The organism is Vreelandella sedimenti (assembly GCF_013416325.1).
Lineage (GTDB): Bacteria > Pseudomonadota > Gammaproteobacteria > Pseudomonadales > Halomonadaceae > Vreelandella > Vreelandella sedimenti.
Genome location: NZ_JACCGK010000001.1, coordinates 57,672 through 115,342, shown reverse-complemented (window position 1 = coordinate 115,342; position 57,671 = coordinate 57,672). Strand labels below are relative to the sequence as shown.

The window sequence follows — 57,671 nt, the reverse complement described above, 5'->3', positions numbered from 1 at the left end:
GCTACATCAAACCTCATGGTGCGCTGTACAACGATATGGCCGCCAACCCGGCACTGCTCGAAGGCGTCATGCGCGCGGTACGTGCTTATGATGCCAGCCTGCCGTTAATGATTATGTCTACCGCCGACCCTGAACCACACCGCGAGCTGGCCGCACAAATAGGCATTACCCTCTGGTTCGAGACCTTTGCCGATCGCGCTTATGATGGCAACGGCCACTTGGCCTCTCGACGCCTACCTAACGCCGTACACCACGACCAGAACACCATCGTCAATCAAGCAGTAATGTTGGCCAAAGGCGAGCCGCTCACCGCGCTTGATGGCACGCAGCTGCAGTTAGCCTGCGATACGCTCTGCGTTCATGGCGACAACCCGGAGTCAGTGGCCGCCGTACGCGCTATTCGTGAGGCCTTTCAGGCGCTGGAGCAGGCGTGAAACCCAATATTGAAATGCGCATTGAAACCGCCGCCATGGATGCCCTGATGGTGCGATTATTCGACACCATCGATGAGGCTAATATGGCCTGGGTAATTGGCGCCGACCAAGCGTTGCGCAATGCTTTCGGCCCTGCGCTTATTGATCTAGTGCCCTCTTACACCACGCTGTTAGTCCATTACGACTGCCAACAGCTGAACCACGCCGGGGCTCTCACGCTGATTAACCAGGCGCTTTCTGGCCTCAAACCTGTCGACACCCAGGCGGGTGAGCTACACGACATTCCCGTGTGGTACGACGAAAGTGTCGGACCCGAACTGCCTCTGGTCTCCAAACGCGCTGGTTTGAGTGTCGACGAGCTTATCGAGCAGCACTGCAACCACGACTACTGTGTGTTCGCGCTGGGGTTTGCCCCCGGTTACGGCTTTATGGGCTTAGTGGATGAAGCGCTGACCACACCGCGTTTAAAAACGCCGCGCCGCAAAGTCGCTGCAGGTAGCGTGGGCATTGCCGATCGCCAAACCGCGATTTATCCGCTGCTTTCGCCGGGCGGCTGGAATATTCTGGGTCGCACCAACGTGCCGCTATTCGAGCATGCCAAACGTGGCGAGCCACTGTTTCGCCCCGGCGATAAGGTGCGCTTTAGAGCGATCTCCCGCGAAGAGTTTGAAGCCGACGGTGGCGATACCACGCCCATGGAGGAGCGCCCATGAACCAAGTCGCCATGAATGAAGCACAAAAAGGGCTAGTGGTTAAACAGGCAGGGCCGCTGGCGCTTATCCAAGATGCCGGTCGATTTGGCGTCGGCCACTTAGGCGTTACTCAGGGCGGCGCTGCGGACTGGATCTCTTTTCGCTGGGCTAACTGGTTGCTGGGCAACGCTTTAAACAGCGCCGCGCTGGAAATCGTCATGGGCGGCGGTTTGAGTTTTGAAACCGAACGCGAAGTGCGCCTGGCACTGACCGGCGCCGACCTGGATGCCCAGTTGGATGGCAAACCGCTCGCCCCCAATACCAGCTTTAAGCTACTGCCCAGCCAGCGCTTGGTGTTTCGCCAGCCGCGCCAGGGCCTGCGCGCTTATCTCGCCTTTCCTGGTGGATTGAATGCGCCGGAGGTGCTGGGCAGCCGCGCCTGCACCGCACGCGAACAGCTGGGTGGCCTGCACGAAGATGGTAAACCCCTAAAAGTGGGTGATCGTTTAACTTGGAACGGCGCCGCTCCAGCGGTGCGCCGCATTCCTGACAGCCAGGGCCCGCGCATGCCGGCGTCTGGCTGCCGCTTACCCATCGTGCTCGGCTCGCAAATTGCCTCCTTCAGTGGCCATGCACTGTTCCAGGCGTTCAACCAACCCTGGACAGTGGATAACCGCGCCGACCGGATGGGCGTACGCCTCACCGGCCCCGCCCTTCACGGCTCACTCACCGGCATTATTTCCGAGGGCATTCCCTTGGGAGCAGTTCAAGTACCGCCGGACGGCCAGCCCATCGTGCTAATGAACGACCGCCAGACAATCGGCGGCTACCCGCGTCTAGGTGCCCTCACCCCCATCGCCTGCGCTACGCTGGCCCAGTGTTTGCCCGGCACCAAGGTGTGGCTGACGCCGACCGGTGCCAGCCAAGCCCAGGGGCAGTACCGAAACCAACTGGCAAGCTGGGATTAGCCGCTGCATAACCCAGCAGTTGATTGTCATCGACCAAGAGGATCAGCTTACTACTCCTAATCAGGCGATCAAGACAAGGCCGCCAAGGATCGAGAGCAAGAGGACGGCAAGTCTTAGCCGCGCCGCCGGGATGTGGGCGTGGGCATAACGCGACAGAAAGCTGCCCAGGATCACCGCCGGTATCAATAGGGCGGCCGCGACAAGGTGATCGCGGCCGACCCTGCCGCCAAGAGCCAGCACGATCAACGAGAAAACCTCTCCGATCAGAAAGCAGGCCGCAACAGTCGCGCGCAGGCGTGGGCCCGGTGCGTGCTGATAGAGCAGTGCAAGCGGTGGCCCACCAATTCCGGTCGCGGTCTCGCTGATACCGGTGAACAAGCCAACACTAGTGGTTGATGTTCGGCGCGGCATAAATGGCGGCGCGAAAAGAGCAACCAGCGCGGCGAGGATAGTGAAAAGCCCGACAGCGATCTCCATCTGTCGCACACTCAACGCCAGCAATAAGGCCAGCCCTGCGAAAGTGCCCAGAAAACGGCCAAGCGTAATCCAGCCAGTGCCGCGCCAATCAATAGCCGTTCGCTCGCGCCACGCCACATGGGCATTGAGCGGCAACATCAGGACAAGAAGCGTAACCGGAAGATAGACCGGATCAACCATGGCAAACACCGGTGCAACGATCAGGGCAAAGCCGATCCCAACAGTGCCTTGCACCATCGCGGACACCATCACCACTACCCACAGCAGTCCTAGCAGCGATAACGTCATGAACGCCCCGCAAGTATGCTGTCTGCTGTAGGGTGAATACGAGTGACCGGCGCAGCGGCAATAGCCGGGACAGCAAGCTCACGGAGTTCGCGCATCAGTTCACGGGCATCCCAATCAACCGGCCAGCCGTGCAATAGGCGCAGTCTGCCATTAGTGAACACAGCGTCGATCTGGTCACGGTTGCCATAACGCACCAGTTCCCATGTCAGATCATGTGACGGTGTGAACTCAGGACGTTCAAGGTTAACCAGCAGGAAGTCGGCGGCCAACCCCGGTGCAATTCGTCCGGTCACCGCGCCTAAGCCCACTGCATCGGCGGCCATCCGTGTGGCCGCTTCCAGCCATAGCCATCCCCCACCACAGGAACTGTCTCCCGAGGCAAGGCCATAACCCGCGCGCTGAAGTGATTCTGCCGCATCCATCAGGCGGAACCCATCGGCGCGCGTGCCATCAGTGCCCAGACCAAAACGGATGCCAAGTGCCTGCAACTGCAGGGCGGGCGCAATGGCATTCCCTTTCCAGACGGAGGCAACGGGGTTATAGGCCACGGCAGTGCCGCTATCCTTCAGCAAGTTCATCTCATGCGGGGTGATCAGCGTCGAGTGCGCAATCAGCGCCTGTGGCCCCAAGGCGCCGATATGGTCTAGATGTTCTAGGGGGCGGCGGCTATTAGCAACTAGCGAGCGCTCTACCGCTACTAGATGCTCATTCACATGGGTCTGGAAGGTCACGTCCGCCTCCGCCGCCATGTCCGAAATTCGCTTGAGCATCCAGTCCGAACCCGCTTCAGGAATCGAGATCGCCAGCGATGGGTGAACCAATCGGTCACCTGCGAAGGCAGCCAGATGCGCCTCTGCAATTCGGATGATCTCATTACGCTCAGGTCGCAGGGCTGCACCGCCCAGGTCATTGCAAATCTGGCCCACAACAAGGCGCAGCCCTGTTTCGCGGGCCGCCTCGACCAACCTTCCGATATGCCCCGCTGAGCGTGTGCCAGCATCGACAGCGGCAGTAAACCCGCCACGTAAGCATTCGAGCGCAGCGAGTTTCGAGGAAAGATAGACCATATGCTCATCCAGGCTACCCTCCAACGGCACCCAGATGCGGCGAAATATTTCGGACGGCTCACCGAACACCAGCGACTTCCCCAGCGATTGTGTTAGGTGAGTATGCGTGTCGATAAAGCCGGGCATCACCAGATGCTCCGGTAGCTGTACTAACGTTGCACCCGCATGACGCTTCACCAATACTTCGGGCTCGCCGATTTCGGCGAAGACCCCTTCGCGTATCAAAACCGCCTTGCCCGGCTGGGGGCCGTTATCCAGCAGCAAATAAGCGGGGGCAAGAATCAGTGCACCACCTGTCTCAAAAGCTTTGCGAAGATCAATCATAAGGGCTCCAGCAATATTCGGCAGGCGGCGTGATGGGCAGAGGGCATACGTTAATCAAGATCGACCGCCTCAGGTGCTACCTCACTAAGGGGCGCAGGATCAAAGAAGGATTCGACCGTCTCAAGCGTCGGCACCTCCCCTCGAATCACTCCTTGCGATAGGATCCATTCGGTCTCGCTATGCAGGAGCTCAGCTAGGTCGGAGCCCAACTGCAAATCAAAAACGCTGTCGGCCCACAGATCGGATAGCACCTCTGGCGCAACGATTCCCTGCATGGCAGCGGCAGTAGCATCCATTGCCGCCTCAGGGTCAGCCGCGACCTCAGCATTCGCTCGAACCAGGGCGCCGAGGAAATCCTCCATGGCAGCGGATTTTTCCTCACTCATGTCGGCGTTTACAGCCAAAACATAGTGGGTTTGGTATCCGGGGGCTCGCCACTCCTGATAGCTATCACCAAGCGTCTCAGCGGCGGGGCCGTAATAGGTGGGGAAAGGCACGATGACATCCACATCGCCGCGTGCTAGTGCCGCTACCAAGTCAGAGGCCGCCGCATTAACAATCTCAGCCTCGACACCCTCGGATGCCAGTACGTTCGATAAGTAAAAGTCGGTATTGGTGCCAATGGACGTACCGATCCGTTTACCTCCCAGGTCGGAGGCCGAGTCCAGCGGCTCATTTTTGGTGATGATGCGCATGCCCTGATAACGGGTCAGATCGGCGACAATAGCAAAAGGCTGATTGGTCAGAATGCCGGTAGCAGCAGGAAATTCGGCCATGAAAGCTACATCCACCTGCCCACCCAGCAGTGCCTCGAAAGCCTCACGCCCGGAAACGAAGGGGACAATTTTCACATCGAGACCGGCATCCTCGAAATAGCCGTTGACCATTGCAACATCAACCTGGGGGGTTGAGGGGTTGGGATTCCAGCCGAAAACGATATCTTGCGCCATGACCGGCAGCGGGATCAGGAATGCAGCGGCGGCGGCAACAGGTTTCAGAAAGCGCATGGTGAACCTCATTTAGTGGGATTGATGTAGAAGCGCGATGATCTCATCGCGGGTTTCCAGCAGATGAACATTGTCGCGGTTGAGCTTGCGCGGGCGCGGTTCGGCCAACGGATAGTGCTTGATGATCCTCCCCGGCCCCGAAGACATTAGTTGGATGTCATCAGTCAGAATCAGCGCCTCGTCCACATCATGGGTAACGAACAGCACTGTTGCCTTGTGTTTTTCCCAGATTCTCAGCAGCAGGTCGTGCATCACCAGCCGGGTCTGCGCATCCAATGCTCCAAAGGGTTCATCCATCAGCATGACCTGCGGCCCGAAGGCGAAGGTACGGGCAATGGCGACGCGTTGTTTCATCCCACCGGAAAGCTCCTGTGGGTACTTTTGGGCATGTTCCTCCAGTCCCACCTCGGCGATGGCGGCGCGGGCACGGTCGAGCTCCTCAGATTTCGACAGTTTCAGCCGCTTCAGCCCGAACCGCACGTTATCGAGCGCAGTGAACCAGGGAAATAGCGCATACTGCTGAAAGATTACGCCGACCTTATCCGAGGGGCCGTTGATCGGCGCACCGTCAATGGTAATACGCCCGGTGGTGGCAGGCACGAAGCCCGCAACCGCATTCATCAACGTCGACTTGCCGCATCCCGACGGACCAATCAGCGCGGTAAAGCTGCCCGGCGACAATTCCAGCGAGGTTGGCGCCAACGCGACCATCGAGCCGCCACGTACGTCAAAGGTGATGGACAGATCGTCTATACAGACATGGCCCTGGGTTACTTGCTTTGTCATGGCGATCACCCCTGCTGCCAGTGGACCAGGCGTTGGCCGATGCGCTGGACGATCACATCCGCCACCGCACCTAGAATGCCTAGAATGATAAGAAGCGAGAACATACGGTCGGTGCGGATATATTGCCGTGCCTCTTGCAAGCGATAGCCGATCCCCGACGAGGCCCCCGAAAGTTCTGCCGCGACAAGACTGAGAAAGGCCAAAGCGACGCCCAGTCGAATGCCGGCAAGGATATAAGGCGCAGCGGCAGGAATAATCACGGTTAGGAATTCGCGTGCCCGCGACACACCAAGTGAACGCGACGCGCGCAGATAGATGTCGGGAACATACTGCATCCCATGATGGGTGTTGAACCAGACGGTCAAGAACACGGTATAGCTGATAACGAAATACTTTGAGCCTTCACCGATGCCGAACCAAACAATGGCCAATGGAACCAAAGCAATAGCGGGGATCGGGCGTAGCAGTGTTAGCGCCGGAGCTAGTAGCACCTGCATCAGTGCCATACGACCAGTCAGCAGCCCGACTAGCACGCCAAGGCTGGTGCCAATCGAAAATCCTATCGTCGCCCGTGACAGCGATACCGTGAGGTCGCGGCCAAGTGTACCGTTCTCGGCCATCTCGACTGTCGCGGACCAGACGGAGGCGGGCGAAGGCAGAATCGCCTGCGGCATAATGTTCAGCGCTGAGAAGAGCGTCCAGACCAGAAGGACAAACAGGATCGAGACAACGGCCCCCGACTGTCGCGCAACCCGCCAAAAGAAGTGAGGTGACTGAGCCATCATAAGCTCCTCATTGGCCAAGCCTTTATTTTATTTATTCCAATGTGTTGCGCCGAGATGCACTCACTTGACATAGCCTCGACGGTCAGAATGGACGTCAACCTTTTACCTTTCATCAGTCATTACCCTTGAGAATGATCCAGTTACATTGCCCTCATATCCGTGACCTACACTTCCCCTGTAAAGCGACGTCACAAGCAATGGCCTTATCTTATGCACCTCCTACCGTACTGGTCTATAACCAATTTTCGATACTACTGTTGCTAAAAATGCTACAGTTAAACGCCTATATGTTTGACCAGCCATACGGGGCCATCACAGATGTCATTAATTCTGTTGTCTTTACGCTATTTCGAAGAGGTGGCTCGTCACGGGTCATTACGCAAGGCGGCTGACCACTTGCATGTCGCTGCTTCAGCCGTCAACCGGCAGATCCTGAAGTTGGAAGATGAGCTGGGGGTACCCCTTTTCGAACGCATGCCACGCGGCATGAGACTCTCTCCCGCGGGTGAAATCATTCTCTATCAGGTGCGCCAGTGGCAGCGCGATGAGCGTCAATTGGTGGGCTACCTGGGGGACATCAGAGGGGCGGGCAGTGCAGAAATCCGTATCGCAACCATCGAGTCGATGACTGACCGGGTTCTTCCAGAAGTCCTGCATCGCTTTGGTAAACGCTTTCCGAGGGTGCGCTTCGTCATTAGCACGGGGGTCACCGCTAATATCCTGGAACAGGTTGTAACGGGTGAGGCAGATATTGGAATTTGCATGAACGCACCACCCACACGGAAAGTAAGATTTGTTGAAAAAGTTAACCTCTCCTTTGGCGCAGTTGTTGCGCCAAGCCATCCGCTCGCTCAAAAGCCATCTCTTAAACTGCGAGACTGCACCCCCTTCCCGCTGATTCGGCCGGATACCGAGATGTTTGCTGGTTCCACACTGCAAAGGCTGCTGGACACGACCGATCTACAATTTTCCACCCTGGCACATTGCAACCGCATTCTGTCCATCAAGTCCTTAGCACGATCAGGGTTGGGCGTTGCGTTTTTAACGCGTCTGGACATTGCCCGAGAAGTCGAACAACAGGAACTCGCCTTTAACGTACTGACTGACCATCGCCAAGTCAGGTCACACCTATCGCTGTGCGTCGCCGCTGACCGTCCACTACCGATGGCCACAACGGTGATCCTGGAGCAAATCCGCCAAGCCATTACCGACATTGAGGGTGCTTCTACCCAATGAGCCTGTCCAACTCGATAGCGCAAGCTTCATTAATGGATGCTCTTCCGTCACGAGCAGCGAGCTGGAAACGGCAGAGTGGGAAATGCTCTAACCCCTCCTCCCACCCAGAAACGCAAAAGGCACCCGATTTGGGTGCCTCAGATTGTAAAAAATCGCCCTATTTTAGTAGTTATTAGATGCTGGATCAGTTCTCAAAAATACACTTTGACTTTGTTAGCAGCCTAAAAGCTCCTAAGCAGGGACTTTCATAAATATCATGGCTATCAAAGATTTAATTTTTGTCCATTTGCAGCTCTTTAACGACGATATCGCCATCAATGACGATGGGCTCATCGTCCAGGAAGAGCGAGCAGTTGCGCATGGGAATATCCAGATGACAGGCGGTATCGTTAGTCCCGCCCAGTTCGCTGTTAGGGCCGGTGGAGAACATTACGTTGCCATAAAAGCTGCGCGGCTCCATCCCCATCCCGCCTGGGAACTCTCCCGGCACCATGCGATGCCATTTGGCATTAGGGTTCATGCCCCAGCCCACATGGCTCATGCCCATACCGCGCGGGTCGTTAAAGCTATCCATATAGGATTTCACTAGCTCCGCATCGAGCCCACCGCGTATATCGGTAATCCAGCCCTTTTCAATGGTATAGGTAATGGGCTCTCTGACATACATGTTCTGAGGTAGCAGAATATCGCCCGGCGCCACCACAATGGTGCCATCAACGCCATCGTCATCACCGCCGGTGAACACAAAGCCAGAGGGCCAGTGATCCCAACGCCCCGGTTCGTCGGTACAGGCATATTCAGCAACCGTCTCATAAGTATTCAGTTGGTAGGTAACATCAGTGCCATTGGGCGAGGTGATGCGCATCACTTTGGCTTTTTCCAGCAGCGCGGCGGCCAGTTCGACCTTTTCCCTTAGCTCCTTGGTGGGCAACATTCTGGCCAGCAGTTCTGGCGGTTCAACCGCCGTCAATATGCGCGTGCCCGCGGCTTGGATCGCCATTTGTTCGGGAGAGAACAGCAGGAAAATACAATCGATCAACATGTCGCAGTTTTTAAGCGCTTCCACCGCATCGGGCATGCTAGCAAGCCCCGTTGTTCCCACGGCCCAGCCACCTGTAGGTAACGGCGCGGGTAACCGCATGTGATACATATTGGCACCTAAACGCTGCCCCGCCGCCATAAAGGCATCCGCATAATCAAGGCGTTCGCTGCCCTGAGTCAGTACGACGAGTTTCTCGCCTTCATGTACGCCGGACATTTTTAGCTGATGGAGGCAAATTTCGGCAAAGCTTGCGTGATCCATAAAGTCTCCTAACTTCCCAGGCGAAAGCACAGCTATAGCGTACCGGGAAGTGTTAGCTGAGAGCGCTCGTGCTCGCCTTTGGGCACACCAAGCGCTCTATGGTTTTATCGGTTCAAAGCTGAACATCAATTAGGCAGCCGCCGCCTTCGTCGCTTGATCGGAGGTAGTACGGCGCTTTTTACCCAGCTCTTCCGCGATGGCGGTAAAGAAGGCGTCCGAAGAGGCTTGATGAGGCTTGGTCATAAGGCTAACGCCAACAAACAGCACACTAGCGACCACAATGCCCCAAACGCCAGCGGGCAGGCCCAGCAGTGAATTGCCAGTGGCATACATCAGCAGTACAAAGGCGCTGGTGCCCACCACGCTTACCAGTGCACCGACGCCAGTACCGCGCTTCCAATAGAAGGCACCGATAAGGGCGGGCACCATGGCTACCAGACCAGAGGAAGCAGCCACCGACAGCACCGCAATAAGGTCAAGCTGCAGCTCGGCAAAGGCCAGCGCCATCAGTGCAATCACCGGCACCACGAACTTGCCCACCAGCAGTTGGCGCTTTTCACTGACGTTCGGTTTAACGTTCGCATAGACGTCTCGGGAAACCATGGACGCCAGGGTCAGCATGATCGAATCGATAGTAGAGACCGCGGCCGCCATGATGCCGATCATCACGATCACCCCCAATACTGGCGGAACAAACTCCGAGGCCAGCAGCGTGGGCGTGGCTAAATCTGCACTTGCAAGACTTGGGAAAGCGGCTAAGGCAGAGAAGCCCCACAGCACAGAGACCATGGTGTAGATAAAACCAAACACCAGGAAGCCAATCAGCATGTGGCGCATGGAGCGCAGCGAGGAGGGCATAAACAGACGTTGACTGACCTGTGGGTTGGAGATGCTAAAGAAGAACCAGGGAATGGTGAGCCCCAGGAAAGTGACAAAGCTGAACAGGCCAGGGCCGGGCACCGTGAGTGACTGCGGATGTTCCGTTGCCAGCGTATCGAATAGTGCGCCGAAACCACCCAAGCCCTGGATCACCAGGAAGGCCACCAGGGTTGAGGCGACAATCATCATGATGGCCTGGAGCGAGTCGGTCCACATCACCGAACGAATACCCGCGATATAGGAGAAGAAGATGGCGATGACAGTGGCCAGCACCACCCCGGTAGTAAAGGTAATCGCGCCATCAGTAATCCCCTGCAACAGGTAACCAACACCCGCGAGCTGAACGGCCGAGTAGGGAATCAGGAAGATACAACTGGCAATCGAGACAGCCATGGCCACATGTTTGCTGTTGTAGCGGTGGCCCAGCATCTCGCTGGGCGTCACATAGCCGAACTTCTTGCCGACTGCCCAAAATTTTGGACCGAAAACAGCCACCAGAGAGACACCGGCGAAATAGATGATTTCAAAGCCTAGCGCGCCAACGCCGCCGGCATAGGTAAGACCTGCCAAGCCCACCATCATAAATGCGCTATACGTCGTGGCACTGTAGCTCAGCGCCGAGACAAAGCCGTTCATTTGTCGGTTACCCAGAAAGTATCCCGACATACTTTCGGAAGGGCCTTGGCGAGACATAATCGCAATGCCTATGGCGATCAATAAGTAGATGGCGATGGACCACCAGATGAGTGATTCAGTCATTGCTGTGCTCCTCAAAATCCTTAGTGATAAACACATTCAGCGCAATGATGACCAGCCCTGCCAACATCCAAAACAGGAAGCTGCCGTACCAGAGCGCGACCCCGCTCAAGAGGGTGTAAGGCATCAGGTAGCTCAGCAGGACCACTGCCCATACTAGCCATATCCATTTACTGCGTTTCATAATCCACCTCGTTTTATTACGTCAGGGAGAAGAGTGAGTGTTGTTGTGGTGAGGCTGGCGTATATCTTCGATACGTTGTTTTACTTTTTGCCAAGGCGCTTTCTCTGGGGCAAAACGCGCTCGGAGATAGGTCGTCAAATCAGCGACCTGGGTATTACTAAAGCTGTCGGCAAAGCCTGGCATGCTACCAATACCAGGAATGTGTTCGGCATGAACACCGCCCAAAATTGACTGAATAACGTTATCGGGATGATCGCTGTGCAAATTGGTATTCAGCGCCAGATTAGTGCTCGCCCTTGAAAAGGTAGGAACGCCAGAATCGACATGGCACGCCGCACAGGCGCCCTCGAAGAGCCGCTCCCCTGCCTCCATTTCTGTTGAGCTAACGGCTGCACTGGTCACGCGCTGCGTAGCGTCCGCCACAGCCGCATCGCTATTCCCCGTGGGTGCCTGCATCTGGGCGGCCACATAGTGAGCAATAGCCCGCACATCGTATTCAGGCAGCTCAGCCAGCCCCGCTACCACCGGGGCCATAGGGCCAGAGGCAACGCCGTGAAGTTCAGATTCACCGTGGCGCAGATAGTCGTAAAGCGATGTTTCACTCCACGGGATGGGCGCACGCGACAGCGTATTCAGTGGTGGTGCTTCCCAACCATCTACAAAGGCACCGGCAAAATACGCCTCGCCGCTTTTCTCAGCCCCCATGGCATTGCGGGGACTATGGCAGGCGCTGCAGTGGCCTAACCCTTCGGCAAGGTAGGCCCCCCGGTTATACAGTTCGCTTTGCATGGGGTCAGGTTGGAAAGGAGTTGCATCGTGATAAAGCGTATTCCAGCCTGCCATTAAGCTACGCACACTGAAGGGAAAAGTAAGCGCATTGGCTTTTTTTTCAGTCGACACGGGGGTCTGAGCCATTAAGTAGGCGTAAAGCGCCTGTAAATCGGCATCACTGGCCTTGGCAAACGCCGTATAGGGAAACGCGGGATAAAGGTGGCTGCCATCACGGCTAATGCCGTGGCGCATGGCGCGCTCGAAGGCTGCGTAAGACCACTGACCAATCCCCGTCGCCTCATCCGGCGTAATGTTCGTGCTGTAGAGCGTCCCGAAAGGTGTCTCAAACCCACGCCCACCTGCATTGGTTACGCCACCTTCGGTGGTATGACACGCCGCGCAGTCGCCTGCAGCCGCAACGAGTCGCCCGCGCTCAATGGTCTCGGCGGAATAGAGGTTGGTGGCTGGCCGAGAGACAGGCGCAATGGCCCCTTTCCACGGCCATGCCATGGCCGCAGTGCCCGCAATGGTGGTGAACGCTGCAGCGGCTAACCAGCGACGCTTCAGGGATCGCGGCTGTTTAAATTTAATTGGGAGACCTGCTTCCTCTGTGGACGAAGCTTCGAGTGCCTGGCGCACGCGCTTGGCGGTAAACGGTGGTTGGCGAAAACGCAGGCCGGTGGCATCAAAAAGCGCATTGGCTATTACCGCAACCCCCGGTGATAGCTCCGCACCGGTTAATACGTCTTCACCGGCGGTTTGATTAACACCTTCCTCAACAGGGCTTGGCGAAGAAGCGGTGGTTGGTAATCCTGCTGAATATTCACTTTTAGTCAGCGTACGACTGCCGTCACCCCACTCGTCGAAGCTAGGCGCCTGCCCCAAAAGGGGGTGCGCTTCACCCAAGACCCGGGCCTGTAGCGTTTGCTGAAGGCGATCAGTATCCACATCAGAGCCGACGTCCTGACCAACGACCAAACGGGTAAGCTGAACATCGCCGGTAACACGATTGACCTCCACATCGGCAATCCAGGCAGAGCGCACTCCCGATTCCACGCGCTGATTCCGATCGGGCAGTTGAGAGTAGGCAAAGCCCCGCCCGCGCAGTAGATCCTGGGGTAAAGAGTTTGCTGATGGACTGGCTGCCCTTTGCCACTCGGCCCGTTTAGCAACGGACTCAATCAGCTCAATACCACGCGCATCGTCAAGATGTCGAAGTCGCAGCGCGACAGGGTCTTGGTCACTCTCGCGGGCAACCTCATCTAAAAAAGATTCTCGAGCGAACGTCTGCTGTATACCCATCAAGGTGGAATTGGTGGAGAGCGAGTCTGACTGGGAGCGTGCGGCAAGGTATTGGTCGCGAAATACATAGGGTGAGAACGGCGTTGTGTCTTGCTCGCCGGCGGTGGCCTCAGCGCTGGACGTTGTTATCGCGGCCCTACCACTTAACAACAATCCTACGGCAGCCACTTCACCCGTGAGATTGGCCTGCTGATAGTGATAACGGGCTATCTCACCACTACTGGCAATATCCGCGTTTAGGGTAATTCGCTGCGCTTGGCCCAATGCCTGAACATCCTTGGCGTAGCGGGCATCGAGCCAAACGGCTACCGGGCCGCCCACCGTCCGCGACATCAACGCCGCATCCAGGGCAGCATCGTCACCGCAATGGCGGCCCAACCCTGAGGCCTGATTGGATGCGTGTTTACCATCAACGCTGTAAAGCTCAATCTGGCTAATATCCAGCGCGGTTAACCGGCTTAGATCCTGCTTAAGCGCTGCTGGCGTGACGGTTTGCCCCCACACACTCAATTGTTGGTCGCGGCAATCGGCAATTACCCAGCTGGGGTGATTGCCCCAGCGCATGCGACTCGGCCAGCCATACCCATGGTTCGAATGCATGTACGACTGGCCAGGCTTAACAAGAGGCGATTCAGAGGGCGCTTGATCGCTTTCAGGCGCTTTTTCGGGCGTCTGGTGAACGGCCTGCCACTCAACCTTCAGCTGTTTAGCAGCATCGGTCGCCAAGGCCAAACTATCGGCAACCACCCCCACAAAATTCCCTTCCACCACGACTTCAATAGATCCAGATAGTGAGGCAATGCTGCTGCTATCGACGCCAACTAAGCGATCACTCTCAAAACGCTCATCATTCCACTGGTAGTAAGGTGGACGCACGACGACACCAAAACGTGCCTGCGCTAGCAGCGCGGGGATGCCGGCCTGTTTTTGCTGGCCATGGAGCATCGACCCTTCACTCATGAGACGCCTCCTGCAACGCGGCCGCGTTAATGACCACGGCACGCTCTGCTGCCTGGAGAATTTCAACATGGGTGCCACATCGGCAGAGGTTATGCTCTAAAGCGGTGCGAATCTGCTGCGCAGAGGGTTGGGTATTATGATTTAGCAGCGCACGAATAGTGATGATCATGCCGTTCAAACAGTAGCCACACTGGGCTGCCTGAGCATCGATAAAGGCTTGTTGTACAGGGTCAAGCTCACCGCCCTGGGAAAGACCATCAAGGGTGGTTACCTCATGGCCAACGGCAGCGGACACGGGCAGCACGCAGGTGCGTGCGGCCATGCCATCAATCAATACGCTGCATGCCCCACACTCGCCCAAACCACAGCCATACTTGGGTCCATTGAGCGCCAGGTCGTTACGCAACACATTGAGCAATGGTGTCTGCGGCGGCACGGCCAGCTCGCGTTCTTGCCCATTGATAGTTAGCTTTAGCGTCATAGAGGATCATCATCGTTATTGTTAAGCCCGCCCTCTTGCTCTGAATAGGGCCTGGATATGACTTAGATATTACTAATAAATACTGCCTGTCAAACACGCTTCGTAGCACCTTAAACCAGCCTATTTTCATCTACCTTTCACATCCGGCCAATCGACTTGCACCAGCTAAGTGCAGAGCTAATACCCATCGAGCATTAAAGGTGCATACGCTATAAAAATAAGCCTAATAAACGTATAGCACTCAATGCACACGTTTTTCAAGTTTTTGCATAAAACCAAAAAACAACAATAACTACATTAAATTCATATATTTATTTATAAACACCGTCCTGTTCCCGTTAAAAAATAATTTCGAAACTAATTCTTGACCAAAAAATAAATGGTGTATACGTTGTTTTATAGCATTCACGAACGCATTCAGAAACGAGTGATAGGCGAATAAAACAGCGAGGAAACCAGGATATGAACAATAAACCCACCATAGCCGTTATTGGCGCGGGCCTGGGCGGCGCCGCTGCAGGCGCGCTACTGCAGAAAGCAGGTTACCCCACCAAGGTGTACGAACAGGCACCAGCGTTTGCGCGCCTTGGGGCAGGCATTCACCTTGGCCCCAACGTGATGAAAGTGATGCGCCGGATCGGCATTGAGGAGAAGCTCAATGCCATGGGCTCACACCCCGATTACTGGTTTAGCCGCAACGGTATGACCGGCGAGTATCAGTCACGTATCCCGCTAGGCGAGTTTGCTCGCGAAAACTATGGGGCGGCCTACATCACCGTACACCGTGGTGATCTGCACGAATTGATGGTCAGCACCCTCGACCAGGACAACCTCTATTTCGATAAGCGCCTGGTCGATGTCGACGACAGCGGCGGCAAGGTCGTCATGACCTTCGCTGACGGCTCGACGGAAGAGGCCGACCTGGTAATCGGTGCAGACGGTGTCAATTCGCGCCTGCGCGAGAAGCTGCTGGGTCCAGAGGCTCCGATCTATAGCGGCTGGGTCGCTCACCGGGCAATTATCTCTGCCGAAAAACTCAAGGCATACGACTTGGATTTCGAAGCCTGCGTGAAGTGGTGGTCGGAAGACCGGCACATGATGGTGTACTTCGTGACCGGCGACGAGAAGGAGTATTACTACGTGACCGGCGTGCCTGAACCCGATTGGGACCACGGCACTTCCTTCGTCGACAGCTCAAGGGAAGAGATGCGCAAAGCATTCGAGGGATACCACCCCACCGTACAAGCGCTGATTGACTGCACTGAAACCGTCACCAAATGGCCCTTACTGGAGCGCAACCCGCTGCCACTGTGGCATGAAAATCGACTGGTGCTGCTGGGCGATGCCTGCCACCCGATGAAGCCTCATATGGCCCAGGGCGCTGCCATGGCCATCGAGGATGCCGCCATGCTGGTACGCTGCCTGGAGGAAGTAGGCGCCGAGCACTACCAGCAGGCATTCGAACTTTACCGCACCAACCGTTTTGAACGCGCCTCGCGGGTTCAGCAGGTTTCCCACGACAATACCTGGTTACGGGAAGACGAAGACCCGGCCTGGGTATTCGCCTATGACCCCTTTGAAGTACCGCTGAAGCAACCAACCAGTCAAGGGAGCCCAGCATGAGCAGCACCTATCTCTATGGCGCCAACGTGCACGCCAATGGTATTCGTCAGCACTACCTGCGCTTCAGTGACAGCGCCGAGACCTCGCGCCAGCCACTGGTACTGATACCAGGCATTACCAGCCCGGCCATCACCTGGCGTTTTGTGGCCGAGCGGCTCGGTCAGCATTTTGACACTTATGTGCTGGATGTCCGTGGACGCGGCTTGTCGTCCACCGGGCCTGACCTCGCCTATGACACCGACACCTGCGCCAACGATGTGATCGCCTTTATCGATGCGCTGGGTCTAAGCAATGTCATTTTGGCGGGCCACTCCATGGGTGCGCGCTTTGCGCTACGCGCCATGAGTCGCGGCGCCAAGGGAATCGACAAACTGGTACTTATCGACCCACCGGTTTCAGGGCCAGGACGCCGTGAGTACCCCAGCAAGCTGCCCTGGTACGTGGATTCGATTCGCGACTGCACACGTGGTGCCGATATCGAGACCATGCGCCACTACTGCCCCACCTGGAGCGACGAGCAACTGCGGTTACGCGCCGAGTGGTTACACACTTGCTTTGAGCCCGCCATCGTTCAGGCCTTTGAAGAGTTCCACAGCGTCGATATCCACCAGGATTTCCCCGCTATCAAAGTGCCCACGCTGCTGATGTGTGCAGGCAAAGGCGGTGTTATCCAGGATGAAGATCGCGCCGAAATACGCGCCCTTCTACCGACGGTTCGTATTTCTACCGCGGAACAAGCGGGTCACATGATTCCCTGGGATGACTTCGACGGTTTTTTTGCCGCGTTTGAAGACTTCCTGGGCAGCGAGCTCTAAGAGAGGCCAAATACCATGACCAGCAACTATATAAAGAACGAGATCAAAAGCTACCGTATCGGCCAGATCGTCCCCAGCTCCAATATCACCATGGAGACCGAAATACCCGCCATGCTTACGGCGCGGCAGTTAATCCGCCCGGAGCGCTTTACCTTCCACTCCAGCCGCATGCGCATGAAGAACGTCAGCAAGGACGAGCTGGCTGCCATGGATGCGGAGTCTGATCGCTGTGCCCTGGAACTCTCCGATGCCGCAGTGGATGTGATGGGGTATGCCTGCCTGGTTGCCATTATGGCGATGGGGCCCGGCTACCACCGAGAGTCGCAAAAGCGTTTGCGCAGCCGCACCGAAGAGAACGGCTGCGACACGCCGGTGGTCACCAGCGCCGGTGCTCTGGTTGATGCCCTGGGTGTGATGAAAGCCAAGCGCGTGGTGGTAGTGGCCCCCTACATGAAGCCGCTGACCGAAATGGTGGTGGACTACATCCGCCAGGAAGGCATTGACGTGCTCGACTACCGAGCGCTTGAGATCCCTAATAACCTGGATGTCGCTCGCCACGACCCCGCCAATCTCCCCGAGATCGTCGCCAGTCTCGATTTAAGTAACGTGGACGCTATCGTCTTGTCGGCCTGTGTACAAATGCCATCGCTGCCGGCCGTCGCCAAGGTCGAAGCCCTGACCGGTAAGCCGGTGGTTACCGCCGCGATTGCTACCACCTACGCCATGCTCAAGGCACTCGACCTGGAGCCCATCGTACCGGGCGCGGGCGCCCTCTTGTCAGGGGCTTACTAACGAGATCAGGTACTTATTGACGATATAGTGTGCTGATTAAGGAGACGACCATGTCACCACACACGACTGATAACAGCGATGGCGTTAGCGATAACACTGCCACGGACAACTACCGAGGCGTGTGGGATGGGCGCATCGGTTTTGGCAAAACGCCCGCGCTGCTGGTGGTTGATTTTATGCAAGGCTACACCACACCAGGTTCGCCGCTATTTGCCCAGGGCGTGGTGGATGCGGTGGCCAATATGCCTCCGCTACTCAATACCGCACGGCGCACTGGCACGCCTGTTATCCACACCAACATCCTTTATCACGCCCCGGATCAAATCGATGGCGGCATTTGGGTCAAGAAGGCGCCGGTCATGCGGGCGATGGTGGCGGGCAATCCTTACGCCGAGTTCTGCCCCGAGGTGGCCCCCCGTGAAGATGAGCTGGTAATGACCAAACAGTATGCCAGCGCGTTCTTTGGCACCTCGCTCGCCTCCACGCTGGTCGCCATGGGTATCGATACACTGATCATCACCGGCTGCTCCACCAGCGGCTGCATTCGCGCCACCGCTGTTGATGGCGTACAGCACGGCTTTCGGGTGATGGTGGTACGTGATTGCGTAGGCGACCGCCACCCCGCACCCCATGAAGCAAACCTGTTTGATATCGATAGCAAATATGGGGATGTCATCGATAGCCAGTTGGCTATAAACCATCTATTGACCAACCCGAGCAACACATAGCCCATTGCTGCAGCAAAGCCACGCTACCCTAGAGCCCTGCTGCAGCATCAGAGAAGAGGAGAAAAAAAGGCATCAACGCACGCCAGCAAACATCCCTAACTATAAGACACACCGCGTTGACCCCTGACGAATCACATAGGTAACTATCATGAAAGCACAACATCTAATCATGTCATCCGCCCTGCTGCTAGGCCTACAGTGGACAGCACCTTTGGTGGCTGATGATTTCCCTGAAAAACCCATCAACATTGTTGTTCCCTGGCCAGCGGGTGGAGCTTATGACCTTGCCGCAAGGTTGATGGCTGAGCATGCTAGCCAAACTTTCTCGGTACCGTTAGTCGTCCAGAATGTCACCGGTGCGGCAGGCTCCACAGGCGTAAGGCATGTGGCAGATGCCACTGCCGATGGCTATACCGTTGGCGTTATGGGTACCCATGCTATCGCCCAGAGTTTTATGAATCCCAACGCCACTGCGTTGAATGACCTCACACCCTTAGTATTTATTGGCCCCGAACCTGCCGCTCTAGCGGTCACTGATGACACGGATATTGCGGATATATCAGTTTACCTCAATACGCTGAAGGAGGCGCCAGGCAGCATCATAAACGGCAATGACTCTCCCGGTGGCTTCTCCTTCATTGCCGCTGCCATGCTTGAAAACCAGTTCGATGTTGAACTGACCAAGATTCCCTACCAAGGTTACGCTCCTACTGTTTCCGCACTGCTTTCAGGCGAAGTAATGTCTGCGCTGCTGCCTATTCCACTATTGGCTGATCAACATGATGCAGGGCAGCTCAACTTATTGGGTGTTGCGGCAGAACAACGCCATCCTTTCGCGCCCGAAGTCCCCACTTTCAAGGAGCAGGGATATGACTTCATCGCGGAGGATTTCTTCATGCTCTACCTTCCCGGTGAAGTGACCGAAGCGCGCAGGAACAAACTGGCTGGAATGTTCTATGAGCTACTTCAGGACACCTCGTTTCAAGACGCCGCACATGACATTGGTTTGGTGATTCAACCCAAGTCACAAGATGAGACGGAGCACTACCTGCAGCAGCGTGCCGATGAGGTTTACGCGATTCTTACCGAGTCCAACCTAGTGGATGACTCACTGACACGCTAGCCTTGAGCGGAGTACACCCGATGACTACTTCAGCTTTTCGGTCAGTCGCCGCTTGGCGCGATATAGCCTGTGGTACTTTTTTCTGTGGGTTCGCTCTGGTAGGACTGGTTAGCGTCGTCAACAGTCCGGCCCTCATGAATAGCCTGGGCCGAGGGCTAGATCCAGGCCCCGCCTTACTCCCCCTGGTCACACTGGGCCTGCTATTAACCGGCGGCACGCTGATTCTGATGAAGGGCGTTTGGCGATGGGTGAAACGCACCAAAAACCGCGGCCAACCCTTAGAAAGCCCTCTGTCGGAAGTAGCTGAACACCCCCTTCCGCCCATAAGTCAGCACCTTCATGCGGCGGCACTTCTGGGAACCCTGGCTCTCCTGCCAAGCATTGTTCAATGGCTGGGCTTCTTACCTGCAGCCCTTGCCATAGCAACACCCTGGTTATTCTGGTTGGGGTACCGCCGTACCCGACGGGTCGTCCAAGCTGCGCTGCTGGGTTGCCTAATATCTAGCCTGCTATGTACCAGTCTCTATGTGATTTTTATCACACTGCTCGACGTCCCATTGTGATGCCCAACTCAGGAGCCGATCATGCTGATTGAAAGTTTTATTACTGCCCTGATAAGTACGCTTCTTTCGCCCTGGGGCTTATCGCTTGCCGCTCTGGGCGCACTATTAGGCATCGTTCTGGGTGCACTACCGGGTGTTAGCTCTACGATGGCACTGGCCATATTGCTACCGCTAAGTTTCAGCATGGAGGCCCATCTGGCGATTCTATTCTTGCTCTGCGTCTTTGTCGCCAGTGTTTACGGAGGTTCGATATCTGCCATTCTAATCAATATTCCAGGCACACCGGGTGCCATTGTGACTCAACTGGATGGTCACCCGATGGCCAAGGCAGGCAGAGCCAGAGAAGCGCTTGTTTATGCGCTGGTTGCCTCAACGATAGGTGGCGCATTTGGGCTGGGCTTGCTGGTCATTATTGCGCCCCTGCTTGCATCTGTTGCCATGAGCTTTCGCAGCCCTGAATTCGCTGCTGTCGCCATCTTTGGTCTGGTTCTCTTAGCGTATGCATCTCCCGGCACCACCGTTCGCGGCTTACTGGTAGGTGCCATTGGACTAATATGCGGCATGGTAGGTTTCGATACGTTAACCGATGTTCCCCGCTTCACGTTTGACACCCGCCTCTTGCAAGGGGGAGTCGAGTTGGTGCCACTTTGTGTAGGATTATTTGGCTTGGCCGAAGTACTGAAACACCTTCATGCCTCTCATCAGGCTTGCACCTACGGTAAACATGAAAGCAACACAGCGTACTCAGATGAAAGTAAGGTCACTACTGAAACGCTGGAAATCCATGCTACGGGGTTCACTCATTGGCGCCTTTGTTGGCGCTATTCCTGCCGCGGGGTCGGCCATCGCGGTTGCAATTGCCTACGCCCAGGAAATGCGTTTTTCCAAACACCCTGAGCAATTTGGTCAGGGTGCAATTGAGGGGGTAGTTGCTCCAGAGGCTGCCAACAGTTCGAGCATAGGCGGCACCATGATTCCCATGATGACACTGGGTGTGCCAGGAGACGCCATCACAGCGGTACTGATGGGGTCGCTATTGATTCATGGTTTACGTCCAGGGCCAATGCTGTTTGCCGAAAACCCGCAAATGGTTTCCAGCATTTATGCAGGCTTTCTTATTGCGCTTCTTCTGACACTCATCATTGGTCTTTTAATGATGCGCTGGCTTCCCTTGATTCTACGCATTCCTTCCCATGTGTTACTGGTCGGCATTGCTCTGCTCTGTGTTGTCGGCGCCTATGCCATCCGTAACAGCATGGCTGATGTTTATATCATGCTATTTTTCGGGTCACTGGGGTATCTGCTGCATCTTCTATCGCTGCCGAGCGCACCGCTGGCGTTCGGCCTCATTCTGGGGCCGCTCCTAGAAGAGAATCTGCGGCGCAGTCTTATTCTGGGGCGCGGCTCCTGGGATATGTTCCTGAATAGCCCAATAGCAATGAGTCTCTTAGCCCTATCAATCTTTGCTATAGTCCTACCTTTCATAGCACCACTGTGGGTTCGCTTTAAAAGCGACCTACAGCGATTAAAGGTACCTTTTTGATAAGCCGATTAGGTAAAAGAAGAATCAGCGTTCATTTTTTCCAGCAGATGCATTAAGGCAACCCGCTCTGCCGGGTTGAGATTTTTCATGGTCTGATCGCTAATTTGCTTGGCACTGGGCACCATAGCCTCTACTAATGTCTCCCCGGGCTCGGTGATCACGACCATGACTTTGCGTTGATCATTGGGGTCGGTGGTTAGCGAGATCCACCCCCGCGCTTTAAGACGTTTAATGACGCCACGGATAGTGGCTGGATCAATCGCCGTAGCGTTGACGATATCGGTTAACGAGCTGGGGCCGCGCTCCATCACCGTGCACAGCGTTACAAATTGAATGGCCGTGAGCTGTTTATCGTTGCTGTAGCGCTGAAAAATAGCCGTATGCCGCTGGTAGGCTTTACGCAGTAGATGCCCTACTTGCTCAGAGAAATCATACCCCTGCTCTGAAGGCGTAGAGTGCTCGCCGGAAGACGAGTGTTTGAACGCACTATCCGTTGTCATTCCATATCCTTAATCTATTGGCGACGTCGTGTATCGAGTATGGCACTGGTTAACAAAATGATGCATCAACGTATGAAATACTCCTTGCGCTGGATCAATTCATCATGCTTTTATGGCGTACACGCTATAATTTTACCTTAGTTATCGCTCTTTCATCACCTAAAATTCATCCGCACTGATCATCTTAAACGCGAGCGAGGGAGGCAGACATGGCTGATAAATCAGACTATACAAGAGAGTCACTGCTGTATGGGTCTGATGTTCTGGTGATCTATCGCGACCCGGTTACGCCCCCTAAGCCCGCGCCCGGACAGCCAGGTACACACTCAAACTTCACTCCACATGAGCCTGAGATATTCATTGCCGTGCTGAGCGATAGTCATATCGTGGCTTTCAACGGCCACGTGGACCTGGGCACTGGCATACGCACGGCGCTCGCTCAAATTGTCGCAGAAGAGCTTAGCATCGCGTTCAACGACGTCACCATGGTGCTGGGCAACTCCGTTGAAGCCCCCAATCAAGGCCCCACCATTGCCAGTGCGTCGATTCAGATCACTGCAGAGCCTTTACGCCGAGCTGCGGCACAGGCGCGGGAGTATCTATTAACACTGGCAGCAAAGCACTTTGACACTGAGCGCTCGCTACTTAGCTGCCAGGACGGCACTATTTATCGCAACGATACGATTCATACCCACGAAACTGTTCATACTCACGGAACTATTACGCCAAATGACAAGGATCGCCCATGCGTTAGCTATGGGGAGTTGCTGCGGGGCACCCGTCATGCATTAAGGCTTGCCGATGAGGTGCCGCTTAAGCCTGTCAGCCATTATACCCTGGTCGGCCAATCGACCTCCCGCGTGGATATACCCGCCAAGGCCACCGGGCAATTGACCTTTATCCACGACCTACGTCTGCCCAACATGCTGCATGGGCGAGTGATTCGTCCGCCTTATGTAGGCCATGATAGCGGCGACTTTATTGGCAACAGTTTAATCGCGGTAGATGAAAGCTCTGTGGCGCATTTGCCAGGTGTGGTAAGCGTCGTGGTGGTCGGTGACTTTGTTGGCGTGGTGGCCGAGCGTGAAGAGCAGGCTGCTGCCGCAGCCAAACAGCTAAAGATCCAGTGGCGCCCAATCGAAGGCTTGCCTCAGTTGGACAACATAGAGCAAGCACTGCTCGACCTGCCCAGCAAGCAGCGCATACTCCTCGAAGAGGGTGATCTGGACAGCGCTCTAGCCGCCGCACAACATCCGCTCAATCGTCACTATGTGTGGCCTTTCCAACTGCATGGCTCCATTGGCCCTTCGTGCTCCGTCGCTGATGCCAATGAAGATGGTCTTCACGTATGGTCGGGCACCCAAAATCCACACAGCCTGCGCGCCGACCTCGCCCGCCTTACCGGTTTGGATGAAGGCGTTATCACCATTACCCGCATGGAAACTTCGGGCTGCTATGGTCGCAACTGCGCCGACGACGTTGGCGCGGATGCCGTGCTGCTGTCTCAGGCGGTTGGCCGTCCTGTCCGTGTACAACTAACCCGTGAGCAGGAGCACACCTGGGAGCCTAAAGGGGCTGCTCAGTATATGGCCATCCAGGGCGGCTTAAACGCAGATGGCAGTCCAGCAGGCTATCGCTTTAATACGCGCTACCCCTCTAACAGTGCGCCCACCCTGACACTACTGCTGACCGGTGCTGCCTCACCTATTGATATCCCCTTTGAGATGGGAGATCGAACGTCGGTGCCGCCCTACCGCTATCCTCATCGCCAAATAGTGTGCGACGACGTCCCGACGCTGGTTCGTGCCTCCTGGCTGCGTGGTGTCTCGGCGCTGCCCAGCACCTTCGCCCACGAAAGCTATATTGATGAACTCGCCTACTTGGCGGGGGAAGATCCTGTCGCCTACCGGTTACGCTTCTTAGCCGATAACCGCGCCTGCGAGCTTGTCGAGGCGTTAGCCGAACGTGCGAACTGGAAACCCTACACCGCCAACGCCAATCCGAGTAGCGATGGCGAGTGGCGCTACGGCCGAGGCTTCGCTTACGCCCAGTACGTACATAGTAAATTTCCAGGCTTTGGTGCCGCGCTCGCTGCCTGGGTGATTGAGCTTAAAGTCAATGTGAAGAGCGGGCGGGTTGTCGTCGAGAACTTATATGTGGGTCAGGATGCGGGCTTGATGGTGAACCCCGCCGGCGTTCGCCATCAGGTGCATGGCAATGTGATCCAGATGCTCAGCCGCACTTTAAAGGAGCGGGTAACCTTTGAGGATGGTTTACCGACCAGCAGAGAATGGGGCGGCTACCCTATTCTGCGTTTCTCGGAGCTTCCTCCCATCGACGTCATGCTGCTTGATCGCCCTGAACTGCCCCCACTCGGCGTTGGAGAGTCCGCCTCACTACCCGGCGCTCCTGCGATTGCCAACGCGCTTTTTGATGCCACGGGGGTACGCTTTACCCATCCTCCTTTTACCCCTGACACCATTCGCGACGTACTGAAAGCCTCCTTTCGACTCCCCATGGAGGCGGCTAGTTAATGCACCACCTTGATATAAAGGTTATCGAACGCGCGTTGAAGTGGGCCAATCAGGGACTGACCGTTTGGCTATGCACAGTTCTGAAAACTTTTGGCTCGGCTCCCCGGGAGCCGGGTGCCATGCTGGCCGCATGTTCGACAGGCGACTATCTGGGATCACTGTCGGGTGGCTGTGTCGAAGAAGACTTTATCGCAAGGCTTCAAAATGGTGAGTTTAACGAGCCGGTTCAACGGGTGCGCTATGGCGGTGACGCTGGTTCAGCGAATATTCGTTTACCCTGCGGTGGTCGCCTTGAAGTGTTGGTTGAACGGCTAGCGCCAAACACCGAAAACCTCACTCACTTAGAAGTGATGCATGCCACGTTACTGGGTCGCCAACCGCTAACCCGCTGCATCACCCTGGATGGCAGCAGCAAGCGCTTTAACCCATCGAATAACACCGAGCCCACCGTTACTTTCGATACAGCTAGCGTCAATATTCGCATAGGCCCTGCGCTACGGCTGATTATCGCGGGGATCTCCTCAGTCTCTGCGCCCTGTGCGCTGTTTGCCCAAACGCTTGGTTTTGAAGTGATTGTCTGCGACCCCAGAGACGAAGCTAGGCAAAACTTTACTGTCGCCGGTGTGGAAGTGCAGGCGGTACTGCCCTCAGTGTTTATTGCCTCTGGCGGTTGCCATGCCAATACCGCCGTTGTGGCCTTGACCCACGACCCGCGTATCGATGATTTAGCGATGATCGAAGCCGTCCGAACGGAAGCCTTTTACATTGGCGTTATGGGCTCTCAGCTGACATCACAGCAGCGTGCCGAACGGCTGCTACGTTCTGGCGGCCTGACGGAAAGCCAAGTAGCAAGAATTGCCATGCCCATTGGGCTTAATCTGGGTAGCAAAACACCCGCTGAAATTGCGCTAGCCGTGATGGCCGATATTGCTCGCCTCTCTCGCGGAAAAGCACGCCATGCCTTGTAGCGATATCATGGTCATCGTGATGGCGGCAGGCCAATCAAGCCGCTTTGGCAGCGATAAAAGAATCGCCAGACTCGGCAATGAAGAAACACTACTTAGTTCCACTTTACAAACTATTCAGAAAAATTTTTCTAATAGCCGCGTTGTCATTAAACCCGAAGATAATCCCCAGTTACTCGGCCTTACACCAGCGAATCACACTGTTATTAGTCAGCGCAGTCATTTAGGACTTGGTTACAGTATTAGCGATGCTTTTAGGCAACTCTGCAGCGATGAAAGCATACATCATTATCGTGCTGCCGCAGTATGGCTAGCCGACCTCCCTTGGGTAAGCGAAGAGACATGCAGTGTATTAACAAAAATGGCCACTCCAGAAAGTATCGTACAGCCGCTACATCAAGGGAATCCTGGGCATCCTGTTGTTTTTGGTAGAGAATTCTGGCACGAACTGGCACTTTTAGAAAACGACAGGGGTGCAAGTCCTGTCATCAAAAAGCATAGTAACCGTGTTATTCATGTCTCTCTCAACGACCCAGGTGTGTGCACTGACGTCGACTACCCCGATGATTTAACAAAATCACTAAAAAATACAAGAAGCACGCAAGCGCCACACAAAACTACAACAAAAATTACACTAAAAACCAAAAAAGACTCTTAGCTCAACACTACTATGCTAGCCCAAAAGATATTAATAACCTCAAATATTTAAGCAATTGCAGGATCGGCCGTTATTGATTAGCGGTAGTAAGAATAACACCTAGGGAACCATTAAACAGTCAAAGCATGGCACTCATCAACATCCTCGTGCTCTGCTTCTGGCCAACATATCGAGGCAACAAATGAAAAAAATTTCTCGTCTTTCACTGACGCAGAAACTGCTGGTCGCTGTCGCTATACCTCTCTTAGTGGTAGCCGTTATTTTAGGCTTTGTCGTCAATCAACAGCTTAATCAGGCCATTCCTGCGTTAATTGATAATGCCGGTAAGCGGCAGGTAGAAGCACGGGCAGATGAAATCAGCCGCTGGATTACTGGGTACCGTAATTGGATCTCAGTACTTGCTCAGGATGAGCGTTTGGTGGAAGACGTGCCGCTTGCGTCTCACCGCGATTGGCTTGAAAAGCGTTACCCGCCGGGGGGCACCATCGAGTCACTGTTCTTTGCTGACGCCTCCGGAGCGACCCTAACTCACGCAGGCGTCAACTTGGAGATAGCCGAACGTCCTTATTTCAAAACCTTAGTGACTGACGGCACCCAGGATAGTCTGCTAAGCGATCCGGTTATCTCCATGGTTAGCGGCCTGCCAACGGCTATTGTCGCTGATACTGTATTCGATGAACGTGGCAATCGAGCGGGACTGCTGGGCATGACCGTTTCCATGGCCGCCGTATCTGATATTACCTCTGATATTAATGTTGGCGATGGCAGCTACGGCTGGCTAATCGACAGCCAAGGGCAAGTCATTGCTCATCCGGTTGAAGAGTATCGCATGTCGCTCAATTACACCGATGCCGACCAGCAGGGCTACCAAGGCCTGGATGCATTGAGTCAGCAAATACTCAGCGGCACGGCGGGCTCCGGTGAAATAACCATACCCAGCGGTGAGCAGACCGTGCTCATGTGGAGCCCGGTGGAAGGCACTTCCTGGGTGGTAGGGGTCACCGTACCCATCACCGCCTTTACGACCGTGACTAACAGCCTGCTGCAGTCGCTGCTGCTGGCGGGAGGACTGCTATTAGCATTGCTGTTAGTGGTGGTTGCCTATGCGGCGCGGCGCTCACTTGCCCCCATCAAGCATACCGCCAGTGCCATGGCTGATATTGCCAAAGGAAAAGGTGATTTAACGCGCCGTTTAGAAGCCAAAAGCCAGGATGAAATTGGCGACCTCGCCCACGGCTTTAATGCCTTTGTCGAGCGTATGCAGTCTACCCTTCAGGAAGTGCGCCAAAACGCTCGCACGGTATTATCCGATGCCAGCGATATGGCGGATGGTACTCATGAGCTTTCATCGCGTACCGAACAAGCGGCGGCTAATCTCCAGGAAACGTCTGCCTCAATGGAGCAAATTCACTCCACGGTAGCGCATACCTCCCAGGCCTCTGAACAGGCGAATAGCCTCGCGCTAGAAGCCGCCAGTGCCTCAGAGCGCGGCACCGATTCGATGAATCAAATGGAAGCCAAGATGGCCGCGATCAGTGATTCGGCCAATAAAATAAGCGACATTATTGGCTTGATTGACTCAATTGCATTTCAAACCAATATATTGGCACTCAACGCATCGGTGGAGGCTGCCCGCGCCGGCGAGCAGGGCCGTGGTTTTGCTGTTGTAGCGAGCGAAGTCCGCACACTCGCCAGTCGCTCGGCATCTGCGGCACATGATATTCGTGCACTGATTGATATGTCCGTGAGTCATTCAAAAGAAGGCGGTGATATCGTCAAGGCGGCGGCTGATCGTATGAAGGAGATTCGCCACAGTGTTACTCAGGTGTCGGATGTGATTGCCGAGATTGCCGCTGGCGCCCGGGAACAAACCGCGGGCATCCAGCAGGTCAATACCGCAGTGGCAGAAATGGATATGATGACTCAGCAGAATGCTGCCATGGTCAGTCAGAGCGCTAACCTTGCCACCAATATGCGCGACAATGCGCGACGGCTGGATCAACTGATGAGCGAGTTTGTGCTCAGTGAAGGCGGCGCTGAGAACTCTGCGCTACCCTATACGGAAGCACATAAAGCACGGACAGCCACTGGACTACCTCAAGCGCCTAGCCGCCCTCCCCAGGCCACTCAGCAAAAGCATGAAGTAGCGGAGTGGGAAGAGTTCTAATGTCTCATCATTAATAAGGCTAAAAGGCACCCGCTAGGGTGCTTTTTAGTGAGCGCCTAAGAAAAAAGCCTGCATCCGAAGATGCAGGCTTACTTACAAGAACTAAAGCGCTTAGTCCTTACGCGACGTCAAAGCGATCCGCGTTCATCACTTTCGTCCAGGCGGCGACGAAGTCTTTAACAAACTTCTCGTCGTTATCGTCCTGGGCGTAGACTTCCGCGTAGGAGCGCAGCAGCGAGTTAGAGCCGAACACCAGGTCAACGCGGGTAGCCGTCCACTTAACAGCGTCCGTTTGACGGTCGCGTATCTCATAGGCATTTTTGCCCACCGGCTTCCAAGTGTTGCCCATGTCGGTCAGGTTGACGAAGAAGTCGTTGGTCAGTTGGCCTTCACGGTCGGTGAACACGCCATGCTTGGTGCCGCCATAGTTGGTGCCGAGTACACGCATACCGCCAAGTAACACGACCATTTCCGGCCCTGTCAGTCCCATCAGCTGAGCTCGATCCAGCAAAAGCTCTTCCGGCTTCACTACATAGTCTTTCTTCTGCCAATTACGGAAACCGTCAGCCAGCGGCTCTAGCGGCTCAAACGATTCGCCGTCGGTCATCTCGGCAGAAGCATCGCCACGCCCTTTCAGGAAAGGTACGCGAACATCATAACCTGCAGCTTTGGCGGCTTGTTCAATGGCTACACTACCGGCCAGAACAATCACGTCGGCAAGGCTAGCGCCGGTGCCAGCGGCAATCTTCTCGTACACTGCTAATACGCTGGCGAGACGCTCAGGCTCATTGCCCTCCCAATCCTTCTGAGGCGCCAAGCGAATGCGTGCACCGTTGGCACCGCCACGCATGTCAGAACCCCGGTAAGTGCGGGCGCTGTCCCAAGCGGTGCTGACCATGTCACTGATGCTCAGGCCGGCCTCGACGATTTTCTGCTTAACGACTTCTTCGCTGTAGTCAGTACTACCAGCCGGAATAGGATCCTGCCAGATTAGGTCTTCAGCGGGCACTTCCGGGCCGATGTAGCGCGATTTCGGACCTAGGTCACGGTGGGTCAGTTTGAACCATGCTTTAGCGAACGTTTGCTTGAAGTACTCCGGATCCGCCATGAATTTTTCACAAATGGCACGGTAGGTCGGATCCATCTTCATGGCCATATCCGCATCGGTCATGATCGGATTGTGACGGATAGAGGGGTCGCTGGCGTCAACCGGCTTGTCCTCTTCCTTAATGTTTACCGGCTCCCACTGGTGAGCGCCTGCGGGGCTCTTGCGCAGTTCCCACTCGTAGCCGAACAGCAGATCGAAATAGCCCATGTCGAACTGCGTTGGATTGGTTGTCCAGGCGCCTTCAATGCCAGATGTCACGGCATTACTCGCTTTGCCATCCATCGTGGGGTTGCCCCAGCCCAAACCCTGATTTTCAACGTCCGACGCTTCGGGCTCAGCACTCAGTGCTGCCGCGTCACCGTTACCGTGACACTTACCCACAGTGTGGCCACCAGCGGTAAGCGCTGCGGTCTCTTCGTCGTTCATCGCCATACGAGCGAAGGTTTCGCGTATCTGCTGGCCGGTCTTCAGCGGGTCGGGCACACCATTAACACCTTCAGGGTTAACGTAAATAAGACCCATCTGAACCGCAGCTAGCGGATTTTCCATGGTTTCCGGCTTTTCAACGTCCGCGTAGCGCTCGTCGGAAGGTGCCAGCCACTCTTTCTCATCGCCCCAGTAGATATCTTTTTCCGGGTGCCAGATATCCTCGCGACCAAACGAGAAGCCGTAGGCAGGCAGTCCCATTGATTCGTAGGCAACAGTACCGGCTAGAATCATCAGGTCGGCCCAGCTGATCTTGTTGCCATACTTTTTCTTGATCGGCCACAGCAGACGGCGCGCTTTATCAAGGCTAACGTTATCCGGCCAGGAGTTGAGTGGTGCAAAACGCTGACTACCGGTACCGCCGCCACCGCGGCCGTCGGCCAGACGATAAGTACCCGCAGAGTGCCACGCCATACGGATCATTAGGCCACCGTAATGGCCCCAATCGGCAGGCCACCAGGATTGGCTATCTGTCATCAGCGTGTGAACGTCTTGCTTCAGCGCGTCAAAATCGAGCTTTCTGACCTCTTCCCGATAGTCAAAATCAGCATCCATCGGGTTCGTTTTGCGGTCATGCTGGTGCAAGATATCTAGATTAATCCCTTCCGGCCACCAGTCTTTGTTAGACGTGCCTGTGGAGGTATTACCACCATGCATTACAGGACATTTACCACTCATAGCTCTCTCCCTCTAACTTCAGTGTGTCTTAACTGCTTTTGTCTTGGTTGCGTTCGTCTTGGGTATGTTGAAAAGAGCGGCTACCAAGTCGACTGTCGGTGAGCCCCCTAACGCTTACGATAGTACTAACGCTCTGCTCGTAGCGCAGTAAAGGAAGCTTCACTCACTTGGTACTGTTTTAAAGCAGATCCCTCATAGGCACAATTTGCTTTTTGTGACTACTCTAATAGTTTTTATCCATCACTGCTGTTTATACCCGCTGCTTAACACTGCTAACGGGTGAACTCTTCGGTGTCGATATCCGCTTGCTGCGCCTCGCTGTAGCGAGCCCCTGCGACCTGCTCTGGCGTCATCATGGCATCCAACTGCTGCATTGTGGTGACATCAAGGTGCAGCGTTTCCGCGGCTAAATTTTCGCGCATGTGGTCAGCGGAGCGAGTGCCGGGAATGGGGATAATATCGCCACCTTTGGCCTTCAGCCACGCCAGTGCCAGCTGCCCCGGCGTGACGTTTAAGGCCCGCGCCAGCGACGCAAGATGTTCAAATAGTTTTAGATTATGCGGGTAGTTGTCGGCGCTGAAGCGCGGCATGTTACGGCGCATATCGCCCTCCTCTAGGCGCGCTGGATCCTGAATGGCACCGGTTAAGAAGCCTCTTCCCAACGGGCTAAACGCCACCAGGGCAGCTCCCACTTCGCGGCACGCGTCAATTAGGGCGATTTCCAGGTTGCGCGTCCACAGCGAGTATTCCGACTGCACTGCGGCGATAGGGTACTCAGCGACCGCGCGGCGCAACGTTAGCGCAGAGACTTCCGATAACCCCACGCCACCAATTTTGCCTTCTTCCACCAAGCGCCCCAGCGCGCCCACGCTCTCTTCAATGGGGACTTGGCGATCCAAGCGATGCAGGTAGTAGAGATCCAAATGGTCGGTACGCAGGCGCGCAAGGCTTGCTTCGCACTGCTTGCGCAGGTTTTCCGGGCGGCCATCAATCACCCGCATGCCTGACTCAGGGTCCATCGCCATGCCGCATTTACTGGCCAGAAATAGCTGGTCCCGCTTGCCCTCCAAGGCGCGCCCGACCACCTTCTCATTGGCCGTGGCGCCATACAGCGTGGCGGTATCGAAGTGGCGATAGCCCATATCAAAGGCCTCATCCAGCGCCCGTAGGGCTGCGCTTTCCGGCACGATGCTGCCGTAACCGTGGGAGAGGTTCATACAGCCCAGACCAATCGAAGGGGCATTTACGGCATTAAGGCGCTGAAAGAAGCTCGACATCGGTATCCCCATCTTTAAAAGAATCGTTTTATAACGTTTCACCACCAAACTGCAACGCGGCTAAATGACGATAGAGCGCGCTGGTGGTGAGCAATTCCGCGTGAGTGCCCGCCGCTACCAGTTTCCCACCATCAAGCACCAGCAAGCGGTCAGCGGCGATGACGGTAGCCAGCCGGTGGGCGATCACGATGCTGGTGCGTCCCACCATCAGTCGATCCAGCGCCTGCTGCACCAGCCGCTCACTCTCCGCATCCAAGGCGCTGGTGGCTTCATCTAACAGCAGTACCGCAGGATTTTTAAGCAGCGCCCGAGCAATAGCGAGCCGCTGACGCTGGCCTCCGGAGAGCTGCACACCACCGGGGCCTAGGGGCGTGTCAAAACCTTGGGGAAGCGCATCGATAAAGTCGAGGGCGCTGGCATCCTGAGCGGCAATGCGTAATCTATCGATATCAGCCTCAGGATCACCATAGCGAAGATTCTCAGCCACCGAGCCGCTAAACAGCACCGGTTCCTGCGCCACTAACCCCATGACATCGCGCAAGTCAGCGAGGTCTATGGTGCGAACATCGACACCATCGAGTCTGATACGCCCCTGGTGAGGGTCATAAAAGCGCAGCAGCAGCGCCAAGAGCGTGCTTTTACCCGCCCCCGAAGGCCCCACCACAGCCACTCGTTCTCCCGGTTTAATATGCAGATCAAACCCTTCAAGCGCTGGGGTTTCCCGGCCGGGGTAGGTAAACGTGACATTCTCCAGTGTAATCTCACCTCGCGAAGGGCTTGGCAGGCTCTGCGGATTTGCGGGCGACTGGATAGCGGGCTGGGTATTGAGCAGCTCCAATAAGCGCTCCGCCGCTCCTGCCGCACGCTGTACATCCCCTGCCACCTCGGCCAGGGTGGCAATGGCCCCTGCTGCCAGCACGGCGTAAAAGATAAACGCCGATAGCTCGCCCGCACTCATGGTTCCGTTTAGCACCGCCTGACCGCCCTGCCAGAGCATTAAGCCAACCGCGGTAAACACCACCAGCATGGCGACACCGGTTAACCAGGCGCGCTGCTGGGTGCGCTCTACGGCGCTGCCAAAGGCCTGTTCAACTCGCTGGCCATAGTGGCTTTTATCCACCGCCTCGTGGGTAAATGCCTGGAGCGTTTTAATACCGCTCAGCGCCTCCTCAGCATAGCGACCTAGTTCGGCCACGCGATCCTGACTGGTGCGCGAAAGCCGCCGCACCCGGCGGCCGTACCACATGATGGGCAGCAGAGTGGCGGGGATGCCAATCAGCACCATCGCCGAGAGCCACGGTTGGGTGACCAGCATTAGCACCACGGCGCCCACCAGCATGACCAGATTACGTAGCGCCAGCGATACCGAGGAGCCAAACAGGCTCTGCAGTACGCTGGTGTCCGCCGTCAGCCGTGAGGCAATTTCCCCCGCGGCGCGGCCGTCGCTTGCGCTCTCGAAAAAGCTGGGTTCTAAAGTGAGTAAATGATCAAACACTCGCTGGCGAAGGTCGGCAGCCAAGCGCTCGCCAATCCAGGTCACTTGGTAGTAGCGCAGTGCGGAGGCAAATGCCAGCACGGCCACTACCACCAGCATCAGGGCCAGTGTTTGCGCTAGCGCCTGCGCATCCGCGTCCAGAAAACCGCGGTCGATGATTAAGCGCAGCCCATTCCCCAGCAGTAGCACGCTTCCCGATGCCATGAGTAGCGCTAGGCCAGCCAGAGCCAACCGCGTGCGGTAGGGGCGCAGTAGACCCAACAAACGCAGCAGTACTCGGGGATTGGGGCGCTGATTCATAGTTGCGATTGCTCAACACATAAGGGGGTATTCGACCATAGCAGGAGTAGCAGTGCCCTGCACAGAATCTAGTCGGCCCGGCCGTCGAGCGGAAGTATCGGAACCTCAGGCAACAGATAGCATGTTAAAGATTGTACGACGAGCCGAAAGTGAAGCCCTCACGCGCTCGGCGGTCATCGCCTAGATGCCCGCCCACCAGTCATAGCCCCTATCCTCCCAATATCCTCCCTTGCCGCCGTGGAGCTGTTTGAAGCTTTCCACTAGTTCGACGCGCATCACGTACTTGGCCTGTTTGTAACCCAACTGACGCTCGGCGCGCAGACGGATCGGCGCCCCGTTGGCCACCGGTAGCGGTTCGCCGTTGAGATCGTAGGCAAGCAGCGTCTGCGGATGATACGCCTCGATCATGTCGAGGCTCTCGTAATACAGATCCGACCCACCGTAGGTGTGATCTGCACAGTGAAAAACCACGAAGCGCGCGGTATCTGCCGGACGCACCCGATCAAGCAGATCCGCCAGAGGAACGCCGGTCCACTGCCCGATACAGCTCCAACCCTCGACACAATCGTGACGAGTGATCTGGGTTCGTGAAGCCATCTCCCGAAGCGCCGGCAACGACAGCGTCATCGGCTCTTCGACCAGCCCGTCGATGGTCAGACGCCAGTCGGCGAATCCATTCTCGACCCAGGCACGATAGTAATCCTCCTGCGGGTTGGTGGTGCCATTGGGACGAAACACCGGCGCGATCTGACTCTCGTCGAACTCCTTGGCGAGTGCCTGGCGCGAGGCGATCAGACGCTGGGCCTTGTAAGAGAGTTGCTCGACGTTACTCAGCGTCGCGCGCACGGGTGCGCTTTCCGACAGTCGATCGCAACCGGTGAGGAAGGTGCCAGCCCCCAACGCGCACAGGCCACCCAGTAGTCGCCGTCGAGCGCGGTCAGGCTCTGGTGATGTCGAGAGTCTGGTGTTTGAGTCAGTCATGCTTCGGCTCCGATCCGTCATGCGCTTCTACCTGGATACGGTAGCGACCGCTTACCATCGAGCGCAGGTTGTTGAAAACGCCGGATACCAGCACCAGCGCGATGTGCACGACGAAAAAGCCAATGAGGGCCGTTGCACAGAGAAAATGAAAGGTGCGAGCACTCTGTCGTCCGCCGAAAAGTTCGGTGAGCCACGGCCAGGCGGCGTTGACACTGGGCGCCATGGTCAGCCCCGACAGAATCATTACTGGCAGCAACCCAAACAGCACCAGAAGATAGGTCAGCTTCTGGATACCGTTGTAGTCAGCTTCGTGATGAAAACGCAGCCGCGCATGATCAAGTAGCGTCCGCGGAATGTTCTTCAACTGCACCCACGTTGGAAACAGCGCCCGTCGTCGTTGCGGCACCAGCAGGGTATAGAGCAGATACGCGACAACCAGCGGCACGAAGATCCACGCAGCCAGAAAATGCCAGTTGCGCCCCATCGTCAACCACTTGTCCCCCGGCAACGTCGCCCAGCGGGGGAAGGCCCGTTCGCGCAGTTGGCCGTTGTCATCGGAGAGCCCCAGTACACCGGTGGTGTCGAATGCCTGCCCAGCGATGCGAACCACGCCCATGCGCTCGCCATCTTCGGCGGTGCGCGCATGGATCGCGATGAAAGGGTTGGCGAAATCGGATTGCTCCCCCCAATAAAGCGCGGGGTGTGCATTGAATATCTGCAAACCGCTCATCAGCAACACGATCAGGCAAACGAGATTCGTCCAATGCCACAGACGAGTCGCCAACGTATGTCGTTTGATCACTCGTGTGGCCGGCGCACCGGGCACATTACCGGTCGAGTCACTATCGATCGTAGCTTTGACAGACTCAGACATGATATTGACCTCGAAACGAAGGCGTCCGGCAAACCAGACAGCGCCTGGTTGCCGGACCGCAACTTTTAGTTGGCATGCTCCATGGAGTCGCTGCTCATTTCGTCATGGCTCATGCTATCGTCGTGGCTCATGCCATCGTCGTGGCTCATGCCATCATCGTGGCTCATGCCGTCGTCGTGGCTCATGCCATCATCGTGGCTCATGCCGTCGTCGTGGCTCATGCCATCATCGTGGCTCATGCCATCGTCGTGGCTCATGCCATCATCGTGGCTCATGCCGTCGTCGTGGCTCATGCCATCATCGTGGCTCATGCCGTCGTCGTGGCTCATGCCATCATCGTGGCTCATGCCATCGTCGTGGCTCATGCCATCATCGTGGCTCATGCCGTCGTCGTGGCTCATGCCATCATCGTGGCTCATGCCGTCGTCGTGGCTCATGCCATCATCGTGGCTCATGCCATCGTCGTGGCTCATGCCATCATCGTGGCTCATGCCGTCGTCGTGGCTCATGCCATCATCGTGGCTCATGCCGTCGTCGTGGCTCATGCCATCATCGTGGCTCATGCCGTCCTGACTCATCGAGTCCTGGGACATATTGTCGGTCTGGGCACTGGCGAGCGTGGTGAAGGCAAGGCCGCCGCTCAGCAGTACAGCACTCAAGGCGAGTAGATATTTGGGTGTCGTGCGGGTCATGATTCTCTCCTGATTTATCTAGGCAAACCGTGTCCGGTCCGACACGGCTTGCCCAAGATAAACAGGAAATTCAGCTCAATCATCACGGAATCATAACGTTCGGTGATAACGTCTCCGTGATGATTGACGAGGTACACTGGGCTAGGATTCACAGCTCACTTAGAGGAGAACCGATATGTCGTGCCCGATACTTTGCGTCGAGGACGATCCCGATATCGGTCGGCTATTAACGAGCATTCTCGTACAGGCGGGCCATCAGCCGACCTGGGTTTCGACCGGGGAAGAAGCCTTGCATCGATGGCAGAATGCCTCGCTCGTCGTTCTTGATCTGATGCTACCGGGCATCGACGGTCTCGCCGTGTGTCGAGACATTCGCTCTCACGACGCCACCATTCCGATCATCATGCTGACGGCGCTCGCCGGAACGCGGGACGTGGTCGTCGGTCTGGAAATCGGTGCCGACGACTACATCACCAAGCCATTCGACACCGACATCCTATTGGCGAGAATCCAAGCGCTTCTGCGTCGTCGAAAGGCGATGGAGGAGCGTACGTCGTCGACGCTTATGAAGATAAAGGCGCTGGAGATCGACATCGACGGTTACAGCGTCAAATTCGACGGAAACATGATTCAACTCACGACCCGGGAGTTCGCCCTACTGGTGTTCTTTGCCCGCCACCCTGGTAAGGGATTTTCCCGCAGCGAGTTGCTCGATGCCGTATGGGGCCCGGAATTCGACGGCTTTGATCACACCGTCAATACGCACATCAATCGGTTGCGCAGCAAGATAGAGCCAGACCCGGCGCGGCCCGAGTACATTCTCACCGTATGGGGTACCGGTTACCGGTTCACCGACGCCGCCGTCGCCCCGGCATCAGCCTCCGACGAGAACGCCCCATGAGCCTCGGCCAATCGCTGCGCAGAACCTACCGCAGCCTGTTCGCGCGCATCGTGTTCGTCTATCTGGTGAGCATGATCGCACTCTCCACCACGACCACGCTGGTGGCGGTCGATCAGTTCAACCAGTTGGGACGCGAATGGCTGCAGCGCAATGAGATCGACATGGCCCATCACCTGACCCGCGTACTGCAGGATTCGCTCGACGACGGCGTCGACGCCCCCTCGACTCGAGCGGCCGTAGAGCAGGTCATGACCATCAATCCGGCGCTCTCGCTCTACGCGCTCGACACCGACGGCACGGTGGTTGGCGCTTACGGCCCCGACCGCTGTGGACTAGGCCGCCGGATCGACCGGGGTGCTATCGACGAACTGCTTTCCGACATGCCCATGCTGCCGGTCTACGCAGACATGCCCTGCCGGGGCGACGAGGGCGTTTTTTCGGTTGCCCCGATCACCTACGGCCCGCAGCAGCAATCGGGCTATCTGATGGTGCAACTGGAGGCGAACACAGACGTCTCGATGGCCAACATCTGGCAGACGAGCAGCATCTCGCGCACGCTGCTCATCGCAGGTTGCGTGGCGTTGGCATTGACGCTGGCGGTGGGGCTGGCCCTCTTCGCTTTTCTGACGCGACGCTTTTCCCGGCTGACCCGCACCGTCCAACACTTTGCCGAGGGCGATTACCGGCAGCGCAGTCCCGAGTCGATCGACGACGAAATCGGCCGGGTCGGGCGTGCCTTCAACGACATGGCGGCCACCATCGAAGCCCAGGTCGAGGCGCTGCACGATACCGACCGCCAGCGTCGGGAACTCATCGCCAACCTGTCCCACGAATTCCGCACGCCGATGACCTCCCTGTTGGGCTACGCCAAGCAGTTGGATCGCAGGCCTCTCGACGATGAAACACGCAGCGGCCTGGACGCCATTCGCGCCAACGTGGAGCGACTGGCCCAGTTGGCCGACCAGCTCTCTCAAATGTCACGCGCCAATATCGCTGGCCGACCGCTATGCCCAAGCACGTTCTCCTTCGCCGAATTGGCCAACGACATTCTAGGTAAATTCCACCCTCGCGCGCTGGAGAAAGGCATTGAGCTTCGTGTGGAGAACCAGGCGGCGATAGCCGAGGTCTCCGCCGACATCGAACTGATCGATCACGCGCTGACCAATATGGTCGACAATGCCATCACCGCCACCAACACCGGCGGCACGGTCTCGATCCGAATTCTCGAGTTCGACGATGCCCGGCTCAAGATCGGGGTCAGAGATACCGGTGTCGGCATCCCCGAAAAAGAAATCCCCCTCATCTCACAGCGCTTCTATCGCACCACGGTTGGACGTGAGCGTGGTGAAGGCACCGGGCTGGGGCTCGCTATCGTCTCCGAAGTGCTGAAGCGCCACGAGTCCCAACTCGTCATCGAGAGCAAACCGGGAAAAGGCACCTGTATCTGGTTCACGCTGCCGAGGACGATACTCGATGAGAGATCGATTCACCCAAGCTGACGAGTTGGCATCCGGCTCGCCCGCTATGCGGTCAATACACTGGAGTAACGCGACATGGACGCCGAACTGATCGACATCGCCCCATGGGCAGTCGCGCAGGACTTAGCCTGTCAGGCGCACAACTAAAAAGCCCGCGATTGCTCGCGGGCTCAGTACTTAATGGCTCTTAGTAACCTAGCGTCTAGCTAATTTGCATGGATAGCTAAGTTGCATGGGTAGCTAAAAGTTATAAAGGCCTAATCAATCAACGGCAGCAGTGTATTCAGGCTATCCCGGGCATCGCCATAAAACATCCGTGTGTTCTCTTTGAAGAACAGCGGGTTTTCGATACCGGAGTAGCCGGTGCCCTGGCCGCGTTTGCTGACAAACACCTGCTTGGCTTCCCATACCTTCAATACCGGCATGCCAGCGATGGGGCTATTGGGGTCTTCCTCGGCCGCAGGGTTCACGATGTCGTTGGAGCCAATCACGATCACCACGTCGGTGGTGGCAAAATCGTCGTTGATTTCATCCATTTCCAGCACGATATCGTAAGGCACCTTGGCTTCTGCCAGCAGAACGTTCATATGCCCTGGCAAGCGGCCCGCGACCGGGTGAATACCGAAGCGCACAGTCTTGCCCGCTGTACGCAGTTTACGCACCAAATCGCTCACTGCGGTTTGCGCCTGGGCCACAGCCATGCCGTAGCCCGGCACGATAATCACGCTATCGGCATCGTTCAGGGCACTCGCTACGCCGCCGGCGTCAATTGCCACCTGCTCGCCTTCGATCTCCGCCGCTGGGCCTTGGCTGCCGCCAAAGCCGCCTAGGATCACATTGACGAAGTTGCGGTTCATCGCCTTACACATAATGTAAGAAAGAATCGCACCGGAGGAGCCCACCAGCGCACCGGTGACAATCAGCAGGTCGTTGGAGAGCGTAAAGCCGACCGCCGCCGCCGCCCAGCCGGAGTAGCTGTTAAGCATGGAGACCACCACCGGCATATCGGCCCCGCCAATACCCATAATCAGATGGTAGCCAATAAAGAACGCCAGCGCTGCGAGCACTAGCAGCGTCCAGAAGCCTGCCCCGTTGAGGTACAAAATCGCCAATAGCAGTGACAGCACCGCCGCTCCGGCGTTGAGCAAATGGCCGCCGGGCAGTTGGCGTGGTTTACCGTCGACTTTACCGGCCAGCTTGCCGAACGCCACCACCGAACCAGTGAAGGTCACTGCACCGATAAAGATAGCGAATACTACTTCAATCTGCAGAAAGGTGAGCTCGTCAGGCGCCTTAGTGGCGACCAGCGCGGCAAACGCAGAAAACTCCTGCATAACGCCATCGGCCGCTTGTGCCGCCAGCACCCGGCGGCGCTCTAAATCTGCGCTCCAGGCGACAAACACCGCGGCCAAGCCGACAAAACTGTGCAGCGCAGCCACTAACTGAGGCATTTCGGTCATCTCGACCTTGCCCGCCACATAGACGCCGACACCTGCACCAATCACCATCATTGGGATTAACCACCAGTAGCCGCCAATACCCGGCCCTAGGGCGGTAAACAACACTGCCAACCCCATACCCACGATGCCGTACCACACGGCCCGCTTGGCTTTCTCTTGGTTACTCAAGCCGCCTAGCGACAGAATAAACAGTACGCTTGCCGCGATCGCCGCGGCAGATACGAATCCTTGACCTAACATATCGTCTCTCCGCCGCTTAGGATTTTTGGAACATGGCCAGCATCCGGCGTGTCACCAGGAAGCCACCCACGATATTGATGGATGCGATAAGCACCGAGATCGCCGCCAGCACGCCCACTACGGCGCTGCCGGAGCCAATCTGCAGAATCGCCCCCAAAATAATGATGCCCGAGATTGCGTTGGTCACCGCCATAAGCGGTGTATGCAGCGAGTGACTTACGTTCCAGATCACCTGGAAGCCGATAAAGCAGGCCAACACAAAGACAATAAAGTGCTGCATAAACGACACCGGTGCCACTTGCCCCAATAGCAGCATCAGCGCACCACCGACGGCCAATAAACCCACTTGGCGTTTGGTTTGCGCTTTGAAGGTGGCCAGGTCAGAGGCTTTTTTCTCCTCTGGCGTGGGCGCCTTCTCTTTCTTCTTCGGCTTAGCGGCAGCAATCGCTTTGACTTTGGGCGGCGGTGGCGGGAAAGTTATTTCGCCCTTATGCGTCACCGTCGCGCCACGAATCACATCATCTTCCATATTATGATTGATCACGCCCTCTTTTTCGGGGGTTAGATCGGTCAGCATATGGCGAATATTGGTGGCATAAAGCAGCGATGCCTGTGTGGCCATGCGCGAGGGGAAATCGGTGTAACCGACCACCACTACGCCATTATCCGACACCACCCGCTCGTCTGGCTTAGTGAGATCGCAATTGCCGCCCTTCTCGGCTGCTAAGTCGATCACCACCGAACCCGGCTTCATCGCTGCAACCATATCTTCCAGCCACAGCTTGGGCGCGGGACGGCCAGGAATCAGCGCGGTGGTAATCACGATGTCCACATCGGCCGCCTGCTCGCGGAAACACTCAAGCTGCTTTTCGCGGAACTCCGGGCTTGAGGGAGAGGCGTAGCCACCGCTTTCGGAACCGTCCTGGCTATCTTCGAAATCGAGGAACAGAAACTCCGCGCCCATGGATTCGATTTGTTCAGAGACCTCGGGGCGCACGTCAAAGGCGCGAACTACGGCGCCCAGGCTGGTGGCCGTGCCGATCGCCGCCAAACCGGCCACACCTGCCCCAATGACCAACACCTTGGCTGGGGGCACTTTACCTGCTGCCGTTACCTGGCCGGTAAAGAAGCGGCCAAAGTTGTTGCCCGCCTCGATCACCGCCCGGTAGCCGGCGATATTGGCCATGGAGGAGAGCGCGTCCATCTTCTGCGCTCGTGAAATCCGCGGCACCATATCCATAGCAATAACGGTGGCGCCCTGGGCCTTGCACTTTTCCAGCAGCGCTTCGTTTTGCGCCGGCCAGAAGAAGGCAATCAAGGTTTGGCCTTCCCGCAGCCGCTCGGCCTCTTCATCAGAGGGCTCGCGGACTTTAATGACAATCTCAGCGTCGTTCCAGAGCGCATCGGCACTGGCCACGACGGTAACGCCCGCATCACGATAAGTGTCGTCATTAAAGCCCGCCGCTAAGCCAGCGCCGGTTTCTATCAGGCACTCATGGCCCAGCTTCTGGATCTGTTTAGCGCTCTCAGGGGTCAGCGCGACGCGCGCTTCCCCCCGGGCACTCTCTTTCGGTGCGCCTATTTTCACTCTTGTTCTCCCTTGCTTAACCTTATTGCAGTGCCGCAGTTGCTCAATGGGCCTGCACCTTTAACGGCGTCCGTGATAACGCCTTAATAGCAGTCTAGGATCTAACGGGGTGGCTGCCAGATACTATTCAACCTTTGATACAACAGGGTTGTTTAATTACTACATTGACTAGCAGCACATTGAACAGTGTGCATGATCGCTCTCTCAACGTCTAAATTCGTTAGCAAACTCAGTAAGTGACTGATAGAGCCATGTGTTAGCAGGGTCATTGGCGTACAGCCCATGCTGAATCAGCGTCGTTTTCAGCGTCGGTAGCTCTTTAGGCGGCTCCACCAAACGCACCGGCAGCATAGCAACGAACCGTTCAGCCATTTGACGTGGGAGCGTCATGATCGCTTCCGTCAGCGCCACCACCCGCGCCGCGGCGATATAGTTGAGGTTTTTAGAGATGACCCGGCGGGTTAAGCCGTGTTGAACAAGACAACTATCGATATTACTGGGGCGCAGGCCGCTAATATCCGCCAGCTCCACATGGAGCGCATCAGAAAACTGACCAATACTTAGCACATCGCCCACGCGATCATTATGGGTAGCAGCCAGGCAGACCAGTTCCTCATCCATCCAAGGCGTCTGAATCACACCGCTTGGCAGCGCGCTTTGGCTATCCAGCCCTACCACCATATCGATTTGGCGCTGTTCCAGCCCCTCACTCAGCACATCTGGGGTAATCAGCTCAATGGAAAAGCTAATGCCCGGTGCATAGACCAACAGCTGGCTTAAAAAGAGCGGGTACATGACCTCTTCAAAGTAATCCGTGGTGGCGAGCGTAAAGCGTCGCGTGCTGTTGGCAGGCGTAAACATCGCGGGGGGCGCAAGACCTTGGCGTAGCATCGCTAGCGCCTGTTGCACCACGGGCAGCAGCTCAAGTGCCCGGGATGTCGGCTGCATACCGTTTTCGGTGCGCACTAGCAGCGGATCATCCAGCGATTCACGCAGCCGTTTTAAGGCATGGCTCAAGGCGGGTTGGCTTAAATGCAACGTTTCTGCCGCGCGAGTGACGTGACGCTCGCGCATCAGCGCCTCAAATACCAGCAGCAAGTTCAGGTCGAAATGGCGTAGCGAGCGCATAGTTTCTCATCATTCATGTTACGAATGATTAAATTCTAAACATTCATTTAATTTATTACTAGAAATTGCTTATTGTCTGCCTCTCATTCGCCCACCAGCGACTATCAGCGATAATCCAGCACTCAAGGAGAATCACACCGGTGACCCACCCACAAGCTATGTCTGCACAAACCATGCCCAGTCTTTATGGAGATGTGATTTCTACCTTTATGGGCGTAGCAAAAGCAACGGATCCCAAGGCAACCGACGCCGACGTTGTGGTGAGTGGCGTTCCTTTTGATTTGGCCTGCTCGGGCCGGTCAGGCACCCGCATGGGGCCGAATGCTATTCGACAAAGTACCGCTAACCTGATCTGGGAAGGCAAGCGTTGGCCCTGGAACTTCACCTTGGAAGAGCGCCTCAAGGTGTGCGATGCAGGCAACGTTGATTACGCCTATGGTGAGCCCGAAAGTCTGGTCGATAATCTGGAAACTCACGCCAACCGTTGGTTAAGCGCGGGCAAAAAGATGCTAACTCTGGGCGGTGACCACTACATCAGCCTGCCGCTGCTGCGCGCCCACGCCCGGGAACACGGCCCGCTGGCGCTGATCCATTTTGACGCCCACACAGACACCTACGAGCAAGGCACGCGCTTTGACCACGGCACTATTTTTCACCACGCTTTAAAAGAAGGCTTGGTGGTGCCTGAGCACTCGCTGCAAATTGGCATTCGCACCAGCTATGACCGCCACAACCACCCTTACGAGGTGTTGGATGCGGACTGGGTCAATGAACACGGAGCTGCGGCCGTGCTTGAGCGCATCCGTGCCCGCGTGGGTTATCACCCGGCCTACGTTACCTTGGATATTGACGGCCTCGACCCCGCCTACGCCCCAGGCACCGGCACACCGGTATGCGGCGGCATGTCCACCGACCTGATGCTGAAAGTAATTCGCGGTATGGTAGGCATGGAGCTGGTCGGTATGGACGTGGTGGAAGTGAACCCCGCCTACGATCACGGCGACATCACCTCGCTTGCCGCCGCGACGCTGGGGCTTGAGTTTTTGTATACCCTGGCGGCATCTAAGGGCGTTTGATGGTTAGCCTCCGCCATCTCTTGGCTTATGGTATTGAGATGACGGGCACGGAACAGACTATCTTTGAGAGGCCGCTAGCGCTTGATCAATGTCCGCCAGCAGATCGTCGATATGCTCGATTCCGAGCGACAGCCGCACCATATCCGGCGTGACACCAGCGGCTTTTAGCTCCTTCTCGTTGAGTTGGCGGTGCGTGGTAGAGGCGGGAATGGAAGAGCAGCTTTTGGCATCGCCGATATTAACCAAGCGAAGAATCAGCGCCAGTGCATCGTAGAAGCGCTCACCAGCGGCCTGCCCACCTTCAATACCAAAACTAAGAATCCCCGAAGCATGGCCGTTCATATAATGTTGGGCCAACGCATGATCCGGATGGTTTTCCAAGCCAGCATAATGCACCCAGGTGACCAACGGATGGCTTTCCAGATGCTTGGCAACCGCTAAGGCATTGACACAGATACGCTCGATCCTCAGTGACAATGTTTCCAACCCCTGAAGCAGGTTCCAGGCTGCTTGGGCAGAGAGCGCCGCCCCCATATTGCGTAGCGGCACCACCCGGGCGCGGGCAATAAAGGCCGCATCGCCCACATCGCGGGTATAGCTCACACCATGATAGGAGACATCAGGCTCATTGAGCAGCGGAAAACGACTGGCATGTTTAGCCCAGGGAAAGGTGCCCGAATCAACAATCACACCGCCCACCGTGGTGCCGTGACCGCCGATATATTTAGTCGCCGAGTGGACGACAATATCCGCCCCGTGCTCAATCGGCCGACATAAGAACGGCGTCGCCGTGGTGTTATCGACAATCACCGGCACCCCATAACGATGCGCCACCTCGGCGAGCTTTGTTAGGTCAACCACTCCACCCGAGGGGTTACCAATGCTTTCACAGAAAACCGCTTTGGTACGCTCATCGATCAGCGCTTCGATGCCATCCATATCGTCTTTATCGGCAAAACGCACCTGAATGCCTTGGCGCGGCAAGGTGTGGGCAAACAGATTGTAAGTACCGCCATACAGCTCGCTGATCGAGACAATGTTATCGCCCGCTTCGGCAATGGTCTGGATCGCATAGGTGATCGCCGCCATTCCCGATGCCACCGCTAGCCCGGCGATACCGCCTTCCAGTGCGGCTACCCGCTGCTCCAACACGGCACAGGTCGGGTTCATGATGCGTGAGTAAATGTTTCCTTCGACTTTCAGGTCAAACAGATCCGCCGCGTGCTGCGCGTTATCGAATGAAAACGACGTGGTTTGATGAATCGGCACCGCCACGGCGTTTTGTGAATCCGGGGAATAGCCATGGTGAAGAGCAATGGTTTCTGGCTTCATGAGACGGCTCGCTATTTTGTTATTAAGGTTCGCTATTGATCCTAAACAAGCGCTGCGGGGAAGGCCAACAATCGTTCGCCCTCCGATCTACCAGGTAAGACCAAACACACTCACCAATTCCACTCACTGCGCGCCACCGCGTCATGGGCAGGCTGGGATCCAGGTGCTGGGGCACACAGTTGCTGCGAGGCAATGGTCACCTGACTCGACGAGGGCCTTACCGCACCGATCAGCGTGTTCAGTGAACCCCAGTTCAATCCGCAGATGGTCAATAACGTGTTTGGGGATACGTCGGCTTATATCGGAGTCATGGATTCATTGTGTGTGGGTCTAACGCTGGATGCTGGCCTTTACGATGCGCTACTGGAACAGCTGGCTAATGAGATTGCGCGCTGCACCGATGCCTAAACAGCCTTTTTCTTAAACAACTTTCCAAGTTGATAAAGGTCGTGCATATACCTATCAAACTTTGAAACAAGCAGTGACATAAAGATAAATGCATAAATAACCAGCATGACGCTCAGGGGTTCGTTAAGCCAGGCCAGCAAAGGCGTCGATATCGGATAGCTAATCATGTAGATAGTCATGGCGGCTAATAGCTGAACCATGAAACAATTAACAATCACCAGGGTAATCAACGCTGCTCGTATATTGATATGTGGCAGCGTTGTTTTCCAAAACGGTAAATGGCGTACTTTTATGTGGCTTCTCTCCGCCCCATCTGGATCGCCGTTAAAACTCAATCTCCTTTTACGCCGCAGCAAAGGGATTGCATAGTTGCCTGCTTCCCCTTCAGAAAACGCTACCAAGGCGATATCCCGATTGAATTCAGGGCCCAAGGCATTGGCCGCCACTTGATCGAAATCTGCCCATGCATGGTTTTGCTGGGCGGTTTTAGCTTGGTCAGAAAGCACCTTTAAGCGGCTTTTATCGGCCTTCGACAACTTCTTATCATTACCGACGTTGATATTGTAATGAATTTCATACACCTGATACAGAGCAGCGGTCACGCCCACAAAGATCATCAAAAAGACAATATATATCAACATATTAATCGACACCTTTTAAATGGAAACGCACCTGATCAAGCGGAATATTTGTTAGTTTTCAAACTAACATTGTGACTATGCCTGCACACTGCTCATCTGTATAGGCTCAGAAAGCTGCTAAAAAGGCGGATCAGATCAACTGCCTGTTGAGTAGCCGTGTTCACACAAAAGCGCCATACCGAGCGCCAATCACATTGGCTAAGTGGAACTAAAACACTCCTCTACCAACGGCCGTATTGCCTGTATTACCGCATCGTTTCCATCAGCGGTTCGCCACCCCATTTCAATAGGAAAAGTGCGCAATGCCAGCGGAGAAGGTAACACTTGCAAACCGGTGAGTGCGGCGATAGCAGCAGCGTGCGATGGTATGGTTGCGATGGCTGACGTACCTTTCAGTAAGTACGGCAGAGCTGCAAAATGCGTTGTGGCAGCCACGACACGGCGCGACATCCCCCGCTCTGCCAATGCTTCATCGACGATACCCACAAAGCCGCCAGATGACACAAGAATATGTTCAGCGGAAACGAAGCCTTCGATATCAAGCGCTGCTGTCACCCAGCGCTCAGGATCCACTACACAAGCGTAGCTCGCCTCGCCGAGTAGACATCGGCTCAATCCACTTCTTGCCAATCCTCCGGAGCTAATCGCCAAATCCAAGCGACGTCCTGCCAGCGCATCAGCGACCATCTGGCTGTGAGTCTGTCGGAATACCAAGCGCAAGCCTGGCAATGTGTACGCCACACGCTCAATCAGACGTGACCCAATGGCGATTTCAAAGTCGTCGGAAAGGCCTATTGTCACCGAACGCCCCTCAAAACTTCGCTCTGAGGGCGACACCATGGCAAGGCTTTGGCGTATTTTGTTCAGCGCCTCTGACACCGCGGGTTTCAATTGGTGAGCTAGCAACGTCGGCGCCAGCCCGCGTCCGGTACGCTGAAACAGCGGGTCACCGTAAACGTCTCTCAAACGTTTCAGTGCTGCACTCACCGCGGATTGTGTCAACGCCAGCCTCGTTGCTGCGCGGCTCGCGCTGCCCTCTTCATAAAGCGCTTCAAACACCTTGAGTAGGTTTAGGTCAGTTTTGGCGATATCAATTTTATTCATAACAAATAGAAACGCATCTATCTTCATTAATATCGTTACAGCTTATAGCATTTCTTTGTCATTAACTTCTCACGCGTTTATTCCAAAGGTATCCAGCATGACGCAAACGACCGTTGCCGCACTCCAAATTGGCTCACTCCCCTCTGGCAAAGCCGCTACACTCGACCTTATCCTCTCCTATGAAGCCGCGATTATTGAAGCTGGCACTACCCTGGTGGTGCTGCCAGAAGCCGTTCTCGGCGGCTATCCCAAGGGGGAGATCTTCGGTACTCGGCTTGGCTATCGGTTGCCCGAAGGCCGTGATGCCTTCGCTGCTTACTTTGCCAACGCTATTGATGTTCCCGGCCCTGAGACAGAAGCCCTTACTGGCCTCTCTGCACGCACCGGGGCAACCCTCGTGGTCGGCGTTATCGAGCGTGACGGCAGCTCGCTTTACTGCTCGGCGCTGTTCTTGGACCCTGAACAAGGCCTTATCGGCAAGCACCGGAAGCTGATGCCAACCGGCACAGAACGGTTAATTTGGGCCCAAGGCGATGGCTCCACCCTAACCACTGTGGATACCCAGGCGGGGACTGTAGGTGCTGCTATCTGCTGGGAAAACCATATGCCGCTACTGCGTACCGCCATGTACGCAAAGGGGGTTGAAATTTGGTGCGCTCCCACGGTGGATGAACGCGATGTCTGGCAGGCATCCATGCGCCATATCGCCCATGAAGGGCGTTGTTTCGTCGTCAGCGCCTGCCAGATTCAACCCTCTCCCGCCGAGCTTGGCATTGAAGTGCCCGATTGGGAAAACAACCGCCCGCTGATTCGCGGCGGCAGCCTGATTGTTGGCCCATTAGGAGACGTGCTTGCAGGGCCGATGCGCGAACAGTCAGGTTTACTAACAGCGAAGGTAGATACCGCCCAGCTCGTTCAGGCACGCTATGACTTTGATGTGGTCGGACACTACTCCCGTCCTGATGTATTCGAGCTAACCGTCGATGAGCGACCAAAGCGGGGTGTCCGTTTTATCAACGGAGATAATGGACAGTAACCTACTTTTGCTCTTTGTCTGGCTAACCAAGACCAAACCGTCACGAACCCCGTTGGGCCAGGATTACATTGTAAGAGATGAAAGATAAGCTGGCTGGTCGATGATATCCGCTACGTAGTGCAGCCTCTCTTCCCATCCGTCTCGGGTGAGTTGACCTCCGAAGCACAAGCGCAAGGCTTCAGGCGGATGGTTGTCGGTGCTAAAAGCAGCGCTGGCAACCGCACTAACGCCATGTGAACGTAATTGCACCGCCAGCTCTGAAGGGTTCCAGCCAGAGTGCTTGGGCAGCTTAAGCCATAGGTGGAAAGCACCTTTGGCAGACACGATGCGCTGACGTCCCAGAATCTTCTCAGCTATCTCAAGACGGGCAATGGCCTCGATACGGATCGCTTTAAGCATGGCATCCGCCGTCCCATCGGTTATCCACTCGGTGATCAGGGCATCAATCAGCGGGCTGGACATCACCGAGGTGGCTCGAAGCGCGCCAGCGGTTCTCTGCGCCTGTCGCTTGGTGGGGGCGTGTAGGAATCCTGATCGCAAACCGGGACCGAAACACTTGGCAGTTCCCGTCAGATAGTAAGTGAGCTCAGGGGCCAAGTTAGCAATAGGGACGATCTTTTCTTCGCTGAGCATGGTGTAAGCATCATCTTCAATAATCGGGATGCTATAGCGCAAGGCAACATCAGCCAAAGCTTCACGACGCCCCAAGGGAATAGTCGTCGTCGTGGGGTTTTGGATGGTGGGATTAATGTACAAAACGGCCACTTGACCCTGCTTACAGATATCCTCGAAGGAGCGAACAAGCGGGCCATCGGAGTCACGCTCCAATGAATGCAGGGTCAGCCCGAGCTGGGCCGCAATAGCCTTTAGGCCGGGGTAGACCAGGCTTTCGACACAGATTAGCTGTCCAGGGGCTACCAACTGCATCAGCAGCCCAACCAGGCCGCTGTGAATACCGGGGCATATCAAGACCTGTTCCAGCGTCGTGTTGTCCAGCCGTCGATCCAGCCATTGGAGCGCAGCCACACGGTCATGGTGGCTGCCGCCAAAGGTTTGATAACGCAGTAGTGAGTAAAGATCACGCTGGGCCAACACCGAGATAGCGCTATCGCGTACGCGTTCAATCAAAGTCGGTATCGCGGGCTCAATCATTAGGTTCATGGTCATCTCATAACCACTGCTCGGCTTCACTGACACTGCCTTACCTTTAATAAAAGTGCCCGAGCCCGGATGCGAGTCAATCAAGCCACGCTGCTTAGCTTCGTTATAGGCACGCGCCGCCGTCGTGTAATTGATACTCAAAGCCCTCGCCAGCTCTCTCAGCGGGGGCAGTCGCTCGCGGGGCTGCAGCCGACCACTACCGACATCTTCAGCAATCAATTCAGCGACCAGACGATAAGCTGGCTGGCTGACCTCCTTATCTAAACGTTTTCGCCAGCGTTCCAGCTCAGATGTATGCATATCTTCCCCGTCGTTAAATAAACATTGTCACCTACCCTTCTTATCGCCCAAAACTTACCACTGATGGGCTAAAGATTGCACAAATAAAAAATTGATTGCATATGTACTTAATGGTGCAAAACACACTTATAGTGCACAAAATAGGTGAAAAATACAGTTTTTTTGAAATATTAGCTTTTTTTGATTTTTTATCATAAAAAATTTAGTCAATTTTTAGGCTTAGAGCGATCTACATGATCGACAATTGATTGGATCAATAAGCATATCAATTGGCACGTCGATTGCTCCGTATTGATCGTACCGCTTGTGTAAGCACGGCGGTTAACGACTCTCCCACTCGCAATAAACGGAGCTTAGACATGCCTACAGTGACGCAACCACTCAACAAGAAAGGCGATTTTCTGGTCGACTACGAAGAGAAGGTTTTTGAAGACGTAAAAGCGAAACCAGGCGAAAAAGCCCTGGTAACTTTTCATACGGTTGCCTTTGAGGGGTCGATCGGCTTCGTGAATATGCTGCAAGCAACGCGCTTGCTGCGTAAAGGCTTTGAAACATCCATCTTACTGTATGGCCCCGGGGTCACTTTGGGCGTACAGCGGGGCTTCCCCACCCTGGGTGATGAAGCGTTCCCCGGCCACATGAACTTCAACAATCAGTTGACCAAGTTTATGGCCGAGGGGGGCAAGGTCTACGCCTGCCGCTTTGCTCTTCAAGCACTCTATGGTCATGGCGAACCGTCACTCATTGAGGGTATTCGCCCTATCAATCCATTAGATGTGCTTGATCTCAAGCTGCTTCACGTGCGCGACGATGCACTGATCATCGATACCTGGACGGTCTAAGGGGAGCAGCGGTCATGGCACAAGTAAACATGACAGGAACGACCATAGTGCGGGCCGCTGCCGCTCAGCTTTCTCCCGATCTTGAGAGTGTTGGCGGCACGCTGGTCAAGGTACTGGATGCAATCGACGAAGCGGCCAGCAAGGGGGCTGAGCTGATCGTGTTCCCCGAAACCTTCGTTCCCTACTATCCGTACTTTTCATTTGTCTACCCCGCCGTGGCCTGTGGCGCCGAGCACATACGGCTGTATGAACAGGCCGTGGTGGTACCAGGCCCGATCACTGATGCTGTCGCTGAGCGCGCTCGCACCCTGAGCATCGTCGTCGTGCTTGGCGTTAATGAGCGTGATCATGGCACCCTCTACAATACTCAACTGATCTTTGATAGCGACGGGCGTCTGTTGCTGAAACGCCGAAAGCTCACGCCGACCTACCACGAACGCATGATTTGGGGCCAGGGCGATGCCTCGGGCTTGAAGGTGGTGGATAGCGCCATGGGCCGTGTTGGCGCCCTGGCCTGCTGGGAGCACTACAATCCGTTGGCACGTTATGCCCTGATGACCCAGCACGAGCAGATCCACTGCAGCCAGTTTCCTGGCTCGCTGGTCGGCCCAGTCTTCGCGGATCAAATTGAGGTGACCATCCGTCACCATGCCCTTGAAGCGGGTTGTTTTGTGGTTAACGCCACCGGCTGGCTAACCGACTCCCAAATCGAATCCATTACCCCCGACACCACGCTACAACGTGCTCTGCGTGATGGCTGTAACACCGCCATTATCTCGCCAGAAGGTAAGCACTTGGCCGAGCCGCTGCGCAAAGGAGAAGGCATCGTCATTGCCGACCTGGATTTCGCCCTGATTACCAAGCGTAAGCGAATGATGGATTCGGTGGGCCACTATGCCCGCCCTGAACTATTGAGCCTAGTCATTAACGATATGCCCGCCCACTGCTGCCAGCCACTGGCCACTTCCGCTCAGGGCCATAATGCCCAAGGAGATGAAGATGCGTAATCTCGCCGATCGCTCACGCTTGTTCACGGAACTTCAAACCCATGGCGTACGCCTGCAGGATGCATCACAAGAGCATGTCAGCCGACGGGGCGGCGCTGGCCCTTCTGACCATCAGGCAATAACCATCGATGGAATCACTATGATGGTGCCCGTCTATACCCAGTCGGCATGGCGTTCACCGTTTAGCGTAGAGTCATGTGATGAAGGGCATCGGCTAACTGAAAACACAATTCCTATGGCCGATATTACCTTTGCAGATACGCCCCACTTCTACGACCTGCAAACCGCTGACGGCGTCCCCTACACGCATATCGCCACATTGCATAGCCGCGATGTACTGGCCACGACGGTACTGCAAACATGCATCCGTTATGAGAGCAGGCGCAAAGCCTGCAAATTCTGCTCGATTGGTCAATCACTCCAAGCCGGGCGCACCATTGCACATAAGTCCCCAAACCAACTGGCCGAGGTGGCTAAGGCTGCTGTCGAGCTCGACGGTGTCAAACATATGGTCATGACTACCGGAACACCAGCCACGCCTGACCGAGGAGCCAGCGTCCTTTGCGAAAGTGCCAGGGCCATCAAAGCGGCCGTGGATCTTCCGCTGCAAGGTCAGTGCGAGCCGCCGAAGGATCCCGTTTGGTATGCCCGCATGAAGGAAACTGGCATTGACAGCCTTGGCATGCATCTCGAAGTGGTCACACCTTCGCTAAGAAAAACGCTGATGCCAGGCAAGGCCGAGGTTGGCATCGAAGAGTATATGCAGGCGTTTCGCGATGCTGTTGACGTCTTTGGCCGCGGGCAAGTCAGCACTTATATTCTTGCCGGGCTCGGGGATACCCGCGAGGCCATTTTAGAAACCTGCCAACACCTAATCGAAATCGGCGTTTATCCCTTTGTAGTGCCGTTCGTGCCGATTAACGGCACGCCATTAGAAGATCATAAGCCGCCCAGCGCCGACTTTATGGAGTCGATCCTGGCGCCGTTGGGCAGACGTCTCAAGCTCGCAGCGTTGCGCTCTAGCGATATCAAAGCGGGCTGCGGGCGTTGCGGTGCCTGTTCAACGTTGTCTGAGTACGAGCGCTAACAGCACGCGAAACGCTTAATAGAGGAGTGCCCGATGATGTCAACATCCGACGCCTATTCGGCCTATTCCAACTACCGGATCAAGTGGGCGAGCCTGCCTTGGGAAACCGATGAAGCACTGGCATTGCGGCGGCGCGTTTTCTGCGATGAGCAGGCAATATTTGATCAGGACGACCGAGATGCCATCGATGACTCAGCCCACCTACTCGTCGCTTTAGGGTGCACAGGAGGATGGTATGAGCAAGTGGTGGGGACGGTGCGTATTCACGAATCAGAACCTGGACTCTGGCATGGTTCGCGTCTTGCTGTTGACCCAGCCTTCCGCGCCCAAGTCCGCCTAGGCTCCACGCTGATTCGGCTGGCCGTCTCCAGCGCTCATGCATTGGGCTGCCAACGCTTTTTGGCCCGGGTACAGGCCCAGAATGAGGCACTTTTTCAACAGTTGCACTGGCGAAGCATTGGAGAGGAGTTAATCCTTGATCGACCTCATGTCGTCATGGAGGCCGACCTTACCCACTACCCCCCTTGCCACTCTCCTCTTAGCGGCTTTGTTCTGCCTGGGCGTCAATGCCAACCTCTCGCTGAGCTGGCGCCTGGGCTGCTTAAGATCCTTTCAGCCCCCACACTGAGACAAGCATCATGAGCCAAAAGCAACGACTCGACCTAACAGAACTGCTCCAGAAAGTGCACGATTATAGTGGTCTTGCCCATAAGGCCGACATCGCGCGGATCGCTCCCAACCTGACAGCACTGCCCGATGGCTGGCACCCCAACGGCGACGATACCGCGGCCATTCCCAGCGGTGAAGGCTACACACTGTTGGCGATAGAAGGGCTACTTACCGCCTTCGTCGCCGAGGATCCTTGGTTTGCTGGCTGGTGTTCGGTGATGGTTAACGTCAGTGATATCGCCGCAATGGGCGGGCGGCCCCAGGCAATCGTCAATGCCCTATGGAGCCATAACCCAGAAAGCGCTGAACTAATTGCCAAAGGCATGCGTGAGGCCGCCGACACCTTCCGCATTCCCATCGTCGGTGGCCACACCAACCTGCGCTCCAATCAGCCGCAATTGGCGGTTGGCATCCTGGGTCGTGCCCACTGCCTGCTGAGCAGTTTTGCGGCGCGGCCTGGGCAATTATTAGTGGCGGCTATCGACCTGCGCGGCGCCTATCAAGCGCCCTATCTGAATTGGAACGCGGCCACAACGGCGCCCGCTGAACGTTTGCGTGGCGACATCGAACTACTTCCCTGTATTGCTGAAGCGGGCTTGGCTATCGCCGCCAAAGATATTAGTCAGGCCGGTCTCCTCGGTACCACCTTAATGCTCATGGAGAGCGCTGATGTAGGTGTGAGCATTAACCTTGACGCCATCCCGAAACCCGAGAAAGTCACTTGGGAGGACTGGTTATGCACCTTCCCTAGCTTCGGTTACCTGCTCACCACGGATAATGAGCACCTCCCCATGCTGCTAGAGCGCTTCCGTGCCCGTGGCATCGCCGCCGCGCAGATCGGCGAGATCGTTTCCTCACCGCAGTTCTGGGTAGAAACCGACAATGATCGCCAGTTGTTCCATGACCTTGCAACGACTCCATTAACTGGGCTGAGTCGCCCCCAAATGCCCATTCCCCAACAGGAGCTTTGAGCATGCCAGCCATACACTTCCACGTTCGCTGGCCAGATGGCAGCGAAGACCAGTGTTACTCACCCTCTACCGTCGTAAAGGAGTACTTCCAGGTCGGCGAGCGTCTCAGCGTCGATGCTTTTGTGGAGCGCGCCGACACAGCCTTAGAGGCGGCCAGCCAGCGCGTCGAACAAAAATTCGGCTTCTTCTGCTCCAGTGCCATGGATCAGTCGACGGTCATCAAGGCCAAAGCCCAGCAGTTTGGCAATAATCCGCAGGACATGGTCGAAATTATCCGCATCGACTAGCACATCAAACATCTCATCAATCGTTGCAAAGAGAGAGCGATATGAAAGACCTACGTAAGCACTATTCTGCCATTATCATCGGTGGCGGTCAGGCGGGGCTATCCGTCAGCCACTACCTTCAACAACAGGCAATCGACCATCTCGTTATAGAGAAACACAGCTTAATGCATAGCTGGCAGACAGCGCGTTGGGATTCATTCACCTTAGTGACGCCGAATTGGCAGTGCCAGCTACCCGATCACCCCTACGACGGGAATGACCCTAAAGGCTTTATGAAACGAGACGACGTCGTCGCTTACCTTGACCGCTTTGCTGCCAAGGTTCAGCCTCCCGCCCTCGAAGGCGTTGCCGTTAATCGCGTCAGTCTGAATAGCAACGGGAAGTACGAAGTGAAGAGTTCCGAGGGTGAGTTTAGCGCGGATCAGGTCGTGGTGGCCTCCGGCGGTTATCATCTCCCTATCATTCCACGTATGGCAGAGCGATTGCCCGATCGGTTGTTCCAGCTACATTCCGCGGAATACCGAAGCCCTGAACAGTTACCCGAGGGGTCGGTGTTGGTGGTGGGCTCCGGCCAGTCTGGCGCCCAGCTTGCCGAAGACCTGCACATTGCTGGGCGAAAAGTCTTCCTCGCCACTGGTGATGCCCCGCGCGTGGCGCGTCAATATCGCGGCAAAGATGTTGTCGAATGGCTTGATGAAATGGGCTACTACGAGATGTCGGTCGATCAGCACCCATTACGTGAGGGAGTAAGAGATAACACCAACCACTATGTTACAGGGCGTGATGGGGGCCGGGAAATCGACCTGCGTAAGTTCGCTCTCGAAGGTATGGAGCTATTCGGGCTATTAGAAGAGTACCGCAATGGGGACTTTATCTTCCGCGATAATTTGAAAGCCAACCTTGATCATGCCGACAGTGTTTACTGCAACATAAACCAGCGAATTGATGCCTATATCGCTTCCCAGGGCATCGAGGCCCCACCAGCGCCCGAGTACACGCCGTGCTGGGAACCGAACCAAGAGCGTTCCGAGCTAAATCTGGCCAACGCAGGGATTAGCACCATTATCTGGTGCATCGGCTTTCGCCCTGACTTTCACTGGCTTGATGCCTCGGTATTCAATGGTCAGGGCCATCCCATACACAAACGCGGTGTCACCCAACAACCCGGCCTCTACTTTATTGGCCTACCATGGCTGCATACCTGGGGCTCTGGGAGGTTCTCTGGTGTGGCGGCTGACGCTGAGTACTTGGTTGAACGCATCAAAGCTTATCAGCGACAACAGGATGCGGCTTTACAACCGCTCTCGGAGCAAGCGTCAGCCTGACGTGGTTCACACTAGCCATTGGGTTGCTATCAGAGGGTTGCTGCATCGTTACTAGGGCTTGTTAACACTCAATAGCATTCACAGCTAATCCACCTTTGGATGTCTCTTTGTACTTATCCAGCATGTCCCTGCCGGTATCCCGCATGGTACGAATCACCTTGTCCAACGAGATAAAATGAGTGCCATCGCCGCGTAATGCCATCTGAGCTGCATTGATCGCCTTTACCGTTGCGATGGCATTGCGCTCGATACAGGGAATCTGAACTAACCCACCCACAGGGTCACAGGTTAATCCTAAATTGTGCTCCAAGCCGATTTCGGCCGCATGCTCGACTTGTTCGGGCGTTCCCCCCATCACATCAGCCAAGCCAGCTGCTGCCATGGCACAAGCCGATCCGACCTCCCCCTGGCAGCCCACTTCGGCGCCGGAGATCGAGGCATTTTTCTTGCACAGAATGCCAATGGCGCCTGCCGCCAGCAAAAAATCCACCACGTTTTTCTCACAGGCGTTGGGCTGAAACTTCATATAGTAGTGTAAGACGGCGGGGATAATGCCTGCGGCGCCGTTGGTGGGCGCCGTTACCATGCGCCCCCCTGCGGCATTCTCTTCGTTAACGGCGAGGGCAAAAATATTCACCCACTCCATCGCTGAAAACGTTGAGGCGATCAGGCAATCGTTCTGCTCTGCCGCTTGAAGATGCTGGTGAAGCAGCTTAGCCCTGCGCTTAACGTTTAACCCGCCCGGCAGTATCCCTTCGTGGGTTAATCCATTGTCGATGCATTCACACATCACTTGCCAGATACGCCACAGTTCGTTTCTGACCTCCTCCTCCGTCCGCCATACTTTCTCGTTTTCCAGCATCAGCCGACTGACACTGAGCTGCTCTTTTTTACATAGCGCCAAGAGTTCGTCTGCCGTATCGAAGTTGTAAGGAATGGTAACGCCACCCAAATCGTCCAGCGGCATATCCACCTGGGCCTGTTCAACCACAAAGCCGCCGCCAACTGAGTAATAGGTATTTTCATAC

The 57,671-nt window shown here is 55.8% G+C and carries 51 protein-coding genes and 1 pseudogene (2 of these 52 cut by a window edge); 27 read left to right on the top strand and 25 right to left on the bottom strand.

Features of this window, described 5'->3' with window-relative positions:
* The 3 genes in view from HZU72_RS00490 to HZU72_RS00480 are tightly spaced (at most 8 nt apart) and all read left to right on the top strand, a layout consistent with a single transcriptional unit that may run on beyond the window.
* Positions 1-434: the 3' portion of a 5-oxoprolinase subunit PxpA gene (locus tag HZU72_RS00490; protein WP_180089574.1), read on the top strand. It extends 319 nt beyond the left edge of the window; only the last 434 of its 753 coding nucleotides appear in the window; the start codon falls outside the window, past its left edge; it ends in the stop codon at positions 432-434.
* 8 nt (positions 435-442) lie between these two features.
* Positions 443-1,147 (top strand): 5-oxoprolinase subunit PxpB, encoded by a 705-nt coding sequence (gene pxpB / locus HZU72_RS00485; RefSeq protein ID WP_180090119.1) that lies wholly within the window; start codon positions 443-445, stop codon positions 1,145-1,147.
* The gene (locus HZU72_RS00480) at positions 1,144-2,094 is read left to right on the top strand and encodes a 5-oxoprolinase subunit C family protein (RefSeq protein ID WP_180089572.1); all 951 of its coding nucleotides are present in this window, start codon (positions 1,144-1,146) and stop codon (positions 2,092-2,094) included. Before pxpB ends, HZU72_RS00480 begins: the two co-directional genes overlap by 4 nt.
* A 60-nt stretch (positions 2,095-2,154) precedes the next feature.
* Here HZU72_RS00480 and HZU72_RS00475 read toward each other — a convergent pair whose 3' ends face one another.
* The 5 genes from HZU72_RS00475 to HZU72_RS00455 are packed head-to-tail and all read right to left on the bottom strand — an operon-like array spanning position 2,155 to position 6,825.
* Positions 2,155-2,859, bottom strand: a complete 705-nt coding sequence (locus HZU72_RS00475) for a sulfite exporter TauE/SafE family protein (protein ID WP_180089570.1) — start codon at positions 2,857-2,859, stop codon at positions 2,155-2,157.
* On the bottom strand, positions 2,856-4,250 hold the full coding sequence (locus tag HZU72_RS00470; protein WP_180089568.1) for an amidohydrolase family protein: 1,395 nt from the start codon (positions 4,248-4,250) through the stop codon (positions 2,856-2,858). The genes HZU72_RS00475 and HZU72_RS00470 overlap by 4 nt, the downstream gene beginning before the upstream one ends.
* 50 nt (positions 4,251-4,300) lie before the next feature.
* Positions 4,301-5,257: an ABC transporter substrate-binding protein gene (locus HZU72_RS00465; RefSeq protein WP_180089566.1), complete on the bottom strand. Its 957-nt coding sequence runs from the start codon at positions 5,255-5,257 to the stop codon at positions 4,301-4,303.
* A gap of 12 nt (positions 5,258-5,269) precedes the next feature.
* A complete protein-coding gene (locus tag HZU72_RS00460) occupies positions 5,270-6,043 on the bottom strand; it encodes an ABC transporter ATP-binding protein (RefSeq protein WP_179915565.1) in 774 nt (257 codons plus the stop codon).
* A gap of 5 nt (positions 6,044-6,048) precedes the next feature.
* Positions 6,049-6,825, bottom strand: a complete 777-nt coding sequence (locus tag HZU72_RS00455; protein ID WP_208457902.1) for an ABC transporter permease — start codon at positions 6,823-6,825, stop codon at positions 6,049-6,051.
* A gap of 321 nt (positions 6,826-7,146) precedes the next feature.
* On the opposite strand from HZU72_RS00455, the gene HZU72_RS00450 reads away from it, so the two are divergent.
* Entirely contained in the window at positions 7,147-8,064 is a 918-nt protein-coding gene (locus HZU72_RS00450; RefSeq protein WP_180089562.1) for a LysR family transcriptional regulator, read from the top strand.
* Between the two features lie 271 nt (positions 8,065-8,335).
* Here HZU72_RS00450 and HZU72_RS00445 read toward each other — a convergent pair whose 3' ends face one another.
* From HZU72_RS00445 to HZU72_RS00425, 5 genes are all read right to left on the bottom strand, one after another.
* Entirely contained in the window at positions 8,336-9,367 is a 1,032-nt protein-coding gene (locus HZU72_RS00445) for a 2,5-dihydroxypyridine 5,6-dioxygenase NicX family protein (protein ID WP_180089560.1), read from the bottom strand.
* A gap of 129 nt (positions 9,368-9,496) precedes the next feature.
* Positions 9,497-11,005: a sodium:solute symporter family protein gene (locus HZU72_RS00440; protein WP_180089558.1), complete on the bottom strand. Its 1,509-nt coding sequence runs from the start codon at positions 11,003-11,005 to the stop codon at positions 9,497-9,499.
* A complete protein-coding gene (locus HZU72_RS00435) occupies positions 10,998-11,186 on the bottom strand; it encodes a hypothetical protein (RefSeq protein ID WP_180089557.1) in 189 nt (62 codons plus the stop codon). The genes HZU72_RS00440 and HZU72_RS00435 overlap by 8 nt, the downstream gene beginning before the upstream one ends.
* A 21-nt stretch (positions 11,187-11,207) precedes the next feature.
* Positions 11,208-14,219, bottom strand: a complete 3,012-nt coding sequence (locus HZU72_RS00430; RefSeq protein ID WP_235975848.1) for a c-type cytochrome — start codon at positions 14,217-14,219, stop codon at positions 11,208-11,210.
* Positions 14,212-14,700 (bottom strand): (2Fe-2S)-binding protein, encoded by a 489-nt coding sequence (locus HZU72_RS00425; RefSeq protein ID WP_039857427.1) that lies wholly within the window; start codon positions 14,698-14,700, stop codon positions 14,212-14,214. Before HZU72_RS00425 ends, HZU72_RS00430 begins: the two co-directional genes overlap by 8 nt.
* A 462-nt stretch (positions 14,701-15,162) precedes the next feature.
* On the opposite strand from HZU72_RS00425, the gene HZU72_RS00420 reads away from it, so the two are divergent.
* From HZU72_RS00420 to HZU72_RS24090, 7 genes and pseudogenes are all read left to right on the top strand, one after another.
* Positions 15,163-16,323 carry an FAD-dependent monooxygenase gene (locus HZU72_RS00420; RefSeq protein ID WP_180089553.1) on the top strand — a complete coding sequence of 387 codons (1,161 nt, stop codon included), beginning with the start codon at positions 15,163-15,165 and terminating at the stop codon, positions 16,321-16,323.
* The gene (locus tag HZU72_RS00415; protein WP_180089551.1) at positions 16,320-17,138 is read left to right on the top strand and encodes an alpha/beta fold hydrolase; all 819 of its coding nucleotides are present in this window, start codon (positions 16,320-16,322) and stop codon (positions 17,136-17,138) included. Before HZU72_RS00420 ends, HZU72_RS00415 begins: the two co-directional genes overlap by 4 nt.
* 42 nt (positions 17,139-17,180) lie before the next feature.
* Positions 17,181-17,930, top strand: a complete 750-nt coding sequence (locus HZU72_RS00410) for a maleate cis-trans isomerase family protein (protein WP_445533562.1) — start codon at positions 17,181-17,183, stop codon at positions 17,928-17,930.
* A 50-nt stretch (positions 17,931-17,980) separates the two neighbouring features.
* Positions 17,981-18,658, top strand: coding sequence for an N-carbamoylsarcosine amidohydrolase (locus tag HZU72_RS00405; protein WP_161462884.1), 678 nt, complete (start codon positions 17,981-17,983; stop codon positions 18,656-18,658).
* Positions 18,659-18,806: 148 nt separating this feature from the next.
* Positions 18,807-19,781: a Bug family tripartite tricarboxylate transporter substrate binding protein gene (locus tag HZU72_RS00400; protein ID WP_180089549.1), complete on the top strand. Its 975-nt coding sequence runs from the start codon at positions 18,807-18,809 to the stop codon at positions 19,779-19,781.
* 20 nt (positions 19,782-19,801) lie between these two features.
* Positions 19,802-20,344, top strand: coding sequence for a tripartite tricarboxylate transporter TctB family protein (locus tag HZU72_RS00395; protein ID WP_180089548.1), 543 nt, complete (start codon positions 19,802-19,804; stop codon positions 20,342-20,344).
* Positions 20,345-20,365: 21 nt separating this feature from the next.
* Positions 20,366-21,887 (top strand): annotated as a pseudogene (locus HZU72_RS24090) (tripartite tricarboxylate transporter permease).
* A gap of 8 nt (positions 21,888-21,895) precedes the next feature.
* Here the strand turns inward: HZU72_RS24090 and HZU72_RS00385 are convergent.
* Complete coding sequence (locus tag HZU72_RS00385; protein WP_180089546.1) at positions 21,896-22,387, bottom strand: MarR family winged helix-turn-helix transcriptional regulator; 492 nt, start codon at positions 22,385-22,387, stop codon at positions 21,896-21,898.
* Between the two features lie 209 nt (positions 22,388-22,596).
* Between HZU72_RS00385 and HZU72_RS00380 the strand changes: the two genes are divergently transcribed.
* From HZU72_RS00380 to htc1, 4 genes are all read left to right on the top strand, one after another.
* The gene (locus HZU72_RS00380; RefSeq protein ID WP_180089544.1) at positions 22,597-24,921 is read left to right on the top strand and encodes a xanthine dehydrogenase family protein molybdopterin-binding subunit; all 2,325 of its coding nucleotides are present in this window, start codon (positions 22,597-22,599) and stop codon (positions 24,919-24,921) included.
* On the top strand, positions 24,921-25,889 hold the full coding sequence (locus tag HZU72_RS00375; RefSeq protein WP_180089542.1) for an XdhC family protein: 969 nt from the start codon (positions 24,921-24,923) through the stop codon (positions 25,887-25,889). Before HZU72_RS00380 ends, HZU72_RS00375 begins: the two co-directional genes overlap by 1 nt.
* On the top strand, positions 25,879-26,544 hold the full coding sequence (locus HZU72_RS00370) for a nucleotidyltransferase family protein (RefSeq protein WP_180089540.1): 666 nt from the start codon (positions 25,879-25,881) through the stop codon (positions 26,542-26,544). The genes HZU72_RS00375 and HZU72_RS00370 overlap by 11 nt, the downstream gene beginning before the upstream one ends.
* 181 nt (positions 26,545-26,725) lie before the next feature.
* Positions 26,726-28,711 carry a methyl-accepting chemotaxis protein Htc1 gene (htc1, locus tag HZU72_RS00365; RefSeq protein WP_180089538.1) on the top strand — a complete coding sequence of 662 codons (1,986 nt, stop codon included), beginning with the start codon at positions 26,726-26,728 and terminating at the stop codon, positions 28,709-28,711.
* Positions 28,712-28,829: 118 nt separating this feature from the next.
* Here the strand turns inward: htc1 and katG are convergent, their stop codons facing one another.
* The 6 genes from katG to HZU72_RS00335 all read right to left on the bottom strand — a co-directional run bounded on the left by katG (position 28,830) and on the right by HZU72_RS00335 (position 36,602).
* Complete coding sequence (gene katG, locus HZU72_RS00360; RefSeq protein ID WP_180089536.1) at positions 28,830-30,983, bottom strand: catalase/peroxidase HPI; 2,154 nt, start codon at positions 30,981-30,983, stop codon at positions 28,830-28,832.
* 272 nt (positions 30,984-31,255) lie between these two features.
* Positions 31,256-32,260: an aldo/keto reductase gene (locus tag HZU72_RS00355; protein WP_180089534.1), complete on the bottom strand. Its 1,005-nt coding sequence runs from the start codon at positions 32,258-32,260 to the stop codon at positions 31,256-31,258.
* Between the two features lie 28 nt (positions 32,261-32,288).
* Positions 32,289-34,055 carry an ABC transporter transmembrane domain-containing protein gene (locus HZU72_RS00350; RefSeq protein ID WP_180089532.1) on the bottom strand — a complete coding sequence of 589 codons (1,767 nt, stop codon included), beginning with the start codon at positions 34,053-34,055 and terminating at the stop codon, positions 32,289-32,291.
* Between the two features lie 180 nt (positions 34,056-34,235).
* Positions 34,236-35,036 (bottom strand): molybdopterin-binding protein, encoded by an 801-nt coding sequence (locus HZU72_RS00345; protein WP_180089530.1) that lies wholly within the window; start codon positions 35,034-35,036, stop codon positions 34,236-34,238.
* A complete protein-coding gene (locus tag HZU72_RS00340; protein WP_180089528.1) occupies positions 35,029-35,910 on the bottom strand; it encodes a cytochrome b/b6 domain-containing protein in 882 nt (293 codons plus the stop codon). Before HZU72_RS00340 ends, HZU72_RS00345 begins: the two co-directional genes overlap by 8 nt.
* 65 nt (positions 35,911-35,975) lie before the next feature.
* Positions 35,976-36,602 (bottom strand): hypothetical protein, encoded by a 627-nt coding sequence (locus HZU72_RS00335; RefSeq protein ID WP_180089526.1) that lies wholly within the window; start codon positions 36,600-36,602, stop codon positions 35,976-35,978.
* A gap of 175 nt (positions 36,603-36,777) precedes the next feature.
* Between HZU72_RS00335 and HZU72_RS00330 the strand changes: the two genes are divergently transcribed.
* Together HZU72_RS00330 and HZU72_RS00325 are read left to right on the top strand one after the other, a co-directional pair.
* A complete protein-coding gene (locus HZU72_RS00330) occupies positions 36,778-37,503 on the top strand; it encodes a winged helix-turn-helix domain-containing protein (protein ID WP_180089524.1) in 726 nt (241 codons plus the stop codon).
* Positions 37,500-39,002 (top strand): sensor histidine kinase, encoded by a 1,503-nt coding sequence (locus HZU72_RS00325; protein WP_180089522.1) that lies wholly within the window; start codon positions 37,500-37,502, stop codon positions 39,000-39,002. The genes HZU72_RS00330 and HZU72_RS00325 overlap by 4 nt, the downstream gene beginning before the upstream one ends.
* A gap of 236 nt (positions 39,003-39,238) precedes the next feature.
* On the opposite strand, the gene HZU72_RS00320 is transcribed toward HZU72_RS00325, so the two are convergent.
* From HZU72_RS00320 to HZU72_RS00310, 3 genes are all read right to left on the bottom strand, one after another.
* The gene (locus tag HZU72_RS00320; protein ID WP_180089520.1) at positions 39,239-40,681 is read right to left on the bottom strand and encodes an NAD(P)(+) transhydrogenase (Re/Si-specific) subunit beta; all 1,443 of its coding nucleotides are present in this window, start codon (positions 40,679-40,681) and stop codon (positions 39,239-39,241) included.
* A gap of 16 nt (positions 40,682-40,697) precedes the next feature.
* A complete protein-coding gene (locus HZU72_RS00315) occupies positions 40,698-42,269 on the bottom strand; it encodes a Re/Si-specific NAD(P)(+) transhydrogenase subunit alpha (protein WP_180089518.1) in 1,572 nt (523 codons plus the stop codon).
* A gap of 204 nt (positions 42,270-42,473) precedes the next feature.
* The gene (locus tag HZU72_RS00310; RefSeq protein ID WP_180089516.1) at positions 42,474-43,397 is read right to left on the bottom strand and encodes a LysR family transcriptional regulator; all 924 of its coding nucleotides are present in this window, start codon (positions 43,395-43,397) and stop codon (positions 42,474-42,476) included.
* A gap of 173 nt (positions 43,398-43,570) precedes the next feature.
* On the opposite strand from HZU72_RS00310, the gene speB reads away from it, so the two are divergent.
* Complete coding sequence (gene speB / locus HZU72_RS00305) at positions 43,571-44,473, top strand: agmatinase (RefSeq protein WP_180090117.1); 903 nt, start codon at positions 43,571-43,573, stop codon at positions 44,471-44,473.
* Positions 44,474-44,530: 57 nt separating this feature from the next.
* Here speB and HZU72_RS00300 read toward each other — a convergent pair whose 3' ends face one another.
* Positions 44,531-45,805, bottom strand: coding sequence for an O-acetylhomoserine aminocarboxypropyltransferase/cysteine synthase family protein (locus HZU72_RS00300; protein WP_180089514.1), 1,275 nt, complete (start codon positions 45,803-45,805; stop codon positions 44,531-44,533).
* A 234-nt stretch (positions 45,806-46,039) separates the two neighbouring features.
* Here HZU72_RS00300 and HZU72_RS00295 point away from each other — a divergent pair, with 234 nt between their 5' ends.
* On the top strand, positions 46,040-46,213 hold the full coding sequence (locus HZU72_RS00295) for a hypothetical protein (RefSeq protein WP_235975846.1): 174 nt from the start codon (positions 46,040-46,042) through the stop codon (positions 46,211-46,213).
* Here the strand turns inward: HZU72_RS00295 and HZU72_RS00290 are convergent.
* Together HZU72_RS00290 and HZU72_RS00285 are read right to left on the bottom strand one after the other, a co-directional pair.
* On the bottom strand, positions 46,210-46,854 hold the full coding sequence (locus HZU72_RS00290; RefSeq protein ID WP_180089512.1) for a hypothetical protein: 645 nt from the start codon (positions 46,852-46,854) through the stop codon (positions 46,210-46,212). The genes HZU72_RS00295 and HZU72_RS00290 overlap by 4 nt on opposite strands.
* Positions 46,855-47,052: 198 nt before the next feature.
* Positions 47,053-47,958: a LysR family transcriptional regulator gene (locus tag HZU72_RS00285; RefSeq protein WP_180089510.1), complete on the bottom strand. Its 906-nt coding sequence runs from the start codon at positions 47,956-47,958 to the stop codon at positions 47,053-47,055.
* Positions 47,959-48,055: 97 nt separating this feature from the next.
* On the opposite strand from HZU72_RS00285, the gene HZU72_RS00280 reads away from it, so the two are divergent.
* A complete protein-coding gene (locus HZU72_RS00280; RefSeq protein WP_180089508.1) occupies positions 48,056-48,994 on the top strand; it encodes a carbon-nitrogen hydrolase family protein in 939 nt (312 codons plus the stop codon).
* A 63-nt stretch (positions 48,995-49,057) separates the two neighbouring features.
* Here HZU72_RS00280 and HZU72_RS00275 read toward each other — a convergent pair whose 3' ends face one another.
* Positions 49,058-50,455, bottom strand: a complete 1,398-nt coding sequence (locus HZU72_RS00275) for an aminotransferase-like domain-containing protein (protein WP_180089506.1) — start codon at positions 50,453-50,455, stop codon at positions 49,058-49,060.
* Positions 50,456-50,814: 359 nt separating this feature from the next.
* Between HZU72_RS00275 and HZU72_RS00270 the strand changes: the two genes are divergently transcribed.
* Genes HZU72_RS00270 through HZU72_RS00240 form a run of 7 tightly spaced genes read left to right on the top strand, consistent with a single transcriptional unit; the run spans position 50,815 to position 56,643 of the window.
* Positions 50,815-51,297, top strand: coding sequence for an MSMEG_0572/Sll0783 family nitrogen starvation response protein (locus HZU72_RS00270; protein ID WP_180089504.1), 483 nt, complete (start codon positions 50,815-50,817; stop codon positions 51,295-51,297).
* 14 nt (positions 51,298-51,311) lie between these two features.
* Entirely contained in the window at positions 51,312-52,304 is a 993-nt protein-coding gene (locus tag HZU72_RS00265) for a Nit6803 family nitrilase (protein ID WP_235975844.1), read from the top strand.
* Positions 52,297-53,391, top strand: coding sequence for an MSMEG_0568 family radical SAM protein (locus HZU72_RS00260; RefSeq protein ID WP_180089502.1), 1,095 nt, complete (start codon positions 52,297-52,299; stop codon positions 53,389-53,391). Before HZU72_RS00265 ends, HZU72_RS00260 begins: the two co-directional genes overlap by 8 nt.
* Positions 53,392-53,424: 33 nt before the next feature.
* A complete protein-coding gene (locus tag HZU72_RS00255; RefSeq protein WP_180089500.1) occupies positions 53,425-54,033 on the top strand; it encodes an MSMEG_0567/Sll0786 family nitrogen starvation N-acetyltransferase in 609 nt (202 codons plus the stop codon).
* The gene (locus tag HZU72_RS00250) at positions 54,030-55,031 is read left to right on the top strand and encodes a sll0787 family AIR synthase-like protein (protein WP_180089498.1); all 1,002 of its coding nucleotides are present in this window, start codon (positions 54,030-54,032) and stop codon (positions 55,029-55,031) included. The genes HZU72_RS00255 and HZU72_RS00250 overlap by 4 nt, the downstream gene beginning before the upstream one ends.
* A gap of 2 nt (positions 55,032-55,033) precedes the next feature.
* Positions 55,034-55,318, top strand: a complete 285-nt coding sequence (locus HZU72_RS00245; protein ID WP_180089496.1) for an MSMEG_0570 family nitrogen starvation response protein — start codon at positions 55,034-55,036, stop codon at positions 55,316-55,318.
* Positions 55,319-55,359: 41 nt separating this feature from the next.
* Positions 55,360-56,643: an MSMEG_0569 family flavin-dependent oxidoreductase gene (locus HZU72_RS00240; protein WP_180089494.1), complete on the top strand. Its 1,284-nt coding sequence runs from the start codon at positions 55,360-55,362 to the stop codon at positions 56,641-56,643.
* 61 nt (positions 56,644-56,704) lie between these two features.
* On the opposite strand, the gene HZU72_RS00235 is transcribed toward HZU72_RS00240, so the two are convergent.
* Positions 56,705-57,671, bottom strand: the 3' portion of a protein-coding gene (locus HZU72_RS00235) for an L-serine ammonia-lyase (protein WP_180089492.1). 416 nt of this gene lie beyond the right edge of the window; 967 of the gene's 1,383 nt are visible here — the last part of the coding sequence; its start codon lies off the right edge, out of view; the stop codon is at positions 56,705-56,707.

Excerpts from the sequence above, each read along its gene's own strand:
- HZU72_RS00280 (WP_180089508.1), top strand. The coding sequence starts at position 48,056 with ATGACGCAAACGACCGTTGCCGCACTCCAAATTGGCTCACTCCCCTCT.
- HZU72_RS00290 (WP_180089512.1), bottom strand. The coding sequence starts at position 46,854 with ATGTTGATATATATTGTCTTTTTGATGATCTTTGTGGGCGTGACCGCT.
- HZU72_RS00475 (WP_180089570.1), bottom strand. The coding sequence starts at position 2,859 with ATGACGTTATCGCTGCTAGGACTGCTGTGGGTAGTGGTGATGGTGTCC.
- HZU72_RS00385 (WP_180089546.1), bottom strand. The coding sequence starts at position 22,387 with ATGACAACGGATAGTGCGTTCAAACACTCGTCTTCCGGCGAGCACTCT.
- HZU72_RS00325 (WP_180089522.1), top strand. The coding sequence starts at position 37,500 with ATGAGCCTCGGCCAATCGCTGCGCAGAACCTACCGCAGCCTGTTCGCG.
- speB (WP_180090117.1), top strand. The coding sequence starts at position 43,571 with ATGCCCAGTCTTTATGGAGATGTGATTTCTACCTTTATGGGCGTAGCA.
- HZU72_RS00420 (WP_180089553.1), top strand. The coding sequence starts at position 15,163 with ATGAACAATAAACCCACCATAGCCGTTATTGGCGCGGGCCTGGGCGGC.
- HZU72_RS00350 (WP_180089532.1), bottom strand. The coding sequence starts at position 34,055 with ATGAATCAGCGCCCCAATCCCCGAGTACTGCTGCGTTTGTTGGGTCTA.
- HZU72_RS00355 (WP_180089534.1), bottom strand. The coding sequence starts at position 32,260 with ATGTCGAGCTTCTTTCAGCGCCTTAATGCCGTAAATGCCCCTTCGATT.
- HZU72_RS00370 (WP_180089540.1), top strand. The coding sequence starts at position 25,879 with ATGCCTTGTAGCGATATCATGGTCATCGTGATGGCGGCAGGCCAATCA.
- HZU72_RS00400 (WP_180089549.1), top strand. The coding sequence starts at position 18,807 with ATGAAAGCACAACATCTAATCATGTCATCCGCCCTGCTGCTAGGCCTA.
- HZU72_RS00440 (WP_180089558.1), bottom strand. The coding sequence starts at position 11,005 with ATGACTGAATCACTCATCTGGTGGTCCATCGCCATCTACTTATTGATC.
- HZU72_RS00245 (WP_180089496.1), top strand. The coding sequence starts at position 55,034 with ATGCCAGCCATACACTTCCACGTTCGCTGGCCAGATGGCAGCGAAGAC.
- HZU72_RS00445 (WP_180089560.1), bottom strand. The coding sequence starts at position 9,367 with ATGGATCACGCAAGCTTTGCCGAAATTTGCCTCCATCAGCTAAAAATG.
- HZU72_RS00260 (WP_180089502.1), top strand. The coding sequence starts at position 52,297 with ATGCGTAATCTCGCCGATCGCTCACGCTTGTTCACGGAACTTCAAACC.
- HZU72_RS00480 (WP_180089572.1), top strand. The coding sequence starts at position 1,144 with ATGAACCAAGTCGCCATGAATGAAGCACAAAAAGGGCTAGTGGTTAAA.
- HZU72_RS00300 (WP_180089514.1), bottom strand. The coding sequence starts at position 45,805 with ATGAAGCCAGAAACCATTGCTCTTCACCATGGCTATTCCCCGGATTCA.
- HZU72_RS00330 (WP_180089524.1), top strand. The coding sequence starts at position 36,778 with ATGTCGTGCCCGATACTTTGCGTCGAGGACGATCCCGATATCGGTCGG.
- HZU72_RS00430 (WP_235975848.1), bottom strand. The coding sequence starts at position 14,219 with ATGAGTGAAGGGTCGATGCTCCATGGCCAGCAAAAACAGGCCGGCATC.
- HZU72_RS00270 (WP_180089504.1), top strand. The coding sequence starts at position 50,815 with ATGCCTACAGTGACGCAACCACTCAACAAGAAAGGCGATTTTCTGGTC.
- HZU72_RS00470 (WP_180089568.1), bottom strand. The coding sequence starts at position 4,250 with ATGATTGATCTTCGCAAAGCTTTTGAGACAGGTGGTGCACTGATTCTT.
- HZU72_RS00285 (WP_180089510.1), bottom strand. The coding sequence starts at position 47,958 with ATGAATAAAATTGATATCGCCAAAACTGACCTAAACCTACTCAAGGTG.
- HZU72_RS00450 (WP_180089562.1), top strand. The coding sequence starts at position 7,147 with ATGTCATTAATTCTGTTGTCTTTACGCTATTTCGAAGAGGTGGCTCGT.
- HZU72_RS00335 (WP_180089526.1), bottom strand. The coding sequence starts at position 36,602 with ATGACCCGCACGACACCCAAATATCTACTCGCCTTGAGTGCTGTACTG.
- HZU72_RS00380 (WP_180089544.1), top strand. The coding sequence starts at position 22,597 with ATGGCTGATAAATCAGACTATACAAGAGAGTCACTGCTGTATGGGTCT.
- HZU72_RS00240 (WP_180089494.1), top strand. The coding sequence starts at position 55,360 with ATGAAAGACCTACGTAAGCACTATTCTGCCATTATCATCGGTGGCGGT.
- katG (WP_180089536.1), bottom strand. The coding sequence starts at position 30,983 with ATGAGTGGTAAATGTCCTGTAATGCATGGTGGTAATACCTCCACAGGC.
- HZU72_RS00425 (WP_039857427.1), bottom strand. The coding sequence starts at position 14,700 with ATGACGCTAAAGCTAACTATCAATGGGCAAGAACGCGAGCTGGCCGTG.
- HZU72_RS00275 (WP_180089506.1), bottom strand. The coding sequence starts at position 50,455 with ATGCATACATCTGAGCTGGAACGCTGGCGAAAACGTTTAGATAAGGAG.
- HZU72_RS00255 (WP_180089500.1), top strand. The coding sequence starts at position 53,425 with ATGATGTCAACATCCGACGCCTATTCGGCCTATTCCAACTACCGGATC.
- HZU72_RS00375 (WP_180089542.1), top strand. The coding sequence starts at position 24,921 with ATGCACCACCTTGATATAAAGGTTATCGAACGCGCGTTGAAGTGGGCC.
- HZU72_RS00415 (WP_180089551.1), top strand. The coding sequence starts at position 16,320 with ATGAGCAGCACCTATCTCTATGGCGCCAACGTGCACGCCAATGGTATT.
- HZU72_RS00395 (WP_180089548.1), top strand. The coding sequence starts at position 19,802 with ATGACTACTTCAGCTTTTCGGTCAGTCGCCGCTTGGCGCGATATAGCC.
- HZU72_RS00310 (WP_180089516.1), bottom strand. The coding sequence starts at position 43,397 with ATGCGCTCGCTACGCCATTTCGACCTGAACTTGCTGCTGGTATTTGAG.
- htc1 (WP_180089538.1), top strand. The coding sequence starts at position 26,726 with ATGAAAAAAATTTCTCGTCTTTCACTGACGCAGAAACTGCTGGTCGCT.
- HZU72_RS00455 (WP_208457902.1), bottom strand. The coding sequence starts at position 6,825 with ATGGCTCAGTCACCTCACTTCTTTTGGCGGGTTGCGCGACAGTCGGGG.
- HZU72_RS00405 (WP_161462884.1), top strand. The coding sequence starts at position 17,981 with ATGTCACCACACACGACTGATAACAGCGATGGCGTTAGCGATAACACT.
- HZU72_RS00460 (WP_179915565.1), bottom strand. The coding sequence starts at position 6,043 with ATGACAAAGCAAGTAACCCAGGGCCATGTCTGTATAGACGATCTGTCC.
- HZU72_RS00320 (WP_180089520.1), bottom strand. The coding sequence starts at position 40,681 with ATGTTAGGTCAAGGATTCGTATCTGCCGCGGCGATCGCGGCAAGCGTA.
- HZU72_RS00465 (WP_180089566.1), bottom strand. The coding sequence starts at position 5,257 with ATGCGCTTTCTGAAACCTGTTGCCGCCGCCGCTGCATTCCTGATCCCG.
- HZU72_RS00340 (WP_180089528.1), bottom strand. The coding sequence starts at position 35,910 with ATGTCTGAGTCTGTCAAAGCTACGATCGATAGTGACTCGACCGGTAAT.
- HZU72_RS00435 (WP_180089557.1), bottom strand. The coding sequence starts at position 11,186 with ATGAAACGCAGTAAATGGATATGGCTAGTATGGGCAGTGGTCCTGCTG.
- HZU72_RS00265 (WP_235975844.1), top strand. The coding sequence starts at position 51,312 with ATGGCACAAGTAAACATGACAGGAACGACCATAGTGCGGGCCGCTGCC.
- HZU72_RS00250 (WP_180089498.1), top strand. The coding sequence starts at position 54,030 with ATGAGCCAAAAGCAACGACTCGACCTAACAGAACTGCTCCAGAAAGTG.
- HZU72_RS00345 (WP_180089530.1), bottom strand. The coding sequence starts at position 35,036 with ATGACTGACTCAAACACCAGACTCTCGACATCACCAGAGCCTGACCGC.